At 63.5% G+C, this 46,666-nt stretch carries 47 protein-coding genes, 1 tRNA gene and 3 pseudogenes; 36 read left to right on the top strand and 15 right to left on the bottom strand.

Going from position 1 to position 46,666, the window contains the following annotated elements; genetic code table 11:
* The first annotated feature begins 113 nt into the window (after positions 1-113).
* Positions 114-506 carry a c-type cytochrome gene (locus FFS09_RS24165; protein WP_252374500.1) on the top strand — a complete coding sequence of 131 codons (393 nt, stop codon included), beginning with the start codon at positions 114-116 and terminating at the stop codon, positions 504-506.
* Between the two features lie 84 nt (positions 507-590).
* Here FFS09_RS24165 and FFS09_RS24160 read toward each other — a convergent pair whose 3' ends face one another.
* A complete protein-coding gene (locus FFS09_RS24160) occupies positions 591-1,121 on the bottom strand; it encodes a TlpA family protein disulfide reductase (protein WP_137921490.1) in 531 nt (176 codons plus the stop codon).
* 73 nt (positions 1,122-1,194) lie between these two features.
* Between FFS09_RS24160 and FFS09_RS24155 the strand changes: the two genes are divergently transcribed.
* Positions 1,195-1,899: a DUF4197 domain-containing protein gene (locus FFS09_RS24155; RefSeq protein ID WP_137921489.1), complete on the top strand. Its 705-nt coding sequence runs from the start codon at positions 1,195-1,197 to the stop codon at positions 1,897-1,899.
* A gap of 36 nt (positions 1,900-1,935) precedes the next feature.
* Here FFS09_RS24155 and FFS09_RS24150 read toward each other — a convergent pair whose 3' ends face one another.
* Complete coding sequence (locus FFS09_RS24150; protein ID WP_137921488.1) at positions 1,936-2,355, bottom strand: thioredoxin fold domain-containing protein; 420 nt, start codon at positions 2,353-2,355, stop codon at positions 1,936-1,938.
* Between the two features lie 33 nt (positions 2,356-2,388).
* Entirely contained in the window at positions 2,389-3,654 is a 1,266-nt protein-coding gene (locus FFS09_RS24145; protein WP_137921487.1) for a CaiB/BaiF CoA transferase family protein, read from the bottom strand.
* 67 nt (positions 3,655-3,721) lie between these two features.
* On the opposite strand from FFS09_RS24145, the gene FFS09_RS24140 reads away from it, so the two are divergent.
* The 5 genes from FFS09_RS24140 to ptsP are packed head-to-tail and all read left to right on the top strand — an operon-like array spanning position 3,722 to position 8,036.
* Complete coding sequence (locus FFS09_RS24140; RefSeq protein ID WP_137921486.1) at positions 3,722-4,294, top strand: hypothetical protein; 573 nt, start codon at positions 3,722-3,724, stop codon at positions 4,292-4,294.
* The gene (locus tag FFS09_RS24135) at positions 4,291-5,595 is read left to right on the top strand and encodes an MFS transporter (RefSeq protein ID WP_137921485.1); all 1,305 of its coding nucleotides are present in this window, start codon (positions 4,291-4,293) and stop codon (positions 5,593-5,595) included. The genes FFS09_RS24140 and FFS09_RS24135 overlap by 4 nt, the downstream gene beginning before the upstream one ends.
* A 9-nt stretch (positions 5,596-5,604) precedes the next feature.
* Positions 5,605-6,051 (top strand): PTS sugar transporter subunit IIA, encoded by a 447-nt coding sequence (locus FFS09_RS24130; protein ID WP_137921484.1) that lies wholly within the window; start codon positions 5,605-5,607, stop codon positions 6,049-6,051.
* Positions 6,020-6,289 carry an HPr family phosphocarrier protein gene (locus FFS09_RS24125; RefSeq protein WP_137921483.1) on the top strand — a complete coding sequence of 90 codons (270 nt, stop codon included), beginning with the start codon at positions 6,020-6,022 and terminating at the stop codon, positions 6,287-6,289. Before FFS09_RS24130 ends, FFS09_RS24125 begins: the two co-directional genes overlap by 32 nt.
* A gap of 1 nt (position 6,290) precedes the next feature.
* Positions 6,291-8,036 carry a phosphoenolpyruvate--protein phosphotransferase gene (gene ptsP / locus FFS09_RS24120; protein WP_137921482.1) on the top strand — a complete coding sequence of 582 codons (1,746 nt, stop codon included), beginning with the start codon at positions 6,291-6,293 and terminating at the stop codon, positions 8,034-8,036.
* Positions 8,037-8,044: 8 nt separating this feature from the next.
* On the opposite strand, the gene FFS09_RS24115 is transcribed toward ptsP, so the two are convergent.
* The 6 genes from FFS09_RS24115 to FFS09_RS24090 all read right to left on the bottom strand — a co-directional run bounded on the left by FFS09_RS24115 (position 8,045) and on the right by FFS09_RS24090 (position 12,707).
* Positions 8,045-8,992: a DMT family transporter gene (locus FFS09_RS24115; protein WP_137921481.1), complete on the bottom strand. Its 948-nt coding sequence runs from the start codon at positions 8,990-8,992 to the stop codon at positions 8,045-8,047.
* A 106-nt stretch (positions 8,993-9,098) separates the two neighbouring features.
* Positions 9,099-9,797 (bottom strand): AraC family transcriptional regulator, encoded by a 699-nt coding sequence (locus FFS09_RS24110; RefSeq protein ID WP_137921480.1) that lies wholly within the window; start codon positions 9,795-9,797, stop codon positions 9,099-9,101.
* Between the two features lies 1 nt (position 9,798).
* Positions 9,799-10,815, bottom strand: a complete 1,017-nt coding sequence (gene lipA, locus FFS09_RS24105) for a lipoyl synthase (RefSeq protein ID WP_137921479.1) — start codon at positions 10,813-10,815, stop codon at positions 9,799-9,801.
* A gap of 13 nt (positions 10,816-10,828) precedes the next feature.
* A complete protein-coding gene (gene lipB / locus FFS09_RS24100) occupies positions 10,829-11,470 on the bottom strand; it encodes a lipoyl(octanoyl) transferase LipB (RefSeq protein WP_502703758.1) in 642 nt (213 codons plus the stop codon).
* Positions 11,471-11,517: 47 nt separating this feature from the next.
* Positions 11,518-11,802: a DUF493 family protein gene (locus FFS09_RS24095; RefSeq protein WP_137921492.1), complete on the bottom strand. Its 285-nt coding sequence runs from the start codon at positions 11,800-11,802 to the stop codon at positions 11,518-11,520.
* Positions 11,803-11,822: 20 nt separating this feature from the next.
* Complete coding sequence (locus FFS09_RS24090) at positions 11,823-12,707, bottom strand: aminotransferase class IV (RefSeq protein ID WP_137921477.1); 885 nt, start codon at positions 12,705-12,707, stop codon at positions 11,823-11,825.
* A gap of 147 nt (positions 12,708-12,854) precedes the next feature.
* On the opposite strand from FFS09_RS24090, the gene FFS09_RS24085 reads away from it, so the two are divergent.
* From FFS09_RS24085 to FFS09_RS24040, 10 genes are all read left to right on the top strand, one after another.
* Positions 12,855-13,361 carry an ATP synthase subunit I gene (locus FFS09_RS24085; RefSeq protein ID WP_137921476.1) on the top strand — a complete coding sequence of 169 codons (507 nt, stop codon included), beginning with the start codon at positions 12,855-12,857 and terminating at the stop codon, positions 13,359-13,361.
* A gap of 27 nt (positions 13,362-13,388) precedes the next feature.
* Complete coding sequence (gene atpB, locus FFS09_RS24080) at positions 13,389-14,255, top strand: F0F1 ATP synthase subunit A (RefSeq protein WP_137921475.1); 867 nt, start codon at positions 13,389-13,391, stop codon at positions 14,253-14,255.
* A 76-nt stretch (positions 14,256-14,331) separates the two neighbouring features.
* A complete protein-coding gene (atpE, locus tag FFS09_RS24075) occupies positions 14,332-14,577 on the top strand; it encodes a F0F1 ATP synthase subunit C (protein ID WP_009519254.1) in 246 nt (81 codons plus the stop codon).
* 125 nt (positions 14,578-14,702) lie between these two features.
* Positions 14,703-15,173, top strand: coding sequence for a F0F1 ATP synthase subunit B (locus tag FFS09_RS24070; RefSeq protein WP_137921474.1), 471 nt, complete (start codon positions 14,703-14,705; stop codon positions 15,171-15,173).
* A gap of 44 nt (positions 15,174-15,217) precedes the next feature.
* Complete coding sequence (locus FFS09_RS24065) at positions 15,218-15,748, top strand: F0F1 ATP synthase subunit delta (protein WP_137921473.1); 531 nt, start codon at positions 15,218-15,220, stop codon at positions 15,746-15,748.
* A gap of 54 nt (positions 15,749-15,802) precedes the next feature.
* Positions 15,803-17,359 (top strand): F0F1 ATP synthase subunit alpha, encoded by a 1,557-nt coding sequence (gene atpA / locus FFS09_RS24060; protein ID WP_137921472.1) that lies wholly within the window; start codon positions 15,803-15,805, stop codon positions 17,357-17,359.
* Between the two features lie 31 nt (positions 17,360-17,390).
* Positions 17,391-18,257: a F0F1 ATP synthase subunit gamma gene (gene atpG, locus FFS09_RS24055; protein WP_137921471.1), complete on the top strand. Its 867-nt coding sequence runs from the start codon at positions 17,391-17,393 to the stop codon at positions 18,255-18,257.
* 44 nt (positions 18,258-18,301) lie between these two features.
* On the top strand, positions 18,302-19,708 hold the full coding sequence (atpD, locus tag FFS09_RS24050) for a F0F1 ATP synthase subunit beta (protein WP_137921470.1): 1,407 nt from the start codon (positions 18,302-18,304) through the stop codon (positions 19,706-19,708).
* A gap of 122 nt (positions 19,709-19,830) precedes the next feature.
* Positions 19,831-20,247 (top strand): F0F1 ATP synthase subunit epsilon, encoded by a 417-nt coding sequence (locus FFS09_RS24045; RefSeq protein ID WP_137921469.1) that lies wholly within the window; start codon positions 19,831-19,833, stop codon positions 20,245-20,247.
* A gap of 124 nt (positions 20,248-20,371) precedes the next feature.
* Positions 20,372-20,947 (top strand): cyclic nucleotide-binding domain-containing protein, encoded by a 576-nt coding sequence (locus tag FFS09_RS24040; protein ID WP_137921468.1) that lies wholly within the window; start codon positions 20,372-20,374, stop codon positions 20,945-20,947.
* A 30-nt stretch (positions 20,948-20,977) separates the two neighbouring features.
* Here FFS09_RS24040 and FFS09_RS24035 read toward each other — a convergent pair whose 3' ends face one another.
* The 3 genes from FFS09_RS24035 to FFS09_RS24025 are packed head-to-tail and all read right to left on the bottom strand — an operon-like array spanning position 20,978 to position 23,056.
* Entirely contained in the window at positions 20,978-21,505 is a 528-nt protein-coding gene (locus FFS09_RS24035; RefSeq protein ID WP_137921467.1) for a TPM domain-containing protein, read from the bottom strand.
* A gap of 16 nt (positions 21,506-21,521) precedes the next feature.
* A complete protein-coding gene (locus FFS09_RS24030; RefSeq protein WP_212745149.1) occupies positions 21,522-22,445 on the bottom strand; it encodes a TPM domain-containing protein in 924 nt (307 codons plus the stop codon).
* Positions 22,442-23,056 (bottom strand): LemA family protein, encoded by a 615-nt coding sequence (locus FFS09_RS24025; RefSeq protein ID WP_137921466.1) that lies wholly within the window; start codon positions 23,054-23,056, stop codon positions 22,442-22,444. The genes FFS09_RS24030 and FFS09_RS24025 overlap by 4 nt, the downstream gene beginning before the upstream one ends.
* A 133-nt stretch (positions 23,057-23,189) precedes the next feature.
* On the opposite strand from FFS09_RS24025, the gene FFS09_RS24020 reads away from it, so the two are divergent.
* The 3 genes from FFS09_RS24020 to FFS09_RS24010 are packed head-to-tail and all read left to right on the top strand — an operon-like array spanning position 23,190 to position 25,164.
* On the top strand, positions 23,190-23,627 hold the full coding sequence (locus FFS09_RS24020) for a YybH family protein (protein ID WP_137921465.1): 438 nt from the start codon (positions 23,190-23,192) through the stop codon (positions 23,625-23,627).
* Entirely contained in the window at positions 23,624-24,622 is a 999-nt protein-coding gene (locus tag FFS09_RS24015; protein WP_137921464.1) for a YheT family hydrolase, read from the top strand. The genes FFS09_RS24020 and FFS09_RS24015 overlap by 4 nt, the downstream gene beginning before the upstream one ends.
* Positions 24,623-24,633: 11 nt before the next feature.
* Positions 24,634-25,164 (top strand): DUF2946 family protein, encoded by a 531-nt coding sequence (locus FFS09_RS24010; RefSeq protein ID WP_137921463.1) that lies wholly within the window; start codon positions 24,634-24,636, stop codon positions 25,162-25,164.
* 72 nt (positions 25,165-25,236) lie between these two features.
* Here FFS09_RS24010 and FFS09_RS24005 read toward each other — a convergent pair whose 3' ends face one another.
* Positions 25,237-26,076: a c-type cytochrome gene (locus FFS09_RS24005; protein WP_137921462.1), complete on the bottom strand. Its 840-nt coding sequence runs from the start codon at positions 26,074-26,076 to the stop codon at positions 25,237-25,239.
* A gap of 342 nt (positions 26,077-26,418) precedes the next feature.
* Here FFS09_RS24005 and FFS09_RS24000 point away from each other — a divergent pair.
* Both FFS09_RS24000 and FFS09_RS23995 read left to right on the top strand, forming a co-directional pair.
* Positions 26,419-26,494: transfer RNA gene (locus FFS09_RS24000), tRNA-Arg, on the top strand.
* A gap of 432 nt (positions 26,495-26,926) precedes the next feature.
* Entirely contained in the window at positions 26,927-30,550 is a 3,624-nt protein-coding gene (locus FFS09_RS23995) for an ATP-binding protein (protein ID WP_212745148.1), read from the top strand.
* Positions 30,551-30,901: 351 nt separating this feature from the next.
* On the opposite strand, the gene FFS09_RS23985 is transcribed toward FFS09_RS23995, so the two are convergent.
* Entirely contained in the window at positions 30,902-31,117 is a 216-nt protein-coding gene (locus FFS09_RS23985) for a helix-turn-helix domain-containing protein (protein ID WP_137921461.1), read from the bottom strand.
* Between the two features lie 151 nt (positions 31,118-31,268).
* Here FFS09_RS23985 and FFS09_RS31255 point away from each other — a divergent pair, with 151 nt between their 5' ends.
* The 5 genes from FFS09_RS31255 (at position 31,269) to FFS09_RS23960 (ending at position 37,189) form a co-directional block, all read left to right on the top strand.
* Entirely contained in the window at positions 31,269-31,529 is a 261-nt protein-coding gene (locus FFS09_RS31255) for a hypothetical protein (protein WP_137921460.1), read from the top strand.
* A complete protein-coding gene (locus tag FFS09_RS23975; RefSeq protein ID WP_137921459.1) occupies positions 31,522-33,027 on the top strand; it encodes an Arm DNA-binding domain-containing protein in 1,506 nt (501 codons plus the stop codon). Before FFS09_RS31255 ends, FFS09_RS23975 begins: the two co-directional genes overlap by 8 nt.
* Before the next feature lie 142 nt (positions 33,028-33,169).
* Complete coding sequence (locus FFS09_RS23970) at positions 33,170-35,236, top strand: hypothetical protein (RefSeq protein WP_137921458.1); 2,067 nt, start codon at positions 33,170-33,172, stop codon at positions 35,234-35,236.
* A gap of 11 nt (positions 35,237-35,247) precedes the next feature.
* Positions 35,248-36,615, top strand: a complete 1,368-nt coding sequence (locus tag FFS09_RS23965; protein WP_137921457.1) for an AAA family ATPase — start codon at positions 35,248-35,250, stop codon at positions 36,613-36,615.
* A gap of 85 nt (positions 36,616-36,700) precedes the next feature.
* Positions 36,701-37,189 (top strand): protein-tyrosine phosphatase family protein, encoded by a 489-nt coding sequence (locus tag FFS09_RS23960; RefSeq protein WP_137921456.1) that lies wholly within the window; start codon positions 36,701-36,703, stop codon positions 37,187-37,189.
* Between the two features lie 52 nt (positions 37,190-37,241).
* Here FFS09_RS23960 and FFS09_RS23955 read toward each other — a convergent pair whose 3' ends face one another.
* Complete coding sequence (locus FFS09_RS23955; RefSeq protein WP_137921455.1) at positions 37,242-37,688, bottom strand: helix-turn-helix domain-containing protein; 447 nt, start codon at positions 37,686-37,688, stop codon at positions 37,242-37,244.
* 396 nt (positions 37,689-38,084) lie between these two features.
* On the opposite strand from FFS09_RS23955, the gene FFS09_RS23950 reads away from it, so the two are divergent.
* The 9 genes and pseudogenes from FFS09_RS23950 to FFS09_RS23915 all read left to right on the top strand — a co-directional run.
* On the top strand, positions 38,085-39,188 hold the full coding sequence (locus FFS09_RS23950) for an IS5 family transposase (protein WP_137921454.1): 1,104 nt from the start codon (positions 38,085-38,087) through the stop codon (positions 39,186-39,188).
* 89 nt (positions 39,189-39,277) lie between these two features.
* On the top strand, positions 39,278-40,720 hold the full coding sequence (locus tag FFS09_RS23945) for an IS1182 family transposase (RefSeq protein WP_252374499.1): 1,443 nt from the start codon (positions 39,278-39,280) through the stop codon (positions 40,718-40,720).
* A gap of 479 nt (positions 40,721-41,199) precedes the next feature.
* Positions 41,200-42,636 carry an NAD-dependent succinate-semialdehyde dehydrogenase gene (locus tag FFS09_RS23940; RefSeq protein ID WP_137921452.1) on the top strand — a complete coding sequence of 479 codons (1,437 nt, stop codon included), beginning with the start codon at positions 41,200-41,202 and terminating at the stop codon, positions 42,634-42,636.
* Between the two features lie 1,200 nt (positions 42,637-43,836).
* Positions 43,837-44,488 (top strand): annotated as a pseudogene (locus FFS09_RS23935) (IS5 family transposase); the annotation flags it as partial.
* Between the two features lie 191 nt (positions 44,489-44,679).
* Positions 44,680-45,609, top strand: coding sequence for a LysR family transcriptional regulator (locus FFS09_RS23930; protein WP_137921451.1), 930 nt, complete (start codon positions 44,680-44,682; stop codon positions 45,607-45,609).
* 6 nt (positions 45,610-45,615) lie between these two features.
* Positions 45,616-45,717, top strand: a pseudogene (locus FFS09_RS23925) (IS110 family transposase); the annotation flags it as partial.
* Between the two features lie 168 nt (positions 45,718-45,885).
* The gene (locus FFS09_RS23920; protein WP_502703757.1) at positions 45,886-45,999 is read left to right on the top strand and encodes a transposase domain-containing protein; all 114 of its coding nucleotides are present in this window, start codon (positions 45,886-45,888) and stop codon (positions 45,997-45,999) included.
* A gap of 65 nt (positions 46,000-46,064) precedes the next feature.
* Positions 46,065-46,202, top strand: coding sequence for a hypothetical protein (locus FFS09_RS30715; RefSeq protein ID WP_171020160.1), 138 nt, complete (start codon positions 46,065-46,067; stop codon positions 46,200-46,202).
* 141 nt (positions 46,203-46,343) lie between these two features.
* A pseudogene (locus tag FFS09_RS23915) lies at positions 46,344-46,553 on the top strand (IS66 family transposase); the annotation flags it as partial.
* Between the last annotated feature and the right edge of the window lie 113 nt (positions 46,554-46,666).

The following is a 46,666-nucleotide window of genomic DNA, read 5'->3' as shown; positions in this document are numbered from 1 at the left end:
AACTCCTGTCGAAGAGCGAGGCGGATTGCCTCACCCGTCAACATGGCAGAACCAGCGGTGGAACGAATAACCACGATGCTGCCGGAGCGATTACCGCGAAAGCGGTTTAGTCCATCGCGCAGTTCCAGAAGCCCGAAGATGCGGTGAAGTACCGCAAATCGGTCATGACCGTGATGGGCAACCACTTCGGCCGTATCGGTGCGATGGCCAATGGCCGTGTGCCTTTTGACGCCAAGGCGGCCGCCGACAGCGCGGCGATCGTGGAGACCATGAGCAAGCTGCCTTGGGAAGGTTTTGTGGCGGGCACCGACAAGGGCGACACGCGCGCGCTGCCCGCGGTCTGGACCGAGCAAGCCAAGTTCAAGGAGCGGTCGGAAAAGCTGCAGACGGAAACCGCCAAGCTGAATGCGGCCGCCAAGACCGGCAACCTCGATGCGATCAAGACCGCTTTTGGTGCCGCAGGCCAGAGCTGCAAAGCCTGCCACGACGATTTCCGCAAAGACTGATGGCTGAATCCGCCGGCGCAGGCCGGAATGGAAAAAGCCGGGATGCAAGCCCGGCTTTTTTGTGTCCGCGTGGCGTGCCCCGATTCAGGCCGGTTGGGCCAGCAGCTCTTCGATGAGCGCGTGCAGCGCAGGGAAGTCGGGCTCGCCGACAAAGCGCTTGACGATGCGGCCTTGTTTGTCCACCAGGTAGGTGGTGGGCGTGAGCTTCACGTCGCCCCACTGTTTGGCGATGTTGCCGGTGTTGTCCAGCGCGACCTTGAAAGGGAGTTGGCGCGATTGCGCGAAGTTGAGCACCCAGGCGGGCGGGTCGTACTCCATCGCCACGGCCACGGTTTCAAAGCCCTGGCCTTCGTACTTCTTGTACGTGGCGACGATGGACGGCATTTCCTTCACGCAGGTCACGCAGGTGGTGGCCCAGAAATTCACCAGGCTCACTTTGCCTTTGAGGTCGGCCGTGGTGGCCTTGCTGCCGTCGAGCAGCACGAAGGTGGATTCGGGCGCGGCGTCGCGGCCCGAACAACCGGCTGCCAGGCCGAGCGCGCTGACGGCGCCCAGCGCCGCCACGGCCTGCAGGGCACGCCGACGGCGGCGCCCGCTGGGGCTGAGATGGGTCATTGTCTTTTCACTTCCCGAGGGCTACATTGCCCTCCATCCTTCATTGAACAGCCAGCTTTTCCGGAGAACCGCCATGCAACGCCGCCAGTTTACCCAGTCCACCACCGCGATGATCGGCCTGCTGGTCCTTGCCGCCCATCAACAGGCCAGGGCCTTGTCGTTGGGCGATATCACCGACGGCGATGCGAGCCAAGGCATCAAGGTGGCCCTGGAGAAAGGCGCGTTGGCGGCGGTGGCCTTGCTGGGCAAGACAGATGGATTCCTGGGCAACCCAAAAGTTCGGATTCCTTTGCCCGGATATCTCGAAGACGCGTCCAAGCTGCTCAAGATGACGGGCCAGGGCAAGCGCGTGGACGAGCTGGTGACCAGCATGAACCGCGCGGCCGAGGCGGCCGTGCCCATGGGGCGTGATGTGCTGGTGGGGGCGGTGAAGTCCATGTCCGTGACCGACGCGAAAAACATCCTGGGTGGCGGTGAGAACTCGGTGACCCAGTTTTTTGCCGAGAAGACGCGCTCGCCCCTGGGCGAGAAGTTCCTGCCCATCGTCACCAAGGCCACGGAAAAGGTGGGCCTGGCAAATACCTACAACAAGGTCGCCGGCAAGGTGGCGGGCCTGGGCCTGGTGAAGTCCGAGGACGCGAACATCCAGCGCTACGTCACCGGCAAGTCGCTGGACGGGCTCTACACCATCATTGGTGAAGAGGAGCGCAAGATCCGGCAGGACCCGGTGGGCACCGGCAGTGCCATTCTCAAGAAGGTGTTCGGCGCACTGAAATAAACGCGGAAGTAGGCGACCGCTCGCGCTGCGAACAGGCTATCGCAGCTTGCGGCGCGCTTCGGCCAAGCGGGCCTCCAGGTACTCGCCATAAAAGTCGGGCACGGCCACGCCCACCAGGCGCTCGGCCAGTTCGCGCCCGTCGGGGCCGAAAAACAGGACCGTGGGCGTGAAGCGGGCCTTCCAGGCACGCGCCTGTTCGGCGGGCGTGGTGAGCTGGCCGTCAAAACCTTGCAGGTTGCTCTTGCGGTCGAGCACGTCCAGCTCCACCGCATGCACCTGGCCTTCGCGCCGCATCGGCAGCAGGTAGTGGCCGCGAACAATGGCGCAGTAGGGGCAGCCTTCCAGCGAAGTCATGACCACGAGGGGCTCGCCCCGCGCGGCGGCGGCCTGGCCCGCGCCGCGCAGCGAGGCGGGCGTGGGCAAGGCGGCCAAAGGCGGGCGGGTGGGGGCGTCCATGTCGTTCATGCGGGTGGTGATCCGGCGATCGGGTCAGATCGCACCGCTGCGCTGCAGTTCCGCCACGCGAGCGGGCGGCACATCCAGCCACTCGTTCAACACGTCGGCCGTGTGCTCGCCCAACAGCGGCGGGGGCAGGTCATTGCGCACGGGGGTGGCGCCGAGCTTGATCGGGCTGGCCACGAGATCCACCGCGTCGGCCAGCGGATGCGCCCAGGTGCGGACCATCTGGCGCGAGCGCACGTGCTCGTCGGCAAACACCTCGGCCAGGTTGTTGATAGGGCCGCAGGGCACCCTGGCGGCTTCCAGCGCGGCGAGCCAGTCGGCCTTGCCGCGTGTTTTGAGGACCTCGGCCAGCAGAGGCACCAGCACATCCCGGTGGCGCACGCGGTTCTGGTTCTGCGCGAAGCGCGCGTCGGTGGCGAGTTCGGGGCGGCCGGCGACGGCGCAGAACTTGGCGAATTGACCGTCGTTGCCGACCGCCAGGATGATGTATTGGGCTTCCCCCCGGGCGTCGGGCGCGACCTCGAACACCTGGTACGGCACGATGTTGGCGTGGGCGTTGCCCGCGCGCCCCGGCACCTTGCCGTCGTCGCGGCCACGCACCAGGTAGTTGGCGCCGAGGTTGGCGAGCATCGCGACCTGTGTGTCGAGCAGCGCCATGTCGATGTGCTGGCCCTCGCCGGTGCGCTCGGCGTGGCGCAGAGCCGCCTGGATCGCGACGGTGGCGTACATGCCGGTGAACAGATCGGCCACCGCGACGCCGACCTTTTGCGGGCCGCCGCCCGCAAGGTCGTCGCGTTCGCCGGTCACGCTCATGAGGCCGCCCATGGCCTGGATGGCGAAGTCGTAGCCCGCGCGGTCTTTGTAGGGGCCGGTCTGGCCGAAGCCGGTGATGGAGCAGTAGACCAACCGTGGGTTGATCGCGCGCAGGGTGGCGTAGTCCAGCCCATAGCGCGCCATGTCGCCCACCTTGTAGTTCTCCACGAAGACGTCGGCCTTGGCCGCGAGTTCGCGGATCAACGCCTGGCCGTCGGGCGTGGCGATGTCGCAGGTGATGGAGCGCTTGTTGCGGTTGGCGCCGAGGTAGTAGGCGGCTTCGGCGGTGTCGCCGCCATCGCGGCCACGCAGAAAGGGTGGACCCCAGCCACGCGTGTCGTCGCCACCGGGGTGGTCTTTGCCGGGCGGGCGTTCCACCTTCACCACATCGGCGCCGAGATCGGCCAGGGTCTGTGTGCACCACGGGCCAGCCAGCACGCGGGAGAGATCGAGTACGCGGATACCATCAAGAGCATTCATGTCGCCATTGTGCGCGAGGTCACGGCCGCAGCCGTGTCCCGCCGGTGGCCTGTCGCGCTGGAATTCCATGTCCGTCTCTGCCTCCCGCGGCCTGCCGCACCGCCGTTGCCCGCGCCCACTCGGGCGCTTGCTCTGCGCACTCCTCGTGCTCGGGGCCTGCTCACCGACCTTCAACTGGCGCGAACTGCGCCCCGAGGGCACGCCGCTGCAGGCGCTGATGCCGTGCAAGCCCGAAACCGCCACGCGCGCCGTGCCGCTGGACGGCGGCGCACCCACCGAACTGCACATGCAAAGTTGCGACACCGGGGGCCTGACCTTTGCCCTGGCCTGGGTGGAGTTGGGCGATGCCGCGCGCGTGCCCGCCGCGTTGAGCGGCTGGCGACGCGCCTCGCTCGGCGCGGTGCGCGTGGACCCGGCGCGCGTCGACGAGCCGGCCGCGCAATGGAACGCCGCGGTGCCCGGTGCGACGCAGACCCTGGGCCTGGCCGCGCAAGGCACGGACCACCAGGGCCGTCCGGTGCAGATGCGTGCGGTGCATTTCGTGCGCGGCACGCAGGTGTACCAGGCCGCGATCTATGGCCCGGTCCTGAACGACGCGGGCGTGACCTCGGCCTTTTTTGACGGACTCAAGCTGCCATGACCCAGACCACCCGACCGAGCCCCGTGCGCTACGAAGGCGCAACCGCGGCCCCCGCACCCGGTGGAGACGTGCTGGCCGCGCGCGCGGTGGTCATCGTCTTCCTCACGTTTGCGGTCGCGTATTTCCTGTCCGCGCTGCTGCGCGCCATCACCGCCACGTTGTCGCCCACATTGAGCGCCGAGATGGCGCTCAGCGCGAGCGACCTTGGCCTGTTGGCTGGCGGCTATTTTTTTGGTTTTGCACTCACGCAAGTGCCCCTGGGCAACTGGCTGGACCGGCATGGCCCACGCAAGGTGATCCTGTGGTTCCTGGGCGTGGCGGTGGTGGGCTGTGTGGCCTTTGCGATGGCCACCAACTTTGCGGGGCTGCTGGCCGCGCGCGTGCTCACCGGCATGGGCGTGAGCGCCTGCCTCATGGCGCCGCTCACCGGTTACCGCCGTTGGCTTTCGCCAGGTGCTCAGATGCGCGCCAATTCCTGGATGCTCATGACCGGTTCGTTCGGCATGGTGGCGTCCACGCTGCCGGTGCAGTGGCTGATGCCGTTGACCGGCTGGCGTGGCTTGTTCTGGGGGCTGGCAGCCCTGCTCATGCTGTCGATGGTGACCCTGGCCATCATCGTGCCGAACTGGCGTCGGACCGATCCCGTTGTGTCGCCCCAGCCCGCGGCGGAGAAGCTCGGCTATGGGGCGATCTGGCGCCACCCTTACTTTCGCCAGATGTTGCCGATCGGCATCGTCAACTACGGCGGCATGATCGCGATTCAGACGCTGTGGGCCGGCCCTTGGATGGTGAATGTGGCGGGCTACACGCCGCAGCAGGCTGCGGGTGGCTTGTTCGCCATCAACCTCTCAATGCTGTGCACCTTCTGGTTGTGGGGGATGGCCAGTCCGCATCTGGTGCGGCGCGGCGTGTTGCCCGAACGCCTGATCGCCTGGGGATTGCCGGTGAGCTTCGTGGTGCTCGGCGCCATCGTCGGATTGGGCGCGGATGCGGGATGGCCGCTGTGGGCGCTGTATTGCGTCAGTTGCACGGTCGTGTCGCTGTCGCAGCCCGCGGTGGCGCTGGCCTTGCCGGCCGAGGCGGCAGGACGTGTGCTCTCGGCCTACAACCTGGCCATTTTTGCGGGCGTGTTCGCCGCGCAATGGGGCATTGGCGTGCTGATCGATGCGCTGGGCGCATTCGGCGGTAGCGAGCGCGACCGCTACCGGGGCGCCATGGCGCTCTTTGGCATCTGTGGCGTGTGGACCTACGCGGCCTTTCTGCGCTCGCATCTGCGCCTGTCGGCGGCCCGGCCGGGCTAAACTGCCACCATGAATGGCATTCTGATCCTGGCACATGCACCGCTGGCCTCGGCCTTGCGTCAGTGCGTGTTGCATGTGTTCCCGGACAGCGCCGACGCAGTGGCCGCACTCGATGTGCAGCCCAACGTGCCGCCCGAAGAATCGCTCGCGCAGGCGCAGGTGCTCATGCGCCAGATGCACCTGCCGCAGACACTGGTGGTGACCGACGTGTTCGGCGCCACGCCCTGCAACGTGGCGCAGAAACTCATCGACGGCATCAACTCCAAACTGATCACCGGCGTGAACCTGCCCATGCTGTTGCGCACCGTGTCGTACCGCCATGAAGCACTGGATGCGCTGATCTCGCGCGCCATGATCGGCGCCACGCAGGGTGTGATTCAGGTGGCGGTGACCGCTCCTCAAAACCAGGCCCGACGAGCCACCCATGATCAAGACCACCGCGACCATCAGCAATAAGCTCGGACTGCACGCACGCGCCTCCGCCAAACTCACCAAACTGGCCGGTGGATTTGCCAGCGATGTGTGGATGTCGCGTGGCGACCGGCGCGTCAACGCCAAAAGCATCATGGGCGTGATGATGCTGGCCGCCGGCATGGGCAGCGATGTCGACATCGAGACCGACGGCAAGGACGAGCAGACGGCCATGGACGCATTGCTGGCACTGATCAACGACAAGTTCGGCGAAGGCGAATGACATGACCATTTCGGTTCACGGTCTGGCGGTATCCCGGGGCATTGCCATCGGGCGGGCCGTGATCGTGGCGTCCAGCCGCGTGGACGTGGCGCACTATTTCGTGCAGGCCGACCAGATCGAGAGCGAGATCGAGCGGCTGCGCCAGGCGCGCAACGCGGTGGTCGAAGAAATCGTGAAGGTGCAGCAAAGCCTGCACGAACTCGGCCCGAACGACGCGCACCCCGAACTCACCGCGCTGCTCGACGTGCACCTGATGTTGCTGCAGGACGAGCAACTCACCAGCGGCGTGAAGCACTGGATCGTCGAGCGCCACTACAACGCCGAATGGGCGCTGACCACGCAGCTGGAGGTGATCGCACGCCAGTTCGACGAAATGGAAGATCCGTACCTGCGCGAGCGCAAGGCCGATCTGGAGCAGGTGGTCGAGCGCATGCTGCGCTTCATGCGCGGCGTGGCGCTGCCGGTGGCTGCCGATGCGCGGCACGCGCACGACAGCGCTGAAGCGCCGCTGGTGCTGATCGCCCACGACCTGTCGCCGGCCGACATGCTGCAGTTCAAGCAAAGCGTGTTCGCCGGCTTCGTCACCGACGTCGGCGGCAAGACCAGCCACACCGCCATCGTCGCGCGCAGCATGGACATTCCGGCGGTGGTGGGCGCGCGTTCGGCCAGCCACCTCATCAAGCAGGACGACTGGGTCATCATCGATGGCGACGCGGGCGTGGTGCTGGTCGATCCCTCGCCCATCCTGCTGGCCGAATACGGCTTCAAGCAGCGCCAGGGTGAGGTCGAGCGCGAGCGCCTCTCGCGCCTGAAGAACACCCCGGCGGTCACGCTCGACGGCCAGCGCATCGAACTGCTGGCCAACATCGAACAGCCCGAAGACGCCGTGGCCGCGCTCAAGGCGGGGGCCGTGGGCGTGGGGTTGTTCCGCAGCGAATTCCTCTTCATGGGCCGTGGCGGCAACCTGCCCGACGAAGAAGAGCAGTACCAGGCCTACCGCCGCGCGATCGAAGGCATGCAGGGCTTGCCGGTGACCATCCGCACCGTCGACGTGGGGGCCGACAAACCGCTGGACCGCGGCGCTTCGCGCGCCGGAGAAGACCACCTCAATCCCGCGCTGGGCTTGCGCGCGATCCGCTGGAGCCTGGCCGAGCCTTCCATGTTCCTGGTGCAGTTGCGCGCGATCCTGCGCGCGGCCGTGCATGGACCGGTCAACCTGTTGATTCCCATGCTGGCCCACGCCAGCGAGATCCGCCAGACCCTGGCCTTGGTCAACCGGGCGCGCGAACAACTGGACAGCGCCGAGGTGCCCTATGGCCACGTCAAGCTCGGCGCGATGATCGAGGTGCCCGCGGCGGCGCTGACCATCCCGCTGTTCCTGCGGCACTTCGATTTCCTCTCCGTCGGCACCAACGACCTGATCCAGTACACCCTGGCGATCGACCGTGCCGACGAGGCCGTCTCGCACCTGTACGACCCGGTGCACCCGGCCGTGCTGCATCTTCTGGCCAGCACCATCGCGCAGTGCCTCGAACGGGGCAAGGGCGTGAGCGTGTGCGGTGAAATGGCGGGCGACGTGACGCTCACGCGCTTGTTGCTGGGCCTGGGCTTGCGCAGCTTCTCCATGCACCCGTCGCAGATCCTGGCGGTCAAGCAGCAGATCCTGCGTTGTGACACCGCGCGCCTGCAGACCTGGGCGCAGAGCGTGCTCGCCGCGGAAGACCCCGCGGCCCTGATGACCGACTGAGCGCGACCTCAGTTGCCGTGTTCCGGCACGGGTTGGTGCGCCGAGATGCCCGCCAGCACGCTGGCGCTCACCAGGACCATGGCCAGGGCCTCGAGCGCGGTGGGCCAGCGCGCTTCCCACAGGAAGCCGTAGAGCAGGGCGAAGAGGGTCTCGAAAAGGATCATCTGCCCGATCATGGTCAGCGGCAACAGGCGGCTGGCACGGTTCCAGAACGCGTTGCCCAGGACCGAGGCCACCACAGCCATGCCGGCCGCCACGCCGATGAAGCGCCCCCATTGCGCGCCGGTGTGGTCGCTCAGGCTGCTGTCCATGAAGGCCGGCACCGCCAGCAACAGCGCCAGCCCGCCCGTCACCAGGCCGGTGAGCAGGCTCCAGTCGTGCGAGGAGACATGGTCCAGGCGCACGAGCCAGCGGCTGTTGCTCACGGCATAGGCGGTCCAGGCGGCGAGCGCACCGAGCGCGCAAAGAAAGCCCGTGAGGCGATGGGCCGCCGGCGCTGCCGACGGCATGCCCAAGGCCTGCCAGGCCACGCAGGCGATGCCGGCCACGCCCAACGCCAGCGTAAGGGCGAGCCGGCGCAAGGGCACCGCGCCATGGCCCTGGCTGCCGATGAGCGTGACCGCCACCGGCAGGAAACCGATGACCAATGACGTCATGGCCACGCCGCCGAGCTGCACCGCGTTGGCCAGCAGCACGTAGTACACGATGTTGCCCAGCAGGCTCAAGCGCACCAGCGCCATCCATTCCGGTCGGCCCAGCCGTGGCGCCAGGGTGCGCCAGCGCGGGGCGATCAAGGCCCATGCCACCAGGCCGTAGGCAAGGTAGCGCGCCGCGGACAGCTGCAGGGGTGAGAAGTCGCGTGCGAGTTCAGGGGCCAGGAACACGAAGCCCCAGGCCGCACCGGCGGCGGCGCCAAAGCCGATGCCCAGCGCCAGCGGGTGGTTGTGCCCGCTCATGGGTGGTTGGGCAAAAGAGGACGGCTCATGCCCGGAGCTTAGCCGGGGCCATCGTCGCGATCCGCCGATCCTTCGTCGCGTTTCGCGGGTCTCGAGGGGTGGGGGTTCAGCCGCGCGGCGGCACGCGGCGCAAGGCGGCCGTCAGCGCCGATGGCGAGCGGTAGCCGATGCGCCGCGCCGTGTCGGCCACGCTCAGTCCGCTGGCACGCCAGGCGCGGGCCTGGGCCAGGCGCTGGCGGCGCAGCCACTGCATGGGGCTGTCGCCTTGTTCTGCCTGGCAGCGCGCGGTGAATTGCGATGGGCTCAGGTGCACCTGCGAAGCCAGGTCGGCCACGGTCAGCGGGGCTTGCCAGTGCGCTTGCAGCCACTGGCCCAGTGCGGCCCAGTCGATGGGACGGCGATGGCGCTCCAGCGGCGGGTCGGGCGAGGCGCTGTGCTGCAGCCAGGTTTCGAGCAGCAGGCTGGCGCCGAGTTGCCGTGCGCGCGGCAGACCCGCCGACACGGCTGTGGCCAGATAGTGCGCCAAAGGCTGCACGCCCGACGGCGGTGCCGCGACGGCTTGGGCCCAGGCGGGATCGTGCGAATCCAGTACCAGGCAGCGCGTTGCGCCTCGCCCTTCGAAATCGTGGCGCTCGCCGGGGGGTACCACGCAGCCGTCGCCAACGGCAATGCGTTGCCCACGGCCCGCCACCTCAAGCTCGAGCACGCCTTCCAGGCCGACGAGGATCTGGAAGTGGTCGTGATCGTGGCTGCCGTGCGAGGCGCCATAGTCGCGCACGCTCAGGCGGTCGTGCGCGGCGGGCATGTCACTTCGCTTCGGCGTTGAGCACGCCATGCGCCTGCTGGTCGGCGTGGTACGAACTGCGCACCATGGCGCCCACGGCGGCGTGGGTGAAGCCCATTTCGTAGGCCTTGGCCTCGAACATCTTGAAGGTGTCGGGGTGCACGTAGCGGCGCACCGGGAGGTGGTGGCCGCTGGGGGCGAGGTACTGGCCGATGGTGAGCATGTCGATGTCGTGCGCGCGCATGTCGCGCATCACCTCGAGAATTTCTTCGTCCGTCTCCCCCAGGCCGACCATCAGGCCGCTCTTGGTGGGCACGTGCGGGAACAACGCCTTGAACTTCTTGAGCAGGTTCAGGCTGAACTTGTAGTCCGAGCCCGGGCGCGCTTCCTTGTACAGGCGAGGCACGGTTTCGATGTTGTGGTTCATCACGTCGGGCGGCGCGGCCTGGAGAATGCCGAGCGCGCGGTCGTCGCGGCCGCGGAAGTCCGGCACCAGCACCTCGATCTGCGTTTGCGGCGACAAGGCACGCGTGCGCTCGATGCAGGCCACGAAATGGCCAGCGCCGCCGTCGCGCAGATCGTCGCGGTCCACGCTGGTGATCACCACGTACTTCAGCCGCAGCTGCGCAATCGTCTTGGCCAGGTTCTCGGGCTCGTTCACATCCAGCGGATCGGGGCGGCCGTGGCCGACGTCGCAGAACGGGCAGCGCCGCGTGCACTTGTCGCCCATGATCATGAACGTGGCTGTGCCCTTGCCGAAGCACTCGCCAATGTTCGGGCAGCTCGCTTCTTCGCACACCGTCACCAGCTTGTTGGCGCGCAGGATGTCCTTGATTTCGTAGAAGCGCGTGGTCGGGCTACCGGCCTTGACGCGGATCCACTCGGGCTTCTTCAGCACCTCGGCCGGCACGATCTTGATGGGAATGCGTGCCGTTTTGGCCTGGCTCTTCTGCTTGGCTGTGGCGTCGTAGCTGCCGGCGGGCTGGGCGTCGCGGACGGTGGGGCTGGCGGAAACCGTGGGGGTGTCGGGGCTGGTCATGGCGTGGGTTAGGTCAGGGAGTGAGCGTGGTCGTGAGCTTCTGGCTCAGCACCCGCGCCGTCTCATCCCATGAAACGGCAACCCCGATTGTAGAAAGGTCGACGGTTTGCAGACCCACGTAGCCACAAGGGTTGATGCGCTCAAAGGGTTGCAGGTCCATCGCGACGTTCAACGCCACACCGTGGTAAGTGCAGTGCCGACTCACCTTGATGCCCAGGGCGGCGATCTTGCCCAGGCCGGTGAAGTCGGGGTCGGGCAGGGGCTCGCCGGGTGTGCGTTTTTGGGGGCGCTGCGGCAGCAAGGCGTGGCTGCCGGGGTCGTCCAGCCGCACATAGATGCCGGGCGCACCCGCCACACGGTGACCGGTCACGCCGAAGTCGGCGAGAGTGCGGATCACCGCCTCTTCCACCCGATAGACGTATTCCTTGACGAAGTAGCCCGCGCGCTGCAGGTCGATCAGCGGGTAGGCCACCACCTGGCCCGGGCCGTGGTACGTCACCTGACCGCCGCGGTTGGTGGCCACCACCGGGATGTTGCCGGGCGCGAGCAGGTGGTCTTCGCGGCCCGCCAGCCCCTGCGTGAACACCGGGGCGTGCTCGCAGACCCAGAGTTCGTCGGGCGTGCCGGCTGTGCGTGCAGCGGTGAAGGCCTGCATGGCCTCGTAGGTGGGCGCGTGGTCCACCCGGCCCAGCGCGCGGACGATCACAACACGACCTTGACCATCGGGTGCGTGGTCAGCGTGCGGTAGAGCTCGTCGAGCTGCTCGCGGCTGGTCACGTGCACCGTGAGCGTGAGGCCCAGGTAGTTGCCTGCCTTGCTCGGACGCCGCTCGATCGTGCGTTCGTCAAAGCCGGGGTCGAAGGCGCGCGCCACATGCGCCATGGCGGTGTCGAAACCGTCCACGTTGGCGCCCATCACTTTGATGGGAAAGTCGCTGGGATAGGTGATGAGCGATTGCTCGGGAGGGATGTCTGGAGGCGGTTCCATCATGTCGGGTTTCCAATGCGTCAGATTGATTGCGCGGCCACCGCGCGCTGGTAGGCTGCGTACAAGTTTGCATAGGCCGGGCCGGGGTGTCCGCGTTGGGTGCCATGGCCCACCGGCACGCCGTCGAGCATGGTGATGGGCAGCACTTCCTTGGTCGCCGAGGACAGCAGCAGTTCGTCGGCCGACAGCACCTCGGCACGCGTAATACGGCGCAGCGCGTACCGCAGCCCCTGCTGGTGACAAAGCTCCTCGATGAGCCCGAACCGGATGCCTTCGAGCACCAGGTTGTCCTTGGGCGGGCCCATGACCACGCCGTCCTTGACCGTCCATACATTGCTCGACGCGCCTTCGCTCAGAAAGCCCTCGCGGAACATCACGATCTCCACGGCGCCGGCATCGGCGGCGATCTGGCGCGCCATCACCGAGCCCAGCAGACTCGTGGTCTTGATGTGCGCCTTGCGCCAGCGGAAGTCGTCGGCGGTGACACAGGCCACGCCATGCGCGCGCTGTTCCGGTGTGGCCAGCTTCATCGCATTGGCCATGGCGAAGACCGTGGGCTTCAGGCCGGCGGGCATCACATGGTCGCGCAGGGCGACACCGCGGGTGATCTGCAGGTAGACAAGCTGATCCTCCACGCCTCGGGACTGCTGATCGGCGATCAGGCGTCGGGCAATGGCCAGCCACTCACTGGTGGGAAAGGGGTTGGGCATATGGACCTCGCGCAGCGAGCGATCCAGGCGCGCCATGTGTTCCGCAAAGCGAAACAAGCGCCCACCATATGCGGGAAGGGCTTCATAGATGCCATCGCCGAAGATGAAGCCGCGGTCCAGCACGCTCACGCGAGCATCCCGAATCGGACCGTAGGCCCCGTCGAGAAAGCACAGCGAGTCGGGCAGGTCGGTCATAGGAGGATTATCGGCTTCGCACCCGCACGAGAGGCGCGCACGGAAATGCTGCACCGAGTATTGATGCCGGGCTGGGGTTTCTACGTATAATGAGAGGCTTTGCAACCCGGACGCTTTGTAGTCTGCCTGTCACGCGCGAGGTCGAATATGACGCAAGGCCATTCGATCCCGACCGATGGAACAGACCCAGAAGATGGGGTGCAGGACAGTGATTTCAAGCCACTGACGCCCGAACAGGCGCAACAGTGGCGGATCGGCCAGCCAGTGTTATCGCTCTGGCGGCTGGTCCTGGTGCAGTGGCTGGTAGGGCTGGTCGCAAGCATCGCGGGTGGGCTGCTGTGGCAGTCACCTTCGGTGGCGTGGTCGGTTCTTTATGGCGCGGCGGCGGTGGCAATTCCTTCGGCTCTCATGGCCTACGGTTTGACCTCCAGTGCAATGTCCCGTGTGTGGGCGGCGCACGCCAATGCGGCATTTGCCGGGTTTCTGCTGTGGGAGGGCGTCAAGATCCTGCTGGCGGTGGTCATGTTGGCCGCGGCTCCATGGGTGGTCTCTCCCCTGAATTGGTTCGGCCTTCTGGTCGGGCTTGTGTTGGTTCTTAAGGTCTACTGGTTTGGATACTTCTTCCAGGCCCGTCGATCAAATGCAAACGGTTGACTCTCCGGCTCATCGGACAAAACGAACATGGCTGCTGAAGGCACTTTGACCCCGGGCGAATACATCCGCCATCACCTCGTCCACCTGACGAACCAGAAGCAAGGATCGATCGTCGATTTCTCGGTGATCAATATCGATTCCGTCGTGGTGAGTTCGCTGCTCGGCTTGCTGATGGTCTTTGTGCTCTGGCGTGCTGCTCGCGGTGCCACGGCCGGCGTGCCGGGCCGCTTCCAGGCAGCCGTCGAGATGCTGGTGGAAATGGTCGACACCCAGGCCAAAGCGGTCATCCACAACGCCAAGAGTCGCAAGCTTGTGGCCCCGCTCGCGCTGACGGTATTCGTCTGGATCTTCATGATGAACTTCATGGACATGATCCCGGTGGACCTGATCCCCCAGATCTGGCACAACGCCGGCCCGGCCATGGGTTTCAAGGATTACCTGCGCGTCGTGCCCACCGCCGACTTGTCCACCACGCTGGGTCTGTCCGTGTCGGTACTGTTGATGTGCCTGTTCTACAACATCAAGATCAAGGGCCTGGGCGGCTGGGCGCACGAACTCGTGTGCGCGCCTTTCGGCACCAGCAAGAACCCCATCTGGGCGGTGCTGCTGGGCGTGGTCAACTTCCTGATGCAGATGATCGAGTTCGTCGCCAAGACGGTCTCGCACGGCATGCGGTTGTTTGGCAACATGTTTGCCGGCGAACTGGTGTTCATGCTGATCGCTCTGCTGGGTGCGTATGCCACCCTGTCGCTGGGCGGTTCGCTGTTCTTTGTTGGTCACGTGATCGCAGGCACGGTGTGGACCCTGTTCCACATTCTGGTTATCACCTTGCAAGCGTTCATCTTCATGATGCTGGCCCTGATTTATCTGGGTCAAGCGCATGACGCGCACTGACGCGACTTTCTAGGTCGCACGGTTTCTTTCTCGTTTCTTTCCTTTCTCAACAAACTTCCACTTCATAGGAGTCATCATGGAAAACGTTCTGGGTCTTGTCGCACTGGCTTGCGGTCTCATCGTCGGTCTGGGCGCCATCGGCGCATCCATCGGCATCGCGCTGATGGGCGGCAAATTCCTCGAATCGTCGGCACGTCAGCCTGAGCTGATGAACGACCTGCAGACCAAGATGTTCATTCTGGCCGGTCTGATCGACGCCGCATTCCTGATCGGCGTGGCCATTGCCCTGCTGTTCGCTTTCGCCAACCCGTTCACGCTGTAATTGGGCTCGCTGCCCCGCGCGGGCCGGCGTTGCGGTGACGGCCTTCAATCCCGTCTCCGCCATCCGTCGCCCGTGCCGGCAGTCGGTGCGTCACCCCTCTTGTCAACACACAGAAAGGCGTTGCGATGAACATCAATGCAACCCTCTTTGCGCAGGCCATCGTCTTTGCGATCCTGGTGTGGTTCACGATGAAATTCGTGTGGCCTCCCATCGCCAAGGCGCTCGATGAGCGTGCGTTGAAGATTTCCGAAGGTCTGGCGGCTTCCGAAAAAGCCAAGACCGAACTGGCCGTGGCCAACAAGCGGGTGGAAGAGGAGTTGAGCAAATCGCGCAACGAATCCGCCACCCGTCTGGCCGATGCCGAGCGACGTGCCCAGACCGTGATCGAAGAAGCCAAGGCCCGTGCCACCGAAGAGGCTTCGAAGATCGTGGCGGCTGCCCGTCAGGAAGCCGATCAGCAGGTCATCAAGGCCCGCGAAACCCTGCGCGAGCAGGTGGCTGCATTGGCCGTCAAGGGTGCCGAGCAGATCCTCAAGCGCGAAATCAATGCCGGCGTTCACGCCGAATTGCTGGGCCGCCTGAAGACCGAGCTCTGAGCCGAGCCTGACGCCACCGACCGACCGGCATTCAAAGGACCACCATGGCAGAAATCGCCACCATTGCCCGCCCCTATGCGGAAGCGCTGTTCAAGGCCGCTGGCTCTGACGCGGCTGGCGCCGCGGCCTGGCTCGACGAGCTGGCTGCCCTGGCCGCCAATGAACAGCTGCGTCAGTTCGCCGACAACCCCAAGACCCTGCCCGAGCAGGTGCTCTCGCTCATGACCGGGCTGCTCAAGAACAGCTTGCCCGCCATGGGTCAGAACTTCCTGCGCACCGTGATCGACAACGGCCGCATCGAAGCGCTGCCAGAGATCGCGGCCCAGTTCCGTGCACTGAAGAATGCGCAGTTGGGGGCGTTTGACGCTGTGGTCTACAGCGCCTTCGAGGTGGACAGCGCCGCGCTGGCCGAGCTCTCCGGGGTGCTGGAAAAGCGCTTTGGACGCAAGCTCAACCTCCAGGTGAAACTGCAGCCCGATCTGATCGGCGGCATTCGCGTGGTGGTGGGCGACGAGGTGCTCGACACCTCGGTCAAAGCCCGCCTGGAACAAATGAAGATCGCCCTGACGGCCTGACGGCTGTTTTTCCGGGCGCGCCTGCACACCATTTAACGAAAGAAGGAAAGAGTCATGCAACTCAATCCCGCCGAAATCTCCGAACTGATCAAGTCCCGTATCGAGGGACTGGGCGCATCCAGCGACGTGCGCAACCAAGGCACCGTGGTCTCGGTCACCGACGGTATCGTCCGTGTCCACGGGCTGTCCGACGTGATGCAGGGTGAAATGCTGGAGTTCCCGGCCAACAAGGACGGCGTGCCATCCTTCGGTCTGGCCCTGAACCTGGAGCGCGACTCCGTTGGCGCCGTGATTCTGGGCGAATACGAGCACATCTCCGAAGGCGAAACCGTGAAGTGCACGGGCCGCATTCTGGAAGTGCCGGTCGGTCCCGAGCTGATCGGCCGCGTGGTCAACGCACTGGGCGCTCCGATCGACGGCAAAGGCCCGGTCAACGCCAAGATGACCGACGTGATCGAGAAGGTCGCGCCGGGCGTGATCGCCCGTAAATCGGTGGACCAGCCGGTGCAGACCGGTCTGAAGTCGATCGACTCGATGGTGCCCGTGGGCCGTGGCCAGCGCGAGCTGATCATCGGCGACCGCCAGACCGGCAAGACGGCCGTGGCGATCGACGCGATCATCAACCAGAAGGGTCAGAACATGACCTGCGTTTACGTCGCGATCGGCCAGAAGGCCTCGTCGATCAAGAACGTGGTGCGTGCGCTGGAGCAAGCCGGCGCGATGGAATACACCATCGTCGTGGCCGCTTCGGCTTCCGAATCCGCTGCCATGCAGTACCTGTCGGCCTACTCGGGCTGCACCATGGGCGAGTACTTCCGCGACCGTGGTCAGGACGCCCTGATCGTGTACGACGATCTGTCCAAGCAAGCCGTGGCCTACCGTCAAGTTTCGCTGCTCCTGCGCCGCCCACCAGGCCGTGAAGCCTACCCCGGCGACGTGTTCTATCTCCACAGCCGTCTGCTCGAGCGCGCAGCCCGCGTGAACGCCGACTACGTCGAAGCGTTCACCAAGGGTGAAGTCAAGGGCAAGACCGGTTCGCTGACCGCACTGCCGATCATCGAGACGCAAGCCGGTGACGTGTCCGCTTTCGTGCCGACCAACGTGATCTCGATCACCGACGGCCAGATCTTCCTGGAAACCAGCCTGTTCAACGCCGGGATCCGCCCCGCCATCAACGCCGGTATCTCGGTGTCGCGCGTCGGTGGTGCTGCCCAGACCAAGCTGATCAAGAGCCTGTCCGGTGGTATCCGTACCGACTTGGCCCAGTACCGTGAACTGGCTGCGTTCGCGCAGTTCGCTTCCGACCTGGACGAAGCCACCCGCAAGCAGCTCGACCGCGGTGCCCGTGTGACCGAACTGCTCAAGCAGGCCCAGTACAGCCCTCAGTCCATCGGCCTGATGGCCGCCACGCTGTTCGCGGTGAACAAGGGCTTCCTGGACGACATCGAAGTCAAGAAGGTGCTGTCGTTTGAAGCCGGTTTGCATGCCCACCTCAAGGACAAGAACGCGGCCCTGTTGGCCAAGCTCGAATCCGACAAGGCGATGGACAAGGACGCTGAAGCCCAAATGTCGGCCGCCATTGCCGAGTTCAAGAAAACCGGCACGTACTGAACCGGCCCATTGACCCGATAAAGGAGCAGCAATGGCAGCAGGCAAGGAAATACGCGGCAAGATCAAATCGGTGGAAAACACCAAGAAGATCACCAAAGCCATGGAGATGGTCGCCGCCTCCAAGATGCGCAAGGCGCAGGAGCGCATGCGTTCCGCGCGCCCTTACGCCGAGAAGGTGCGCCAGATCGCCGGCAACCTGAGCAAGGCCAATCCGGAGTACACGCACCCGTTCATGCAGAACAACGACGCCAAGACCGCTGGTTTTGTCGTCGTCACGACCGACAAGGGTCTGTGCGGTGGTCTCAATACCAACGTGCTGCGCGCGGTGACCACGCAGCTCAAGGAACTGCAATCGCAGGGCATGAGCGCCGAAGCCGTGGCCATTGGCAACAAGGGCCTGAGCTTCCTCAACCGCATCGGTGCCAAGGTGGTGTCCAGCGTGACCGGTTTGGGCGACACGCCTCACCTGGAAAAGCTGATCGGCCCCGTCAAGGTGCTGCTCGATGCGTACACCGACGGCCGCATCAACGCGGTCTACCTCTGCTACACCAAGTTCATCAACACGATGAAGCAGGAGTCGGTGATCGAGCAACTGTTGCCGCTCAACGCAGGCACGTTGCAGAACGGCGCTGGCGGTCGCGATTGGGACTACATCTATGAACCCGACGCAGCCACCGTCATCGACGAGTTGCTGCTTCGGTATGTCGAAGCCCAGGTGTACCAGGCGGTTGCCGAGAACATGGCGTCCGAGCAATCCGCCCGCATGGTGGCCATGAAGGCCGCCACCGACAACGCCGGTAGCGTCATCGGTGAACTCAAGCTGGTCTACAACAAGACCCGCCAGGCCGCGATCACGAAAGAGCTTTCGGAAATCGTCGCCGGTGCCGCCGCGGTCTGAAGCAGCCGCCCAACAGAATCCAGAGAAAACAGAAGGTATTCATCATGTCTCAAGTACAAGGCAAGATCGTCCAGTGCATCGGCGCCGTCGTGGACGTGGAGTTTCCGCGCAACCAGATGCCGCGCGTTTACGACGCGCTGAAAATGGAAGGCTCCGCCCTGACGCTGGAAGTCCAGCAGCAACTGGGTGACGGCGTGGTGCGCACCATTGCGCTGGGCTCGTCCGACGGCCTGCGCCGCGGCATGGTGGTGTTCAACACCACCAACCCCATCATGGTGCCGGTCGGCAAGGCTACCCTGGGCCGCATCATGGACGTGCTCGGCGCGCCCATCGACGAGCGCGGTCCGGTTGACCAGACGCTGACGGCATCGATCCACCGCAAGGCCCCCGCGTATGACGAACTGTCGCCTTCGCAGGAACTGCTGGAAACCGGTATCAAGGTGATCGACCTGATCTGCCCGTTCGCCAAGGGCGGCAAGGTGGGTCTGTTCGGTGGTGCCGGTGTGGGCAAGACCGTGAACATGATGGAACTCATCAACAACATCGCCAAGGCCCACAGCGGTCTGTCGGTGTTCGCTGGTGTGGGTGAGCGTACCCGCGAAGGCAACGACTTCTATCACGAGATGGCCGACTCCGGCGTCGTGAACCTCGAGAAGCTCGAGGAATCGAAAGTGGCCATGGTCTACGGCCAGATGAACGAGCCCCCAGGCAACCGTCTGCGCGTGGCGCTGACCGGCCTGACCATCGCCGAGTCGTTCCGCGATGAAGGCCGTGACGTGCTGTTCTTCGTGGACAACATCTACCGCTACACGCTGGCCGGTACCGAAGTGTCCGCCCTGCTGGGCCGCATGCCTTCCGCCGTAGGCTACCAGCCGACGCTGGCCGAAGAAATGGGCCGCCTGCAGGAGCGCATCACCTCCACCAAGGTCGGCTCGATCACTTCCATCCAGGCCGTGTACGTGCCCGCCGATGACTTGACCGACCCGTCGCCCGCCACCACCTTCGCCCACCTGGACTCCACCGTGGTGCTGAGCCGTGACATTGCCTCGCTGGGTATCTACCCCGCCGTGGATCCGCTGGACTCCACCAGCCGCCAGCTCGACCCGCTGGTCGTGGGCCAGGAGCACTACGAAACCGCCCGCGCCGTGCAGAACACGCTGCAACGCTACAAGGAACTGCGCGACATCATCGCGATTCTGGGCATGGACGAACTGGCTCCGGAAGACAAGCTGGCCGTGGCCCGCGCCCGCAAGATCCAGCGGTTCCTGTCGCAGCCGTTCCACGTGGCCGAGGTGTTCACCGGCTCGCCGGGCAAGTACGTGCCGCTGTCGGAAACCATCCGCGGTTTCAAGATGATCACCAGCGGCGAGTGCGACCACTTGCCCGAGCAGTCGTTCTACATGGTCGGCACGATCGACGAAGCCTTCGAAAAGGCCAAAAAGGTCGCGTAAAGCGGGAGCCCGGGGCGTCTGGCGTTGTTGCCGTGCTCGCCGTACCTTGGTACGGCTCCACGCGGCGCCTGGCCAGCCACCCCGCTGCTTGCTTTCCACTCACCTTTTTTATTGGAGTAACTATGAGCACCATCCGCGTCGATGTGGTCAGCGCCGAAGAATCCATCTTCTCCGGCGAGGCCAAGTTCGTGGCGCTGCCGGGCGAGGCCGGTGAGCTGGGCATTCTGCCCGGTCACATTCCGCTGATCACCCGCATCAAGCCCGGCGCCGTGCGCATCGAGAAGGCCGAGGGCGGTGAAGAATTCGTGTTCGTGGCCGGTGGCATTCTGGAAGTGCAGCCGCACCACATCACCGTGTTGTCCGACACCGCGATCCGCGGCAAAGACCTCGACGAAACCAAAGCCACCGAAGCGCGCCGGCAGGCCGAAGAAGCCGTAAAGAACGCCAACAGCGACCTCGATCTGGCCAAGGCCACATCGGAACTCGCCGTCATGGCCGCGCAAATTGCCGCGTTGCGCAAGTACCGCCAAAAAAAGTAAGCGACTTGTGCCGTTTATCAAGAATGGACCGGCCACGTGCCGGTCTTTTTCTTGGTGGATGCGGCTCGGTATGCAACAGTCCGACTACCATCGATCGCCTAGGCAATAAAGGACCGCGCACGACATGTCTTCCATATTCGAGAGTCCAGACACTGCTCCCGAGGAGGTGGCGGCGCGTTTGCTGGTGACGTCTTCGGCGCTGGCCGATCTGACGCTGGGCGATGCCTTGAAGGTGGTGGGCTATATGCGGCCCAAGCTCATCAAGGCGGGCACCGTCATCATCCAGGAAGGCGAGGTCAAGCAGACCGACTACATGCTGCTGGTGCTGGAGGGCGACATCGCGGTCGAGAACGAGTTGCCTGGATTGCACGAGAGCATGGTGGTGAACATCATGGGCCCGGGGCACCTGATTGGCGACATGGGTGTGCTGGACGGCGCGCCACGCTCGGCCACCTGCACCGCGAACACCGATATCGCCGTGGCCGTGTTGTCGCGCACGGCGCTCATGCGCCTGCTCAAGGACGACCCGAAGCTGGGCGCGCGTTTGCTGCTGGCGATCTCCAAGCGCATGGCCGATCGCTTGCGCGAGACCACGCGCAAGCTCAAGACTTTTGCGCAGATGAACAAGGCGCTGCAGCAGGAGCTCAGCGTGGCCCTGAACAGCCGCGCGGCATTTCCGGACAAGCGCGGACGCGGCTGAGCGGCTGGGCCTGAACGGCTCGATACGCCGTCAACGGCGCACGACGTTGTCCGACAGTTCGTTGACCCGCACCGCGCCGCTGTCGGCAGGGAAGTGGGCCACCAGCAGCGCCGACACTTCTTCCAACGCTTGCGTGAGACCGTCTTCAAAATGGCTTTGGCGCAACTGCGCGCCCAGGCGTTCGGCGATGGCTTGCCATTCGGCCGGTGGCACGCGGCGCGCGAGCGATCGGTCGGCCACGAATTCGATCGCGTGCTCGGCCAGCAACAGGTAGATCAGCACGCCATTGTTGTGCTCGGTGTCCCAGATGCGCAGGCGTCCAAACCAGGTCAACGCGCGTTCGCGCACCACGGTCGACAGCGGCGTGGCCGCATCGACGCGCCAGAGGTAACTCAAGGGCAGTGAGGCCTCCACGCACAACCGCACCTCGCCGCTGTGCCGGCCTTCGCTGGCGGCCACGCGGCGCGCCAAGCGCTCGGCCATGTCGTCGGGCACGGCGCGCACGGTGTCGGAGATGTCGAGCCAGCGGTGCTTGAGGATGCGAGCCAGTTTGTTCATGGGCCGTCGTCTTTCATCACCAGCCACCGGACGCACCGCCGCCGCCGAAGTTGCCACCACCGCCGGAACTGAAGCCACCGCCGCCACCAAAACCGCCGGAGCGACCGCCGCCACCGAAGCCGCCTCCGCCCCAGCCACCGTGGCGGCCCGAGCGCCCCGAGCCGCTCGAGGTGGGCGCCGGCAGGAATTGCAGGAACAACGCCGCGAGCATGCCCAGCAAGCCGGCGCCAATGGCCACCCAGAGCACCGTCGTCAGCACCCACGCCAGGCCGCCCGCACCGATGCCCGTGAGCACGGTGCCGAGCTTGTTGCCGAACATGCCGCGCAACACTGCCGAGGCGATGGGAACGGCAAAAACCAGAAAGACCAACGCGTCCATGACATCAAAATCGCCCGCGAGGCCTTTGGCGCGCGATGTCTGTTCGCTGGGCAGCGGCAACGCTTCACCGCGGATGCGCGCGAGGATCTGATCCACCCCGGCTTCGATGCCGCCGGCGTAGTCACCGCTGCGGAACGCGGGTGTGACCGCGCCGTCGAGAATGCGGCGCGCCATCAGGTCGGGGATGGCCCCTTCCAACGTCTTGGCGGTGGCAATGCGCAAGCGCCGATCGTCCTTGGCGATGACGAACAGCACGCCGTCGCCCACGTCGCGGCGGCCGATCTTCCAGGCGTCACCCAGGCGTTGCGTGTAGTCCGCAATGTCTTCCGGTGCGGTGGTGGCCACCATGAGCACCACAACCTGCGAGCCGTGCGATTTCTCGAACGCTTCGAGCTTGGCTTCGATGGCCGCGAGCTGGCTGGCGTCGAGCGTACCGGTCTGGTCCATGGCGCGCGCACGCAATTCGGGCACGGCTTGCTGCGCCAGCGACGGCATGGCGGCAAGGAAGAAGCAGCAGAGGCCCAGCAGCGCGAGCAGCGGTCGGGCCGACCAACGGGTCATGGCTTCTTGTCGAAGTCCACCTTCGGCGGTGTCGAGATCTCCGCCTCGTTGGCGACCTGGAAGTTGGCCTTGGCCGCGTAGCCGAACACCATGGCGGTGAGGTTGGTCGGGAAGCTGCGCGCGAGCACGTTGTACTCCTGCACGGTCTGGATGTAGCGGTTGCGCGCCACGGTGATGCGGTTTTCGGTGCCCTCAAGCTGCACGCGCAAATCGCTGAAGCCCTGGTTGGCCTTCAGGTTGGGGTACTGCTCCACCACCACCATCAGGCGGCTGAGCGCGCTGCTGAGCTCACCCTGCGCAGCCTGGAACTGCTGCATCGCCGCCGGGTTGTTCAAGGTCTCGGGCGTCACCTGGATGGACGTGGCCTTGGAGCGCGCTTCGATCACGCGGGTGAGTGTTTCCTGTTCGAAATTGGCCTCACCCTTCACCGTGGCGACGATGTTGGGGATGAGGTCGGCACGGCGTTGGTACTGGTTGAGCACCTCCGACCAGGCCGAGCGGCTCTGCTCGTCCAGGCGTTGGAAATCGTTGTAGCCGCAGCCGGTGAGGCTGGCCGCGAGCAGCAGCGTGGCGATCCAGGTGAACAGGCGACGTCGAGCGGGTGCGTGCATGAAACCAACCTCCGAGGATTGCGTGGGCCTCAAGCCGGACGTCGGCATGGCGACCACGGTCTGCGGGACTATACCGCGCGGTCATGCCATGCCGGTACTTCCAGCCCTTGGTGCAGACGGCAAAATACGCCGCATGTCCAAACCCAAACTTCCCCCCGGCTCACCGGACGACACGGAGGCCGCTTTCTACGATGCCTTGCAGCACGCCGACATCGAGCGCCTCATGGCGTGTTGGGCCGACGAGGATGACATCGTGTGCGTGCACCCCGGTGGCCCCCGGTTGTTGGGGCCTGCCGCCATTCGCGCCGCCTTCGAAGCCATGTTTGCCAACGGCAGCGTGCAGGCCCACGCCGAGAAGGTGCACCGCCTTGATGCGGGCGGCTGTAGCGTGCACAGCGTGGTCGAGCGCGTGGCCATCATGACCGATGACGGCCTGCAGCACGCCTGGGTCGTGGCGACCAATGTGTTCGTGAAAACCGCGCAAGGCTGGCGGTTGGTGGCGCATCACGCCAGCCCGGGTTCGCGGGTCGAACCGCCTGAAGTCCTCACAACCAAGCCGGTGCTGCATTGACGCGCGATCGCTTCTCCTATCTCGCGCCGTGGTGGTTGCCCGGTGGCAATGCGCAAACCATCTGGGCCGCCCGTGCCGCCCGCCGTCATTTCGGGCCGGCGCCGCGCTGGCAGCGCAGCCGCTGGGACACGCCGGATGGCGATTTCATCGACGTGGACGAAGCCCTGCACGCCAGCGCGCCGCAAGCGCCGTTGCTGGTGCTGTTCCATGGCCTCGAAGGCTCTTCGGCGAGTCAGTACGCCGTGGCCTTCGCCGATTTCGCCGCGGCCCATGGCCTGGCCTATGCCGTGCCCCACTTCCGCGGATGCTCGGGTGAAATCAACCACGCCCCCCGCGCCTACCACTCCGGCGATTTCAGCGAGATCGACTGGATCCTGCGCCGCTTCGCCCACGAGAACCCCAGCCGGCCTTTGTTGGCGGTTGGCGTCTCGCTGGGCGGGAACGCGCTGATGCGATGGGCCGGTGAAATGGAGCAGAGCGCGACCCAACTGGTGTGCGCCATCGCGGCGGTGAGCTCTCCGCTGGACCTCGCCGCTGGTGGTTACGCCATCGGACGCGGCTTCAACCGGGTGGTCTACACCCGCATGTTCATGGGCACCATGGTGCCCAAAGCCCTGCAGAAGCTGGAGCAGCACCCCGGGCTCTTCAAGCGCGAGGCGCTGCTTGCCGCGCGCGACCTCTACGAATTCGACAACCTCTTTACCGCGCCGCTGCACGGGTTTCGCGACACCGTCGACTATTGGACGCGTGCCTCGGCCAAGCCCGTGCTGCACCGCATCCGCGTGCCCGCGCTCGCCCTCAACGCGCGCAACGACCCCTTTGTGCCCGCCGCCTCGCTGCCCACCTTGCAGGACGCAGGGCCCTCGGTGACGCTGTGGCAGCCTGCGCATGGCGGCCATGTGGGCTTCCCGGTGTCGCACGGCCCCTTCGGCCTGCCGGGACATGTGCGCGCCATGCCCGAAGCCGTGGGAAACTGGTTGCTTGCACAGCTTTGAGGAAGAACGCCATGGACGACATCGTCAAGGCCGCAATGGCCAAATGGCCCAACGTGCCGCACTGCTTCGGCTGGCTGGGGCTGGACGCGCGCGGCAACTGGTACATGCGCGACGACCGCATCCAGGCCCAAGGCGCATTCGCCGTCGCCAAGGGCTCGCTGCTCACACACGAGAAGCTGATCGACTTCATCCACCGCAATTACGCCGCCGACGAGAAGGGGCAGTGGTTTTTCCAGAACGGGCCACAGCGCGTGTATGTGGAGCTCGAGGCCACGCCCTGGATCTGGCGTCTGCAACCCGATGGGCGCGTGCTGTCGCACAGCGGCGTGGAGAGCGGGGCCGTCAAGGAGAGTCTGCTGGACGAGACCGGCCGCTTGTACCTGGTCGCCGACCTGGGCGTGGGCCTGGTGCACAGCGCCGACATGGCCCTGGCGGCCGATGCGGTGGAAGCGGGCCGCTGGACACCGCGCAACGTCATGGCATCTGCGCTGCCCGAGCGCCATGGATTTGTGCCGAGCCCGCAGCAGCGACAGCAGTCTTAGCGCAGGCAGATTCGCTCGCCCAACAAAAAACCGGTCTGGCGACCGGTTTTTTTTGTTGCAGCAGCGGCGTGCTTACTTCGCCGCGGCCAGCATGTACTGCACGGCAGCCTTGATGTCGGCGTCGGCGGCCGTCGAGCCACCCTTGGGCGGCATGGCGCCCTTGCCTTTGATCACGGTGGCGGTCAGGGCATCGAGGCCCGCGCCCACGCGGGGGGCCCAAGCGGCCTTGTCACCGAACTTCGGTGCACCGGCCACACCGGCCACGTGGCACACCGAGCAGGCTTGTTTGTAGAGAGCCTCGCCAGCGCCAGCCGCCACCGTGGCGGATGCGGGCGCTGCTGCGGCTGGCGCAGCCGCCGCCGGCGCGGCTGCAACCGCTGCAGGTGCCGGTGCAGCGGCGGGTGCGGCTGCCGCGGGAGCCGGCAGTTGCGGCACAGCGAACTTGCCGCCTGCGGCATTGGCCATGTGCACGACGGCACGGCCGATTTCAGCGTCGCGGAATGCGCCACCGCCTTGTGCGCCCATCGCGCCCTTACCCTTGAGGGCCGAATTCAGCAGCGCGTCGTAGCCGGTTGCGATGCGAGCGGCCCAGGCGCCGGCGTCGCCGAACTTGGGCGCACCCGCCAGACCCGCGCCGTGGCAAGCCACGCACTGGGCCGTGTAAACCGCTTCACCCGATTGCAGCGGGCGGTTGGCGTCGCGAAGCTCCAGCGTGCCCACGCGCTGAATGCGTTGCGCCGTGGCCTGTTCCACGTCCACCGCACCGGCAGCCGGCTTGTTGGCGGAGATGACGTAGTACACCAGCCCGATGATGATGAAGATGGGTGCGACAAACGCAAAAAAAGACGTCCACAACAGTTGCGTGGGCGTCTTGATCGGGCCGGTGTGGTCTTCGTGCGCGTGGTCGCTCATGGTGTCCTCGGGGGGTGGCGAAACAAGGCCAGTAAAGTAATGGGGCGAGCCTGTCGTGGGGCAGGCAAAACAGCCTTGGATTATAGCCAAGCGCCCTTTGGCAGCAGGGCGGAGCCCAGAGAGCGGGGGTGGGGCCGGTACAATACCGGCGGTTGCGGCTGTAGCTCAGTGGATAGAGTATTGGCCTCCGAAGGCTGTCGTCATCGGAGCAAAACGCGACAGGTAGACTATTGGTCTCCAAGCAGCATGCGGCTGTAGCTCAGTGGATAGAGTATCGGCCTCCGAAGGCTGTCGTCATGGCGGCCTGCAGCAGCGAAACGAGTATTGGTCTTTTTACAGCATGCGGCTGTAGCTCAGTGGATAGAGTATCGGCCTCCGAAGCCGAGGGTCGTGGGTTCGATCCCCGCCAGCCGCACCAAGCCTTGCGTTTTGAGCAAGTGCCTGCACACATCGTACGAGGCACAAAGTTTCCCTCCTCCACGGAATCCCACGTACTGGGGCACATAGCGCCAGTAGACCAAGAGTCAGGACTGATCTGTTGGAAACGACCTGTGCCTTATCCGTGCCCAGTGTGTGCCGCGACCACCTACTTTGATCAGAACAGCTTGTTGAAAACGACCCTTGCGCTTGTGCCGTTGCTTGGTGCGAGTTTCGAATTCGACCCCTTGCTGTTCTTGACTTCTTGAAGCCGACGGGCTGGTTTGCCGCGTACGGTCTTGATCTGCTCTGGAGGCATGATTGGTCCTCGGCCGCGAGCGGGCTTGCCAGCGGTCGTTCTTCGATCGCGGTTAACCGTATCGCGGCTCGGCGTGGGCTGACGCCATTCTCGCGGCAGAAGGGAACGCGAACGATGACTGAGAACATCAAGAACACGGCAATCACCGCCGCTGGCTACATCTATCAGAACCGGCAAGGGCTGCTGGTGTTGTGCGACTGGCTGGATGCGCCGAGTCGCTTTTCGAAGGTCAAGTTCGAGTGTGACGTTGAGGCGGATGCACCGATGGGCCTGGACGACATCGTGGTCGAGCGCACGGACGGACTGCAAGACCTCAAGCAGGTCAAGTTCACGCCAAACCCAGATGCGCACCCGCTGTCCTTGGATTGGCTGCTTGAGAAGTCCGGCAAAACGGAGCGGTCCCGGTCGATGCTGAAGAAGTGGTTTGACGCGTACAGGGCGCTGGACCCGGAACGCATCGGCCAGCTCTCTCTGCTGACCAACCGGCGGCCAGATGCCGAGATCGAAGCCTACCTGGCTGGGGACAAGATTGATTTCGCCAAGGTTCCTGACCCGAGGCGCGCGGCGCTCGTCGTCGAACTCGGCGGCGAGAAGAACTGTGAGGAGTTTCTCGGCCGACTGCAGATTGCGCACAGCGACAAGGGCTTCGAGACCATCGAGCACGAAGTCAACGCTCGGCTGCGCGCGCATGGGACGCCGGAGGGCATCGCCGTCCTAAAGAATGTCGCCCTGAACTGGGCGACGCAGAAGAACTCTCCGCCGCCGTCCGGTTGGATCACGTTGCCTGACCTTCGCGCGATCCTCCAGGCGACGCCGCCGGCACCGCTACCGGAAGACTTTGCGGTCCCCAATGGCTATGAGGTGCCCGATGCTGACTTCCACGACGCTTTCGTCGAGGACGCGTTGCGTTCAGCAGGCAAGGCGATCGTTCTGACCGGTCCGCCTGGTCGCGGCAAGAGCACCTACCTCAGCGCGCTGTGCGACACACTCGCCGACAAAGACATTCCGACGGTCCGCCACCACTACTTCCTATCCACGACGGAGCGCGGCCGGGATCGGGTGCACGGCTACGTCGTCGAGGAGTCGATCCGATCGCAGATCGAGCGATTTCATCCCGGCGTCCCTCGTCCGCACGGTGGCCTGCGCGCGCTGCTGGAAGCCACTGCGGCGCACTACAAGTCGCTCGACAAGCTCTTCGTGCTGATTTTGGACGGCCTCGACCACGTCTGGCGAGTCAACGCCGAGGACAAACAGCCGCTGGAGGACCTGTTTGCGCAGTTGATACCATGTCCTGAGAATATGGTGCTGCTCGTGGGCACGCAGCCGGTGGACGACGCCCAACTGCCGGCAGACCTGTTGATTGCGGCGCCGAAGGCGAGTTGGAAGACGCTTCCCGCCATGTCCGGCGACGCCGTCCTTTCGTACTTGCATCGAGCGGTGCAGACCGGTCGGCTGAGCACAGGCCTTGAGCCCGATGAGCCGGATGTTCATGCAGAGCCGGAGGACGTCGAAGCGCCAAAGGTTTTTGCTGCGCGCCAGGCTTTCGCTGAGCAAGAGTTGCAGAGTGCCGCAGCCGCGCTACGCGCAAGGACCAACGGTCACCCGCTGCATGTGATCTATGCGACCTCCGCTCTGGTGCTTGCCGGTGGCAAGGTCACACGCTGGGACGTCGAGCAACTCACCGGTGATCTGAGCCAAGACGCAAAGTTCTATTACGGGTCGCTGTGGGAGCGTCTTTCGGCTAGCTTGAAGGATGCGCTGCGACTGGTATGCGCTTTCCCGTTCTTCTGGCCGCGGACTGCGTTCTATGAGATCGCGACCGCGATGAAACTGGCGGTGTCCGAGATCGAGAAGGTCGAACATTTGCTTCATTCGTCGGCCGCCGGGCTGAAAGTTTTCCATGAGAGCCTGGCCGTGTATGTGCGCTCGACCGATGGCTACGCCGATCGCATCGCCGCGCTGAGGCCAGAGGTCGCGCGCTGGCTAGAGACGTTGGCGCCCAACGCTCTACGGGTGAACTGGCTCTGGACAGTCCGGGCACAGCTTGGCGATCCAAGCCACCTGATCGCGGGTCTGACCCGGGACTGGGTCCTGCTGCGCTTGGAAGAGGGATATCCCCAAACGCTGTTCGACACGCTGATCACAGACGCCGTGGCTGCGGCGCTGGACCGGGCCGAATTCGCGCAGGCCTATCGCCTCCAGCACCTGAAGGCCCGCATGGTTGAGGGCAGCCAATTTCAGATGCCGGACGAGGACATGGCCCGGCTGGCCTCTTACACGTGGACGCTGGCGGCGGACGATGGGGTGATCCGCGAGGCCGTTGCTTCCCGGCACGAGACGGATATCAAGCTCGTGGCGGCGCTGGGCCTCGCGCTGCGAGCGCGCGGCGACCATGTCGTGGCTGAAGCATGCGGCGAAGAGACGCTTCGGCGATTTCGGGGCGCGAGTCGGTTCTCAAGAGAGTACGCCACAAGCAACGGCTTGGATGTCTTCAGGTTCCTGGCAAGTGCGTTTGCGCATCTGGGCGCGGTGGGGACCACGCCTGAGGGGCTCAAGCGGCTCGTGACACAGGCTCACCCGGAGGGATGGTTGCCATGCGTCCGGCGGATGGCCGCCGAAGGGCAACTCGACGAGTTGATGTCGCTCGCGGCCTCGATGGGCGACGGCTGGCGCAAGCGCGTGGTCAGCGATGCCTGCCTCCGGGCCGCGGCTCAGGTCAATGTGAACATTGTCGAACGCGGCGACTTCAAAGCACTCGCCACGACGCCCTTCGTAGCAGCCGTCGAGACGGCCCACGCGCACGCCGCGACGACCTTGAATGCTTTGATCCCGATCGACTGGCTGGGACTCGACTACCGCGAGCGCAAGTTGGACCTTGCGAGGCTAGTGCACCATTGGTTCTTCAGCGCTGTGCATCTGAGCTTGTGCATGGCCGCAGAAGGGCAGACCGAGTTCAGCTTTGCACGCGCGCCGGTCTATGCCGACCGAGAGAACATCACGGACTTCATGAACGCGCTCTCGGGCGTCGCTGCCCAGGTGGCGCATCAATGGTGGCGGGGTGAGTTCGTAGACTTCCACGAGGTCTTTGAGCTATTAGACCCAGTGGAGTTCAGGCATTTCCGACAGAGCTACGACTGGCAATCTGCGGCAGAGGATTTTCGGGCTGCGCTGCATCAGGTGGCCTGCGACGTCCGTCTCGGCAGCATCCTATTGGGCCATGCCGTCGAGGCAGATCTGACGGAGGCGACGCTCGCTGCTGCAGGGTCGTTCAAGTGGTTCGACGCGACGTCGTTCCGCGAGCAATACGCCACGGGGCTGCTGACGAAGATGTCAGATGAGGCCGTTGCGACGTTCGTGCGCTCCCAGCGCGAGCAGTTCGATACGGAGGTGCGGCAGGAGACTAGCGTGCATCTACAAATGCCGCTTCAGTTGTGCGGGATCTCGGTCGCCCATGGTTTGGAGACATCGGCGCGCGAACTCTGCTCAAATCGAGGTGCGTCAAGTGGGCGCCGCGCTCAAGGTCCTCGAGGAAGAACAAATGGTGGCGGAATACGCTCACTGGAATGCGAGCTGGGGCCCGGTGCGTCCGGGGCCACTGAGTGGGGCCTGCGGTGCGGCCTTGGTCTCTCGCGGAACGACCTATCGCGAGTTCCCGTCCGCCGAAGGACAGGTGGTTCGATCGTTCTACCTCTGGCAAGTGCGCCTGCTTCACCGAAGCAACACATCCGTCGCGTTTGACGAAACCCTCAAGAGCGGTGTCTTCTTTGTCTAGCCAAGCGTCATTCCTGCGTTCAGGGTCACGGCTCGGACAGGTTGCCCTGCTGCGCTGAGTCTGGTTTCGTTCGCTTGAGTAAGGGCCGCAGGCTGGCAGATGCAGTTCTTCAACCTGTGCATCAACCTTAAAGCGGGCTGCGTGGAGCTCCAGTGGGGGTGCACAGGTTCAACTCCACGTACAACTGCGCCTGTTTCAGTTGGCGCCGCACCATGGCTATGTGAAGGGGCCGGCCTTAGATCCTTTGAGAATCCCTCCAAGGTGACTCGGATTTGAACGCGTTCGTGCCGGCCGCTCGGCCAATCCGGATCCTTGATTCAAGGCTGACCGGTGCTGCTCGTTCGCTCTAGCAACTCAGGCAAATCGATGCCGAAGTAGTCGCACAGCTTGTCCAGCACATCAATCTCTACTCGCTCAGCCGTCTCGTAGTACAGCCGCGTCAGCGTTCCGCGATTGATCCCGGTATCCCTTGCCACGTCGGCAATCTTGAGCTTTCGCTCCCCGAGGAGTCGGGCGAAGTGACAGCGGATCATGGCCTTGTTTTGTAGAAAATGATCTTCTAGAGACCAAAAAGACTTGCTTCTGTATAAAAGTCAGATATACTGACCTGCAGGAGATCAAAAAGGTCTGATTTTTTGCAAACTGGTCTCCCAGTGTAACTGTTCAATGAAAGGACATCCAAGCATGCAAGTAGCCATCTCTGAGGCAGGCCCTCAAACCTACCTGACGACGGCAGAGTTGTCAGCCTTGATCAAATACGACTCAAGGACGATCCGTGATCGCCTGAAGGACAGTGTGCTGCTCGAGGGGCGTCACTACATCCGCCCATTCGGGGGCCGCAAGACGCTCTACATCTGGGAGCATATCCAAGAGGACATGGCTCGCCATTCGCACATGTCGAGCTCCCCCATTCCAATGACCCACGGAGGAGCGCTCCGTGGGTAGTATTCGCCGCCGCTCCGAATCGGGGCTTCTCTTCCTGGACTTCGTGTTTCAGGGGCAGCGCCTGCGCGAGCAGACTGCGCTGCCTGATACCCCTGTCAACCGCAAGCGCCTCCAAAAGGCTCTCGAACGCGTCGAAGGCGAAATCGCCCTCGGCACCTTCGACTACCAGAAGACCTTCGGCAAACCGTTGCCATCGAGTCAAGCGGTGGCCGAAGTCGTTGCAGAGGAAAACGCGCCTGAACTGCAGCGCCAACCCTCGACTCGCGCCGGCACGCCCACCTTCAAGGTGTTCGCCGACATGTGGTTCGCGGAGTCGGAGGTGTCCTGGCGTCGCAGCTACAAGGTCACGCAGCGTGGGTCGATTGACCAGTACCTCATTCCCTACTTCGGGGAGAAGGAGGTCGGCCAGATCACCAAGGCAGACGTACTGGCATTTCGGGCAACACTCGCCAAAGTAACCACCCGAAAATCCCAGAGCACATTGTCCAACCGTCGCATCAACTCCGTGATGAAGCCGCTGCGGCAGATTCTTAACGAAGCGGCCGACCGGTTCGAGTTTACTTCCGCGTTTCGCAACATCAAGCCGCTGAAGATGAAGCGCAGCGACGTGATGCCGTTCACCCTGGACGAGGTGCAGCAGATCCTCACGACGGCGCGGGTGGACTACCGCCAGTACTTCACCGTGCGCTTCTTTACCGGCATGCGCACGGGTGAAGCACACGGCCTCAAGTGGAAGTACATCGACTTCGAGCGCCGGCTCATCCTGGTGCGTGAGGCCATCGTGCTGAAAGAAGAGGACGAACTCAAGACCGATGGCAGCGTGCGCGACATCCAGATGAACGACCTGGTGTTCGATGCGCTGCAGGAGCAGTTCAAGGTGACTGGCAAGACGTCCGAGTTTGTGTTCTGCAACCGAGGCGGAACGCCCATCGACAACCAGAACTTCTTGAACCGCGTGTGGTCACCGCTGCTGCGCCACCTGGACATCCCGCACCGCCGGGCTTACCAGATGCGCCATACCGCCGCCACGCTGTGGCTCGCTTCGGGCGAGGCGCCGGAGTGGATCGCGCGCCAGCTCGGCCACACCAGCACCGAGATGCTGTTCCGTGTCTACAGCCGCTATGTGCCCAACCTGACGCGGCGCGACGGTTCAGCCATGGAGCGTTTGCTCAAACAGCACATCTCGGTGACACCAGTACAGGGCATGGTGCTGCGTTTGCCTGAAGAACTGAAGGCGGCGCAGGCGATCTCGGTGCAAGCTGATGAGGCCGACGATGCGGACAAAGTGGTCTTGACGGCAGACGGTGAAGAAGGCGTCGAAGACACGGAAGAAGTGCCGACCCCGGTTGCAGCGCTGATGACCGCGATCACCCCAATCACTACTGCGCCGTTGAAGCACTCCGCAACGCGACGGGCCAAGAGCGCCGCGCGCGAATCAGTCGGCCTGTTGCCCTTTCTCAGGAGCCCGGAGCCACCGGGTTTTCTGAAACGCGAGTAGCGACACACGCCGCAGGCCTTCGCGCCTGAACACCACACGTTGAACCCACCGGACGGGCAAGGGCGCAAAGCCTTCGCCGCCTGGAAGGGCGCAGCTTTGCCCAATCACTTTCAAACATCTCAAATTTCATCAGGACAACATCATGAATTCGAATCAAAACGACAACACCCCGAAATTCAACTCCATCGAAGAATTCGCCAACGGCCTGGAGCACTTCACAGCCGAACTGCGCAAGCGCCTTGCGCTGCGTGCGACGCATGAGACCGCCGTACATGTGCCTGCCGAGCCGATCACGCCTGCGGCCCCACGTGCCTACATCTCCGATCCCGAGGACGAGTTCACCAACGTCTGCGGCGAACTGCTCGACCCGTTGTCGGTGATCCGGGTGACCGCGCACATCAGCGCCGCACAACCGTTCGGGTCGATTGCATCTCCAGCCGACCAGCGATTCCTGGACGTCATCACGAGTCTCGGCGGCGAACGCAGCGGCACGATGGACGTCTCCGGTTGCATGTCCCTGGCCCGCCTGGGCGCCGGTGACCAGACCGTGCTGCTGCCGTCGGTTCATGGCAGCCGCTGGGTTCCCCAGCCCGGTGTGTACGAGCTCGAACTCATGAAGCACGCGATGCCCAACGTGCCATCTGATGTGTTGGTGCTGCAGCAGTTTGGCAAAGCACATCCGCAGCCGGCTGCCACGCCCTGGGTGCTGCGCCATCTGGGCTTGCACGAGTCGGTGGAGCTGGACCTGCACCGCGTGCTGGCCAGTCTCAAGCCGCTGCACCAGGCGTTCCTGGTGGCCGCGATCAGTCGTCCGGACATTGAACATTCACTGTACGCATCGACCGCGCCGTCTGCTCAGTACCCACAGGCGCCAGGGCGCAGCTATGCCTTGCGCACCGGCATCCATGCTGCCATGCTCCTGGACGAGTTCGAGCTTGATCGGGACGAAGCCTCGTTGGTGCGCCTGGCTGCGGTGCTCGCCGATCTCGGCGCGCTGAACCTGCCCAACAAACGGCCGTCGATGTTGTCCGACGCGGCTTCGCGTCTTCAGGACGGGGAACTGCGCAGGCGCGCCCATCCGTCCACCGTGCAAGTGCTTGGGGCTCTTCTGGATCGCCTGGAGAGGCTGGAGCCGGAAGATGCCCTGCGGTTGCGCGCGCTGTGGAGCGGAGAGGGCGAGAAAGAGTTCCGCCTGGGCAGCCGCTTTGGCCCGTTGTCCAAGAACCCGGTGGACCCCCATGTGGCGCGACTGGGCCGAGCGCTGGGCGACGCGCTGGGACGCGCCCGAGACGCGTACGGGATTCAGGTGAATGCCGTGATGTCCGGTCAGGTTGACAAAGGCTATGCGCCTGGCCCTGACCTCGGCCGTGTCGCTGGGGTCGGCAGCAACGCTGCATCCGTCGACATGATTGAGTCGGCACCGGCACCCACCCATCAGCCTGCCGACGCGCCGGCTGCAGTGTCTCCCACTGGTGGTGATGTCATCTCCTCTGGCAACGTGGACGCCCGCCAACGTCGTCATCCTCAACGTGTGGTGCTGTTCCCCTGGAGTGAATCCGACGAGGAGCTGGAGTTCGCCCAGTGGGAAACCTTGGGCGACCCGAACGACCTGTTCATGCAGGGCGACGGCGCAGATGCCCTGGTGGTTGTGGATGCCGAGGCCGATGCGGACGGCGACACCCCCGCCGGCATCCCTGCGGCGATCCCCACCGATTCACCTGCCGACGACCTGGGTCGTGCGGAACGCTCGATGGAGCTTTCAGTTGATCGATCTTCTGACCGCTGGCCTCGTCCCAGTCTGGAATGGGCCGCCGGCATGCTCGATGGCGACGGCTGCATTGCCATCGTGAAGCAACCGTTTGCGAACCGCAGGTCGATCTTCCGCCTGATCGTGTCCATCTCCCAGAACTGCCTTCAGACCCTGCAGCATTTCCAGCGCTGCGTGAACGTGCCCAGCATGATCTACGCGGTGCGGCGCCAGATCGGGCGCAACAAGCAGGTCTACACCCTCAACTTCACAGGGCCCAATGCCATGCGGCTGGTGGCGTTGCTGCACGGCTACCTGGTGCGCAAGCGGCAGGAAGCGGCTGTGGCGCTGTCCTTCTGCGAGAACGGTCAGATCAGCCGACGCTTCGGCCGCCATGGCGTTCCCCCGGGCGTTGAGAGCATCCGCGTGGCGCACTACAAGAAGCTGCGCGCGCTCAAGTGAGGGGAAATCGAATGAGTCAACATCCTTTCACCGAAGATGCCGAAGCGACTTCTCCGGAAAACGCAGACCAACGGCACCTCGTGAATCGCGAAGCGCGCGCGTCGTTGGTCACAGACAGTCAGTTCGTGGAACAGTCGATCCCGGCCGGGCACAGAGCTTTCAAGCACGTGCTGGTGACCCAGACGCTCAAGGACGAGCTTGATGCTGAAATCCTTCGGGAGGCCGAACGCAAGAAGACAGAGGAAGCGGAAGCCGAGAAGGCCCGGTTGGAAGAGGCTTGTGCCCAAGCCGTCGTGCTAGGTGCAGAGGGCGGCGAGCAAGCCAAGGAAGAGTTTTCACGTGCGCAGCGCAAGGGGATCATCATCGGGAAAGCCGAGCCGGAGGCCTTCTGTGAGCAGTTGAAATCCCTCCCCATCAAGAGGAAGTTTCAGGTCTACGAGCCCTCGGCCATTGAGAAGCTGCGTGAAAGCAAAGGACACAGCGACGCCGATGTGCGCAAGCGCAACGAGGCCATCTTCAAGGAATTGCAGTTCAAGGGTGCCTGGCGCAGAGTTGACTGGCCACGCCATCTCGACGTCGTACTGGCCCTGGAGCAGAGCCACCCCCATTTCTCGGAAGTGATCCACTTCGTGGCCGACCGGATGGCCTTGGCGAAGGTGAGCCGGCGCGCCGTGCGCATCCCGCCCATGTTGCTCGCAGGACCGCCCGGGGTGGGAAAGACCCATTTCTGCGAGGCATTGGCCAAAGTGCTGAACGTGCCGGTACGGCGTCACCCGATGGACCAGGCCGAGACCTCATCGGCCTTGCTTGGTTCGGAGATCACCTGGGGCAACACCCGCATTGGCCTGGTCTTCGAGATGCTGGCCCATGGCGATCACGCCAACCCGCTGGTGATCCTCGACGAGCTGGACAAGGCGCGTGGCTTTGGCCGATCGGCCGATCCGACCGCGGTGCTGCACAGCCTGCTGGAGCCGGTGAGCGCCAGCAAGGTGCGAGACCAGAGCGTGGAGATCGAACTCGATGCCAGCCTCATCACCTGGATCGCGACCTGCAACTACCCCTGGCTGATCGCCCCCACCCTGCGATCCCGTATGCGGGAGTTCTTCATTCGCATGCCCGATGCCGAGCAGGCTATTCAGGTGGCCCGTGCGGTGGTGGCTGCCGCCACGAGAGATGCCGGTGTGCGGCTGGAGAGGGCGCCGGACAAGGCCTTTGTTCTGGCGTTGGCGCATCTCAGTGCGCGAGAGATCTACCAACTCACTGGCTCGGTGATCGCTCAGGCGGTGAGGCAGGGCAGGGGGGCCGTCAGCCTCGACGATCTGCCGGTGGAGGTGCTGGGGGATGACGTATCAAGCGCGCAGAGGCTGCGCTTGCATTGAGGACGGCGGAATGCCGCGCGCGTGGCCGCATTGAGACCAGAAGACCGGTCGATTCATTCAAACAAACAAGAAAGAGGACAGAGATATGTTGAAAGAAGTGCTTTTCATGGGCGTGCGCGAAGCGATGAAGCTGGAGCCACGGCAGGACACGGTGATCATTTCGATCCTGGATCAATTCGAAGAATGCAACCGACCCGATCACTTGCACAAGTTCCGAGATCACTTGATCCTGAACTTCGTGGATACGTTCGAGCGGCCAGGAGATCCTGACTGGCCAGATCAGATGTCAGAGGAAGAGCACAAGGTGATCTGCAAGTACGACGAGGACAAGGCGCCTGAGCTCAGTGATGCGAAACGGATCGTCGAGTTCATCGACAAATACCGTGACGCACCTGAAGAAGTGCGGTTGATCGTGCATTGCCAGGGCGGTGTGAGCCGCTCGGCGGCCGTGGCCAAGTGGGCTGGGGAGTTTTACCGCGTGCCACTGCCGCAGGTGGGCGACGGTATCCATCTGCTGGAGGGCGCGAATCCACGCGTGATTCGGTTGCTTGCGAAGGCTGCAGGGGGGCGATGACGGCGCTGGCACGAGAGCGCGCATGTACTGCGGGCCCCGAGCACACAAACATTTAGGCTTGAACCCGTGTCAAAGCTTCGCGCTTGCCAAGCTTGCGCACAGCGAGGATCTTCTCCAGTTGAGCGGCCCTGGGGGTGACCTGTCCACTCTCCCACTTGTAGATCGAGAGAGCAGAGGCACCAACCAGTTTGGCCATCTGCGCTTGCGTGAAGCCAAGCTGCTGGCGCAGTGCCAAGAATTCGGCTGCACCGAAGATGATTTTTCGGCCGGGCTTGGCACGGGATGCTTCCGCAGGAGCCTTGCGTGCAGACTCCGCTCGCGGCGTTGCACGGCTCAATGCTTTGACCCGGGACTCGAGCGACTTGAGCTTGCGCTTGAGGTCTGCGATCTCGGATCTATAGGTTGCGGAGCCCTTGCGAAGGGCAGAGATCTCGTCGCGTAGCTCTTTTCGGGCTACTCGTGCGATCTCTTTCTTGAGGGAGGCGGCGAATGTTGTCATTTGTGCATTTTGCACGGCCCTTGCAAAACGGGGCGCGAAACGAGCAGCTATCTGTTCCTCTGACTTCCGCTTCGTGCCAACTGGGCCGCTGAAAAGCAACCGTACCACTGGCTTTGAAGCGTCCGGAGTTCCGGGGGCGCGTCAACTTTTTCGGGGCCACGTCACCTCAGAGCCTGTGAACATTTAGCGGCACGGATGCTGCTTGCCGATTGGCATGACCAGCATTACCACTGAACCGGCATCGAATGGGCACACAGGCGCACTGTTCGAGGGCCTGCCTGTTCCTGCGGACAGCGCCACTGCCCTGAACCGGAGCACGCCTAGCAGGCTGCTGAAATACCTCGACGCAAACCCGGTGAGTTGGTCCTGGGGTAGGTGTAGGCAGGACAATGCGGCATGCGCGGATCCGACACGTTCACCGAAAGCCTGTTCAGCATCAAGAAGCTCGATGACTTCGTGCCTGCGACGCACCCGCTGCGAGCCATTCGCGCGATGGTCAACGACGCGCTCATCGAGCTCGAAGATCTGTTTGCTGGCATGTATGAAGACGCCAGCAAGGGCGGGCGTCCCAGCATCGCGCCGCAGAAGCTGCTGCGCGCGATGCTGCTGCAGGTCCTGTACTCGGTGCGCTCGGAGCGCTTGCTGATGGAGCAGGTGCAATACAACCTGCTGTTTCGCTGGTTCATTGGGCTGTCGATGGAAGACAGCGTCTGGGTGCCTACGGTATTCAGCAAGAACCGCCAGCGGCTGATCGAGCACGATGCGGTGGTGGCGTTCTTCAACCAAGTGCTCGCGCAGGCCCAGCGCAAGAACTGGTTGTCCAAAGAACACTTCAGCGTGGACGGCACGCTGATCCAGGCCTGGGCCAGCCACAAGAGCTTTGTGCCCAAGGACGGCGATGGTGGTGGCAGCGGTGGCAGCGGTGGCAGCGACTTCCGCGGCCGCCCGCGCAGCAACGACACCCACGAATCCACGAGCGATCCGGATAGTCGGCTGTACTGCAAAGGCAAGACCGCCAGCGAAATGCGCTTCATGGGGCACACGCTCATGGAGAACCGCAACGGTCTGATCGTCAATGCCATGGTCACGAAGGCCGATGGTTATGCCGAGCGCGCAGCGGCCAAGGACATGATCAACGATGTGCGGCAGGCCAACGCCGAAGCTGCCATCACCCTGGGTGCAGACAAGGGGTACGACGCGGCGGAGTTTGTTGCCGAGTTGCACCGCCTCAAGGTTGCACCGCACGTGGCGCAGAACACCTCAGGGCGGCGCTCGGCGGTGCCCGATGAGATTGCCCAGAGCGAAGGCTATGGCATGTCAATGCAATGCCGCAAGCGCATTGAGCAAGGCTTCGGATGGGCCAAGACTATTGGTCAAGTCCGTCAAGTGATGGTGCGTGGGATCAAGAAGGTCGCTCAGATGTTCGTGCTGAACATGGCCGCTTACAACCTCGTGCGCATGCGTTCGCTGGGACAGGTCCGTCTGCAGCGTGCGCAATGAGTGCATAAAGGCCGAAATCCGGCGCTTGCGCGGGTCGAATCGAGGTCCAAACGCAGATTCAGACCCTCGCGGCCGACCAAGCGACCGACATCTCGCTCCCAGTGAAGTTAACGCGGGTTCGACGCTTGGTATTTCAGCAGCCTGCTAGAGGTGCGCCGCGGGTGCAAAGCGTGGTGCGCAACCAAGTCGAGCTGCGTGCCTGCGACCTCGACTCGACCTTGCCCGCCGAGCACCAGGCCCGTGCCGTCTGGGCCTTCGTGCAGTCGCTCGATCTTCAAGCCCGGTACGCGCAGATCCGTGCCGTCGAAGGCAGCGTCGGGCGCGCGCCCATTGACCCCGCCATTCTGATGAGCCTGTGGCTGTACGCGACGCTGGACGGCGTGGGCTCGGCACGCGAACTCGACCGGTTGTGCGAGAGCTGCGATGCCTACCGCTGGTTGTGCGGCGGGGTGGGCGTGAACCACCACACGCTGGGCGACTTCCGGGTTGCGCACGCGCAGTGGCTGGACGGCCAACTCACCCGCAACGTGGCAGCCTTGCTGTCGCAGGGCCTGGTCAGCAACCGGGTGGCCCACGACGGCATGCGCGTGCGTGCCCATGCAGGTGCGGCCAGCTTCAGGCGCCGCGAGACTTTGCAGCAACTGATGCAAGACGCCCAGGCTCAAGTTCAAGCGCTCAAGCAGGAGCTGGGTGCCGGCACCCGGCGCGTGCGTGCGGCGCGCCAGCGTGCGGCCAGCGAGCGCGAACAACGCCTTGAGCGCGCCCTCCAGGCGATGGACGAGATCGACAAGAGCCTGTCGGGCAAGGGCAAGAAGCGCCAAGCCGACTGCACCCGGGCCGACACGGCGCAAGACGAATCGGATCGAACCCAGACGGCTGTGGACGCTCAAGTGGCGGGCGAGCAAACCGCCCAGGAGCACCCCAAAGAGACCAAGAAGCCCAAGAAGCCGAAGGAGCCGAAGGAGCCGCGCGTGAGCACCACCGATTGCGAGGCGCGGGTGATGAAGATGGCCGACGGTGGCTTCCACCCGGCGTTCAATGCGCAACTCGCGGTGGACACCGCCACCATGATCATCACCGGCGTGGACCTCATCAATTCGGGCAGCGACATGAACCAGATGCTGCCCATGCACGAGCAGCACCAGGACCGCTACGCTCGGGTGCCAGATGAGTGGCTGGCCGATGGGGGATTTGCCAAGCACGGGCATATCGAGCAGCTTGAAGCGCGAGCCACCAAAGTGTTCGCGCCGGTGCTCGCGCCCAAGGACAAGCAGCGTGATCGGTATGCACCCCTGCCCGGCGACAGCCAGGCGCTGAGCCAGTGGCGCGAGCGCATGGGCACCGATGCGGCCAAGCAGCTCTACAAGGAGCGCGCGGCCAGCATCGAGTGCACCAACGCGCATCTGCGCAACCGCGGCTTGCAGCGCGTCAACGTGCGCGGCCTGATCAAGGCTCGCGCGGTGCTGCTGTGGCACGCGCTGGCCCACAACCTCAAGCGGATGATGGCTTTGAACTTCGCGTTCGCGGCCTGAGACGCCGGAAATGGGCCCACACGGGCTGCATTCGCGGCCCATCAGGCCCCCCGTCAACGCAAAGCCGCTTCGACAGACAAATTTCCTGTCGAATCGAGTCGGCGCGTCCACCCCCAGAGCTCGCACGGCTCGTTGCGTCGAATTCATCGCCGAATCTGAAAAGTTCACGGGCTCTCAGGGCGACACCCAAAAAAAGTCATCCCATTGAAATTCGAAGTCAAAATTTGGCCTGTCAGGAGTTCACAGGCTCGAGGCGGGCTGGAAAAGCGAGTTGGGTTCGGTTCAGCTAAGAGCGCGCCTGCGCAGCTTTCTAAGGCTTCTCAAAAGCTGTTGTTTATGAACTAAAAAAATATTGATTTCGTTTGGTTGAATATATACACTAGGCTTGTTCAACGATTTCAACCCATGCCGCTCGCTGCTTCAGCAGCTGACCTGACAAGTCCGACCCGCTACCCAAGCAACCTGCTTTTTACTGCTATATGAGTTACCCAACCACGCAGCTGCTCATCAACAACAGGTGGGTTGAGTCAGGAGCAAGCCGGTACGGAGATGTCCTGAATCCAGCAACCGGTCGATGTATCGGGCGAGTAGCGCACGCAGAGACGAAAGATCTTGATGCGGCGCTGGCCGCTGCGCAGCACGGCTTCAACTCTTGGCGCTCAACGCCTGCCGTTAATCGGGCTTCTATGATGCACGCAGCGGCAGCTTTGCTTCGTGAGCGGACTGAATCGATTGCACGCCTTTTAACATTGGAGCAGGGCAAGCCTTTGGCCGAATCCATCACTGAGCTTGCAGCAGCAGCGGAGATCATTGATTGGTTTGCGAGTGAGGGCTCCAGGGTATATGGTCGTATAGTGCCACCGCGATCCGAAACCGGCCAGCAACTGGTCCTGAAGGAGCCGGTTGGTCCCGTAGCGGCATTCACTCCGTGGAATTTCCCCGTGAGCCAGATTGTTCGAAAGCTTAGCGCGGCGCTTGCAACAGGATGCTCGTTCCTCTGTAAAGCCCCGGAGGAAACTCCCGCATCTCCGGCCGCGCTGATGCAGTGTTTCGTAGATTCGGGCTTGCCGCCCGGAGTGGTGGGGCTGGTGTTCGGCGATCCCGAAAGCATTTCGCGATACCTCATTGCTAGTCCGATAGTCCGCAAAGTTACCTTCACTGGCTCGACGCCTGTAGGAAAGCAACTAGCTTCGCTCGCCGGATTGCACATGAAGCGAGCTACTATGGAACTCGGAGGGCATGCGCCCGTCATCATCGCGCAGGACGCAGATGTGGAACTCGCGGCAAAGGTCTGTGCCAATGCAAAATTTCGCAATGCAGGACAAGTGTGCATCTCTCCGACGCGCTTCCTTGTGCACCGGGATTTGGAAAGGGGCTTCGTGGAGGCGTTCATTCGGCACACCCGTCAGATCAAGATGGGCGACGGGTTAGAGCAAGGCACGACGATGGGACCGCTTGCAAACCCGCGACGGGTAGTCGCGATGACGAGATTAGTCGCCGACGCTGTCGAAAAGGGTGCAAAGGTGTTGGTCGGCGGGGCGCCTGTAGGGATAAGCGGCAACTTTTTTTCACCGACAGTTCTTACTGGTGTTTCGCTAGACGCGCACGTTTTTAATGAAGAGCCTTTCGGCCCCGTGGCTGCCATCCGCGCGTTTGATTGCCTAGACGAGGCCGTCGCCGAGGCAAACCGTCTCCCTTTCGGGTTGGCTGGCTATGCATTCACTAGTTCAATAAAGAACCTCCATCTCCTCGCCCAGCGGATGGAGGTCGGAATGCTTTGGGTGAACCAGCCCGCCGTTGCCGGTCCAGAGATGCCGTTCGGTGGAGTTAAGGATTCCGGCTACGGTTCTGAGGGGGGGCCTGAAGCTCTTGAGGCTTACCTCAACTCCAAGTCGGTCGCCGTCCTCGCGAACTAACGCCGCTTCGCAGCCCCAAAGCGGCCTATGCACGCTCTACCTCATCGCAAGCCCCAGCTTTGTTGTCGACCTTTGATCCGGCCGGGCATGCAGGAAAGCAACCGCACCTCTAGTTTTGAAAATCCGGAATTCGGGGAGAGGGCGGCCTGGGGCGGCGGAGTTCCTGATGATCGGACTGTTAGCCACTTTAGTGGCCGAACACTTCGTTGGAACTCCGCTGCTTTATGCACAGCTGATCGCCCTAGCTTATAGGGAAACGCTCAAATTGGCCCTGTGTGGATCTGTGCGGAAGGACTTTGCTGCGCGTTGGTGCTGTATTGCTGAATGCTCGGATCTCGATCGAGGAAGTCACGACGCTTGAGGTAGATGACCGCGTCGGGAGTCGTGGCTGCGGCCGCCGTTTTCGTGCTTCCGCTGCGTTCGCCATTTCGTCCTCTGAAGAATCGCGAGAGTGAGTGCCTCACGCTCGTGAATGTCACTGGCGTGACGTATTTCTCCACCGCCGTCCTCATCATCTAAGCTGAGGAAGCCTTTTCACTGTGAAGCTAGAACGTGATGAACTTTTCAGTTGTCTGCAAAATTTGCACCGCTACGCTAGCAACCCTGATGGCGAACGGCGATGAGTCGGATAACTTGGTACAAGTTACCCTCAAGCGTGTTCGTCGATGTTTTACCGTTTGGCCTCACAAGTTGCGTTCGGTGGTACTCGGCCTCATGCGACGGGCCGACACCGATCCCCTGCAAAGGATTTGCACACGAGAAATCGACTTTGATGGAGGATGTCAATTGCCCCCTTTACCGAATCGTCGCATGAGAAGCGTCGATTCAAAATTTGACGAACTACTGGTGGAGCAGTGGGAATCGCTGGGACGAGGGAGCTCGGTTCCGGGAGGACGCCATGACGGCAGTTTGAATTGCCCAAGACCTTGATCTTCTCGCATGGCTGGCTGCTGGCTCGTGCCGATAGGGGGCGGAACGCCGGCACCCGCTCAACTGATAGAGGCCTGGCGGGTGGCTCTGGAATGGGGGTAACTCTGAATTGGAATTGGACGAGCCGCGAAGGCGGTCAGCGCCTCGTCGGGCCGAGGTGTCATCGTTTGCGCAGGTCGCCCTCACCGTAGATCTAGGGATGGGGCTCAAAACTCCGTGCAGTCCCCGATGGTTTGAAGGTCCGAGCCGAGGAACAATGGCGTCATGAAGCAGATACTGGCCACCGTCATCAGCACGCTGACCGCCAAGGGTCTCTTGCTCAAGAACGGCATGGCCATCGACGCCACGCTGATTGCAGCACCCAGTTCGACAGAGAACAACAGTGGCGAGCGCGACCCGGAGATGCACCAGACCAAGAAGGGTGACCAGTGGCACATTTGGCATGAAGGCGCACATCGGCGTAGACGCCGATTCGGGCTTGGTGCACACGGTGGTGGGGACGGCTGCCAACGTCAACGAAGTGACGCAGGCCAGTGCGCTGGTGCATGGCAAAGAGAGCGATGTGTTTGCCGACGCGGACTAGCATGGTGTGGCCAAGTGCGAAGAGACGCAAGACATCGAGGCGAACTGGCGCGTGGCGATGCGACCGGGCAAGCGCAAAGCGTTGGACAACAGCACGCCCATGGGCGTGATCCTGGACAAGCTCGAACATGCGAAGGCCAGCATCCGGGCCAAGGTGGAGCATCCGTTTCGGGTGATCAATCGCCAGTTCGGGCATGTGATGGTGCGCTACCGCGGCTTGAACAAGAACACCGCGCAGTTGCGCACGCTGTTTGCGCCCAATCTTTGGATGGCGCGGCGGCACCGACTTTTGAGGATGGCTCAGGGAGGAGTGCGCCTGCAGTGCGCGCGCAGGCCTTGATGAGGCTTCAAAAGGGTGACAGATCGATGTTTGAACGACGGAGCTATCGAAACGGGTCCCGCGATTTGATGTGGCGAGACTGATGCAATCAGCAGGCTTCGCCACGCCGGTTATGAACGCCATCCCTACATCAGAACGCACACTAATCTCCCCCCCATCTACAAACGGAAATATTAGTAAAAAAACATAATATGAGCCGATTCAATATCAAATCTTTAGACCTAAATTTGCTGTCGGTGTTCGTCATTCTGTGGGATACGCGTAGTGTGAGTCGAACAGGCGATCTGCTCTCGCTCACACAGCCTGCGGTCAGTCACGCATTAAAACGGCTTAGAGAACGCATAGGCGACGTCTTGTTTGTCCCAGGGCGCCACGGGATTGTGCCGACCCCTCGCGCCGCAGAGCTCATAAATCCGGTGCGTGAGGCACTCGAGATAATCTCGAACGCGATCCGGCATAGGGCTATATTCGACCCCGCCGTAAGCTCGGTGGAGTACCGAGTCGCAACGACCGATTGGATCGAAAGCTGGCTCATCCCGAATCTCGTCGAGTTGATCCACCAGGATGCGCCGGGCATCGTGATCCGCAGCGTGCCGCTGTCGGAGCCGGACACTCTTCGCGACCAGTTGGAAGCGGGCGACATCGACTTGGCAATCAGTCACGAGCCTGTGTTGGGCATCGGCATAAGGTGCGAACCGCTGACCGAAATCTCATTTGTCACAATGATCCGGCGGCAGGATGCGCCGAGTGAACGCAGGTTTCCGTTAGCAATGTTCTTGGAACGTCCACACGTCGTGTTTCGCATGAAGCACTTGGGAAGTGCGCGGATCGATAGCGCGCTTAAAGCAATGGGCCACGCGCGGCGAGTGGGTGCCGAGGTCCAAACCATCTATGGAATGCTTGCGACTGCGGCTCGGACAGGATGCATCTGCACTGTGCCGGCTCACATGGGCGGACGATACGCCCGCATGTTCGGCCTCAGTGTGCACGAGCCGCCTGTTCACGTCCGCCCGCCTCATCCTCTCTTCCATGCGTGGCATGCGCGCTTCGAGGTGGACCCCGCGCTGGCATGGCTCCTTGCCAACGTTCGCCAAGCCGTGGCACCGCAGGATCAGCCATAAGCGCATCAGCTGCTCGTGAAGAAGCAACTGCGCCGGGACCAGATGGAGACATTCTTCGTCAATCTGCCTCCGTGTTTGCTGGGCATGGAGGCTTGTGGGAGCGCTCACCGTAAGCGTCTTCTCAGTACCCTCTGTTTTTGCTGAGGGCTGATGTGCAGGATCGGTGGTCCGTGCACGCTGCGATGGTGTGCCGAACCGATCACACGCGGCCTACGGTGAATCCGGGGAGAAGCGAGGCCGCTCGGCATAGTTCGGCGGTCGGCATAGTCGGCCAAACTGCACGGATACGATCCGTGGGTCTACCTCAAGGACGTTCTGGAGCGGCTGCTGGCGCATCCGTTCCATCGGATCGACGAGTTGCTGCCGCACCGCTGGGGACCGTCCGCCTGACCACTGGCTTGCCCTTGCCTCCACCGTCAAGATGGAATGGCTGGCCGCCTACCACCGTGCGCCTGATGGCCCCGCAGTTCGTCAAGCCCTACGTCAAGACCAACAAGAATGATGCAGCCGACGCCGAGGCAATCTGCGAGGCTGGCAGACGCAAGCAGTACTTTTCCGAAGCCTTGGCAAGCATCAAGATCTTGTCAAGGTGAGGCATCGAGTCTGACGAAACGCTTGTGTACTTAGAACTTATCCGCAAATAGTAAACTCTCGTTCCGAGCCGAGATAACGCGGCGTTGGAGAGCGCGCATGGGGACACGCAAGCGAGTGGACGCGTGGGTGTTGGCGCCGAGGGTTCAGCAAGCGCGAAGGCGCTGGACTACAGCCTGCGACGCTGGGAGGCGCTGATCCGGTTCGCGGGTGACGGGCAACTGCCCGTGGACAACAACTGGATCGAGAACCAGATCCGGCCGATTGCCATTGGCCGCAGCAACTGGCTCTTCGCTGGAAGCCTACGAGCGGGCCAGCGGGCGGCAGCGGTTATGAGCCTGATCCAGTCAGCGGTAAGCGTCCAGCGATCCCATCTTGACGGTGGAGGCAAGACAACGCAGTGGTCAGAAAGGCTGTACCCAGCGATGCGGCAGCAGCTCATCAATCCGGTGGTGGGGATGTGTTT

The organism is Hydrogenophaga sp. 2FB, from assembly GCF_005503365.1.
GTDB lineage: Bacteria > Pseudomonadota > Gammaproteobacteria > Burkholderiales > Burkholderiaceae_C > Hydrogenophaga.
The sequence above is the reverse complement of the archived record's forward strand: the minus strand, read 5'-3'. Positions and strand labels throughout refer to the sequence as shown.

Coding starts and splice junctions, on each gene's coding strand:
- FFS09_RS24160 (WP_137921490.1), bottom strand. CDS start 1,121: ATGACCCATCTCAGCCCCAGCGGGCGCCGCCGTCGGCGTGCCCTGCAG.
- FFS09_RS24155 (WP_137921489.1), top strand. CDS start 1,195: ATGCAACGCCGCCAGTTTACCCAGTCCACCACCGCGATGATCGGCCTG.
- FFS09_RS24150 (WP_137921488.1), bottom strand. CDS start 2,355: ATGGACGCCCCCACCCGCCCGCCTTTGGCCGCCTTGCCCACGCCCGCC.
- FFS09_RS24145 (WP_137921487.1), bottom strand. CDS start 3,654: ATGAATGCTCTTGATGGTATCCGCGTACTCGATCTCTCCCGCGTGCTG.
- FFS09_RS24140 (WP_137921486.1), top strand. CDS start 3,722: ATGTCCGTCTCTGCCTCCCGCGGCCTGCCGCACCGCCGTTGCCCGCGC.
- FFS09_RS24135 (WP_137921485.1), top strand. CDS start 4,291: ATGACCCAGACCACCCGACCGAGCCCCGTGCGCTACGAAGGCGCAACC.
- FFS09_RS24130 (WP_137921484.1), top strand. CDS start 5,605: ATGAATGGCATTCTGATCCTGGCACATGCACCGCTGGCCTCGGCCTTG.
- FFS09_RS24125 (WP_137921483.1), top strand. CDS start 6,020: ATGATCAAGACCACCGCGACCATCAGCAATAAGCTCGGACTGCACGCA.
- ptsP (WP_137921482.1), top strand. CDS start 6,291: ATGACCATTTCGGTTCACGGTCTGGCGGTATCCCGGGGCATTGCCATC.
- FFS09_RS24115 (WP_137921481.1), bottom strand. CDS start 8,992: ATGAGCGGGCACAACCACCCGCTGGCGCTGGGCATCGGCTTTGGCGCC.
- FFS09_RS24110 (WP_137921480.1), bottom strand. CDS start 9,797: ATGCCCGCCGCGCACGACCGCCTGAGCGTGCGCGACTATGGCGCCTCG.
- lipA (WP_137921479.1), bottom strand. CDS start 10,815: ATGACCAGCCCCGACACCCCCACGGTTTCCGCCAGCCCCACCGTCCGC.
- lipB (WP_502703758.1), bottom strand. CDS start 11,470: ATGCAGGCCTTCACCGCTGCACGCACAGCCGGCACGCCCGACGAACTC.
- FFS09_RS24095 (WP_137921492.1), bottom strand. CDS start 11,802: ATGGAACCGCCTCCAGACATCCCTCCCGAGCAATCGCTCATCACCTAT.
- FFS09_RS24090 (WP_137921477.1), bottom strand. CDS start 12,707: ATGACCGACCTGCCCGACTCGCTGTGCTTTCTCGACGGGGCCTACGGT.
- FFS09_RS24085 (WP_137921476.1), top strand. CDS start 12,855: ATGACGCAAGGCCATTCGATCCCGACCGATGGAACAGACCCAGAAGAT.
- atpB (WP_137921475.1), top strand. CDS start 13,389: ATGGCTGCTGAAGGCACTTTGACCCCGGGCGAATACATCCGCCATCAC.
- atpE (WP_009519254.1), top strand. CDS start 14,332: ATGGAAAACGTTCTGGGTCTTGTCGCACTGGCTTGCGGTCTCATCGTC.
- FFS09_RS24070 (WP_137921474.1), top strand. CDS start 14,703: ATGAACATCAATGCAACCCTCTTTGCGCAGGCCATCGTCTTTGCGATC.
- FFS09_RS24065 (WP_137921473.1), top strand. CDS start 15,218: ATGGCAGAAATCGCCACCATTGCCCGCCCCTATGCGGAAGCGCTGTTC.
- atpA (WP_137921472.1), top strand. CDS start 15,803: ATGCAACTCAATCCCGCCGAAATCTCCGAACTGATCAAGTCCCGTATC.
- atpG (WP_137921471.1), top strand. CDS start 17,391: ATGGCAGCAGGCAAGGAAATACGCGGCAAGATCAAATCGGTGGAAAAC.
- atpD (WP_137921470.1), top strand. CDS start 18,302: ATGTCTCAAGTACAAGGCAAGATCGTCCAGTGCATCGGCGCCGTCGTG.
- FFS09_RS24045 (WP_137921469.1), top strand. CDS start 19,831: ATGAGCACCATCCGCGTCGATGTGGTCAGCGCCGAAGAATCCATCTTC.
- FFS09_RS24040 (WP_137921468.1), top strand. CDS start 20,372: ATGTCTTCCATATTCGAGAGTCCAGACACTGCTCCCGAGGAGGTGGCG.
- FFS09_RS24035 (WP_137921467.1), bottom strand. CDS start 21,505: ATGAACAAACTGGCTCGCATCCTCAAGCACCGCTGGCTCGACATCTCC.
- FFS09_RS24030 (WP_212745149.1), bottom strand. CDS start 22,445: ATGACCCGTTGGTCGGCCCGACCGCTGCTCGCGCTGCTGGGCCTCTGC.
- FFS09_RS24025 (WP_137921466.1), bottom strand. CDS start 23,056: ATGCACGCACCCGCTCGACGTCGCCTGTTCACCTGGATCGCCACGCTG.
- FFS09_RS24020 (WP_137921465.1), top strand. CDS start 23,190: ATGTCCAAACCCAAACTTCCCCCCGGCTCACCGGACGACACGGAGGCC.
- FFS09_RS24010 (WP_137921463.1), top strand. CDS start 24,634: ATGGACGACATCGTCAAGGCCGCAATGGCCAAATGGCCCAACGTGCCG.
- FFS09_RS24005 (WP_137921462.1), bottom strand. CDS start 26,076: ATGAGCGACCACGCGCACGAAGACCACACCGGCCCGATCAAGACGCCC.
- FFS09_RS23995 (WP_212745148.1), top strand. CDS start 26,927: ATGACTGAGAACATCAAGAACACGGCAATCACCGCCGCTGGCTACATC.
- FFS09_RS23985 (WP_137921461.1), bottom strand. CDS start 31,117: ATGATCCGCTGTCACTTCGCCCGACTCCTCGGGGAGCGAAAGCTCAAG.
- FFS09_RS31255 (WP_137921460.1), top strand. CDS start 31,269: ATGCAAGTAGCCATCTCTGAGGCAGGCCCTCAAACCTACCTGACGACG.
- FFS09_RS23970 (WP_137921458.1), top strand. CDS start 33,170: ATGAATTCGAATCAAAACGACAACACCCCGAAATTCAACTCCATCGAA.
- FFS09_RS23965 (WP_137921457.1), top strand. CDS start 35,248: ATGAGTCAACATCCTTTCACCGAAGATGCCGAAGCGACTTCTCCGGAA.
- FFS09_RS23960 (WP_137921456.1), top strand. CDS start 36,701: ATGTTGAAAGAAGTGCTTTTCATGGGCGTGCGCGAAGCGATGAAGCTG.
- FFS09_RS23955 (WP_137921455.1), bottom strand. CDS start 37,688: ATGACAACATTCGCCGCCTCCCTCAAGAAAGAGATCGCACGAGTAGCC.
- FFS09_RS23950 (WP_137921454.1), top strand. CDS start 38,085: ATGCGCGGATCCGACACGTTCACCGAAAGCCTGTTCAGCATCAAGAAG.
- FFS09_RS23940 (WP_137921452.1), top strand. CDS start 41,200: ATGAGTTACCCAACCACGCAGCTGCTCATCAACAACAGGTGGGTTGAG.
- FFS09_RS23930 (WP_137921451.1), top strand. CDS start 44,680: ATGAGCCGATTCAATATCAAATCTTTAGACCTAAATTTGCTGTCGGTG.
- FFS09_RS30715 (WP_171020160.1), top strand. CDS start 46,065: ATGGCCCCGCAGTTCGTCAAGCCCTACGTCAAGACCAACAAGAATGAT.